The sequence below is a fragment of the Uliginosibacterium paludis genome (genome assembly GCF_039631355.1).
GTDB classification, from domain to species: domain Bacteria; phylum Pseudomonadota; class Gammaproteobacteria; order Burkholderiales; family Rhodocyclaceae; genus Uliginosibacterium; species Uliginosibacterium paludis.
The window spans coordinates 223,295-279,538 of record NZ_JBDIVF010000004.1 but is presented as its reverse complement, the minus strand read 5'-3'; the positions used below and the strand labels follow the sequence as shown (position 1 = coordinate 279,538).

Here is a 56,244-nt window from a genome sequence, read left to right as displayed (position 1 = left end):
GGCTCTGTTCGGCGGTGGGTGCAACGCTGCTCTATTTTGCCCGGCTTACTGCCGAGCAGATGGCGGCACAGTCGGCGTTTGTCAGCGGGCTGGTGCTCTTTGGCGTCATCGTAGCCTTCCTTGCTCTGGCGAGCTGGCGACGGATATCGGCCTTCGATGCCTTCATCGAAGGCGCCAGGGAGGGCTTCAATACCGCCGTGATGGTGATTCCCTATCTGGTGGCGATTCTGGTGGGCATTGCCGTTTTTCGTGCCAGCGGGGCCATGGATCTGCTCATGAGCGGGCTGACCGCATTGCTCGGATGCTTTGGCGTGCCCGCGGATGTCGGTCCGGCCCTGCCCACCGCATTGATGAAACCCCTGTCAGGCAGCGGGGCGCGCGGCATGATGATCGACGCCATGAAAACCTATGGTGCAGACAGCTTTGCCGGCCGGCTGGCCTGCATGTTCCAGGGGGCGGCCGACACGACTTTCTACATCGTCGCGGTTTATTTCGGCGCGGTCGGCGTCCGCAAGACGCGCTACACGGTACCGTGTTGCCTGATTGCGGATCTGGTCGGGGTGGTTGCGGCCATCGCGATCGCGCTGCTTTTTTTCGCGCCCTGAAGGCCTGTCTGACCCGTGCGTCAGGCGCGAAGGCTGCCTAGACTGTCAGCGTGTATCAATGCCTGATCTGTCGGAGACTTTCATGGATGTCACTTCCGTTACCGCAGCGAGTTCAGCCGCCCCAGCCCAGAGCCAGCAGGCAGACAGGACGGGCAGCCGGCGCACGCAGGAGGAGCAGCAGGCCCAACAGGCGCAGCAGGCTCGCGAGGAGGCCCAGATCGAGATTCAGCGCAAGGCGCGCGCCGAAGAGGCTCAGCGTGTTGCCGAGCCCGGCCGGCCTGGCAGCGTCATCAACACCTTCGCCTGACGACGGATCGCGGATCTATCTGGCGTATTCGAAGTAGTGCAGCAACCGTCTGGGCATCCAGTCCAGGCGGCCGGGGAAGGCTCCGGTCACGAAACCCACATGGCCGCCTTCGCGCGGAAAGTCCAGCCGCACCAGTGAGGAGACTTCGCTCTGCATCGGCAGCGCTTCGACCGGCATGAACGGATCGTTGAGCGCGTGCAGCATCAGCGTGGGCACCGCGATGTATTTCAGATGCTGTTTGGCCGACGCCTTGCTCCAGTAATCCGCATAGTCCCTGAAACCATGCAGCGGCGCGGTAAACGCGTCGTCGAACTCCGCCAGGCTTTTTGCCCGTATCGCTTTCGCGACGTCGAATCGGCCCGGATACTGCCGCGCCTTGAGCCGCGCACGCGGCCGCATGGTCTGCAGGAAATAGCGGGTGTAGAGCTTGTTGAAGCCCTGACCGAGATGCTGGCCGCTCGCGCCAAGATCCACCGGCGCGGACACCGCCGCAGCCTTGCTGATCAGTCGCGCAGCCTCCTGGCGCCGGGTGCCCAGCCAGCAGAGCAGGGCGTTGCCGCCCAGCGAAACGCCTGCTGCGTATCGGGGCACATCAGGAAAGCGCCTGGCAAACTTGCGCAGGATCCAGTCGATCTCGTTCGCATCACCCGAATGATAGGCGCGAGGCCGGTGATTGGGCTCGCCCGAGCAGCCGCGGAAGTGAACCACCGCCCCGTTCCAGCCACGTCGGGCGACTTCCCGCATCAGCGAGCGTGCGTAATGGCTGCGACTCGAACCTTCGAGCCCATGAAACAGCACCACCAGGGGCTGAGCTTCGCGGGCCGGCAGGAAGTCGACATCGATGAAGTCCTCGTCCGGCGTTTTCCAGCGTTTGCGGCGGAAAGCCGGCATTTCACCCTTGATCGCGAGGGGCCAGATCGTCTGGGCGTGGGCGCCGCGCAGCCAGGCCGGGGCGGCATAGTCGGTCGTGCTGTCCGTTTCCGGGCGCGCGGCGGATGGAGTGTCCGCGGCTTTCAATGCACCACCCTGGGTGACTCCTGCATCATCAGGCCGCTGGTGTCGGGCGAAGGGGAGGTGTGATGCAGCAGCAGCTGCCAGCCCTGCGGCCCGCGGGCGTAGACGTTGGTGGTGATCAGCGGTGGCGCGATGGTGTCGTCGCCCTCGACGCTCACATGCTGCAGCAGGCTGTGAACGGCAATCAGCGCAGAGTGGTTGCGCACGACGTTGCTGATCCGCACATTGAATTTCATGCCAGTCTCGAAGAGCTGCTTCCACGACTCCCGGATGGCGACAAGGCCCGAGAAACGGGAGCCGCCGGGATGCACGCAGACGGCTTCTTCGTCTTCCGACCAGACCTTCATCATCGCTTCGAGGTCACTGCGGTTGAAGGCATCGTAGAAGGCCTGCTCGGCGTCGTCCGGCGAGGCAATGATGGGTGTGCTCATGACGCTAGCTTACTCCGTCGGCTTCCGGTGACACAGCCAGGGCCACGAACTCCCCTTTCATCCGGGCGGCAAGGGTTTCGCCGGCCAGCACCTCGATGATCAGTTCCAGGCGCGCCTTGCCCCGCTTCGCGAGCGTATCGAGGAATGCCGCCCAGTCTGCGTCAGCGGGATAACGTGTGCGGGCCGAAAAGGCGTCCGGCACGGGCGCAAGAAACGCCATCTCGCTGTGCCGGATGACCAGATGCGGCAAGGGCGCCATGCCGTCGAGCCGGATGCGCAGCAAGCTCCAGCCTGCCAGTGTGGCCAGCGTTGCGATGCTGCCGCCAAACGCCGTGCCACGGTGATTCACATTCGGAGCGAGCGGCGCATGAAGCTCGACCAGGGTCGGCGTGGCTTCGCGCACGGCGACCTGCATCGCGGCAGACAGCGGGATGTGGCGGTAGAGATAATCCTGCAGGCTGGCCGGACTCATTCGAGCGTGGCCCGGACCTGCTCCGGACTGATGTGGTTGAGGCAGTTCAGATGGCCCAGCGGACATTCCCGCTTGAAGCAGGGGCTGCAGGACAGGTTCAGCGACAGGACCTTCGCCCGGTCGGACATCGGCGGCGTATAGCCGGGGCTGGATGAACCGAAAAGTGCCGTCAGCGGGGTGCCGAGTGCCGCGGCCACGTGCATCAGGCCGGAGTCGTTGGTCACGACATGCCGGGCGATGGCAATCAGCTGGATGGCCTGGGCGAGATTGGTGACGCCACAGAGGTTGCGCGCTACGCCCCCGGACAGGCGGACGATTGCTTCGCCGACCGTGGCGTCTTTCTTCGAGCCCAGGAGCCAGACCGGAATGCCTTGCGTCGCGAGTTCGCCGGCCAGCGCGGCGAAATGCTTCTCCGGCCAGCGCTTGGCCGGGCCGAATTCGGCACCGGGACAGAACACCACCGGGGCGGGGGCCGCGGAGAGACCGAGTGCGGCGAGCGTGCGATCGCACGCATCCCGATCAACGCTCAGCGCGGGCAGGGGGTAGGGGCGCGGCAGTGGCGTGCCGGGTTTTTCCGCCAGTACGGCATAGCGTTCAACCTGCAGCGGCGTGTCGCTTGTATTCAGTGCATGGCGGACATTGATCAGCCCGTAGCGGGACTCCCCGGTGAAGCCGATGCGCTGCGGAATGCCTGCCAGGAATGGAATCAGGGCGGACTTGAGCGAGTTGGGCAGCACATAGGCTGCGTCGTAGCCCCGCTGCCTGAGCGCGCGCGCCAGCTTCCAGCGGTCTTTCAGGCGCAGTTGGCCGTGAGCGAAGGGGTTGTCCAGCACTTCGCCGTTGATCTGGGGCATCGCATGCAGCACGGCAGCGACCCAGGGCGGTGCAAGGGCGTCGATTCTGGCGTCGGGATGGCGTTGGGCCAGACGCAGAAAGAGTGTCTGGGCAGCGACGGTGTCGCCGATCCAGGATGGGGCGATGATCAGGATGCGCATCGGGGCTCAAATGGAAACGGGCCTCAGCGGCCCGTTGTGAGGTGTCGCTCAGTGAGCTTTCGGCGCCTCGCCGTGCAGCACATAGTGCGCGCCACAGTAGGGGCACTTGGCTTCGCCGGTATGTGCCACGTCGAGGAACACGCGCGGATGGCGTGCCCACAGCGGCGCGTCCGGTTGCGGACAGTGCAGCGGCAGATCCTTCGCCTCAACGGCGATTGGCTGGTTCTTGTCAGTGTTCTCGGCCATGGCAAATCTCCTTGGGGGTGATGGCGTATCCAGGCTTCAGCAGCATCGGGGCGTCAACGAAGCTGCAGTGCCGGCCGGTGCATTCGGTGCCTCGGGGAAAGCTGCCGTACCGGCGTACGGCGGGCTTTCGGGGCCGGCACACCGGCAGGCTCACATGCTGCGGATCAGACGTAGTGCAGCCAGTTGTCGTGCTCGGGCAGCTTGCCGCCGACGAGCTCGAAGAAGCGCGCCTGGATGGCGGCCGTGATCGGGCCACGCTTGCCTGCGCCGATGGTGCGGTTGTCCAGCTCGCGCACCGGAGTGACTTCAGCGGCGGTGCCGGTGAAGAAGGCTTCATCGGCAATGTAGATGTCGTCGCGGGTCATGCGGCGGGTCTGCACGCTGTAGCCGAGTTCCCGGGCCAGCGTATGGATGGTGTTGCGGGTGATGCCCATCAGCGCGGAGGCGATTTCCGGTTCGTAGATCACGCCGTCCTTGATCACGAAGAGGTTTTCGCCGGCGCCTTCGGCCACGAAGCCTTCGGTGTCGAGCAGCAGCGCTTCGTCGTAGCCGTCCTGGGTGGCTTCAAGATTGGCGATGATCGAGTTGGCGTAGGTCGAGGCGGCCTTGGCGCGAGCCATGGTCACATTCACATGGTGACGGGCATACGAAGAGGTCTTGACGCGGATGCCGTTCTCCAGGCCTTCGGCGCCCAGATAAGCGCCCCAGGGCCAGGCGGCAATGGCCACATGAACCGTGGCGCCGCGGGTGGAAATACCCATCTTTTCGGAGCCGTAGAACGCGATCGGACGCAGATAGCAGCTCTCGAGCTTGTTGGCACGAACGACTTCCTTCTGGGCCTCGTTGATGGTTTCCTTGTCGTAAGGAATCTTCATCATGTAGATGTGGGCCGAGTTGAACAGGCGGTCGGTGTGTTCCTTGAGGCGGAAGATCGCGGTGCCGCGTTCGGTCTTGTAGGCGCGCACGCCTTCGAACACCGACAGGCCGTAGTGCAGGGAGTGGGTCAGGACGTGAGTCGTGGCGTCGCGCCAGGGCACAAGTTTGCCGTCCATCCAGATGAAACCGTCGCGGTCAGCCATCGACATGTCAGATGCTCCGAAAGATGCTGTTGTATGAGGTCGTCGATTTTAGCGCATGACCACCCCTCACGGGCAGTGAGGGCTCTCAGCAGCTACAATGGGCGGCTGATTTACAGCTCCGGATCATCATGTCACGCTGGTTTCCACACGTAACCGTTGCGGCGCTTGTCGAGCGCGACGGGCGTTTCCTGCTGGTTGAAGAACACACGGTGGATGGCGTCCGCCTGAACCAGCCGGCTGGTCATCTTGAACAGGGAGAGTCCCTTCCGGATGCCTGCGTCCGCGAAGCGCTGGAGGAGACCGCACATCGTGTCGCGGTTGATTCGCTTGTCGGCATCTACAACTGGACGCAGCCGGACGGCAGCATCACCTATCTGCGCTTTGCCTTTGCCTGCCGGAGCCTGTCGGAAGAAGCCGGCCGGGCGCTGGACGAAGGCATCATCCGCGCGGTCTGGCTGACGCGTGAGGAGTTGCTGGCGCAGCAGGAACGCCTGCGCAGCCCGCTGGTGCTGCAGGTTGTCGAAGATTATCTGGCCGGCCGGCGTTATCCGCTGGATGTGATCCGGCATTACGAATGAAGGAAAGAAAGTGCTGAGTACTGGGTACTGGGTGCTGAGTTGAAGTTTCCGCTGGCTGAGCCAGCGCTCCATTTGACTCATAACGCAGAACCCGGCACTTCGCGAAAGGATTGAGCGATATGGATGGACAGGGAATGAAGGTCGTGGTCGGCATGTCGGGCGGGGTGGACTCCGCCGTGGCGGCCCTGCTTCTGAAGCAGCAGGGTTATGACGTGACCGGGCTCTTCATGAAGAACTGGGAAGACGATGACGACGACGAATACTGCTCGACGCGGCAGGATCTGGTCGACGTCGTGTCGGTCTGCGATGTGCTGGGCATCGACCTGGAGGTCGTGAATTTCAGCAAGGAATACAAGGATCGCGTCTTTGCGGACTTCCTTCGCGAATACGAGGCCGGCCGTACGCCGAACCCGGACATCCTCTGCAACAGCGAGATCAAGTTCAAGGCCTTTCTCGACCATGCCATGGATCTTGGCGCAGACAAGATCGCGACCGGCCACTATGCCGGCGTGCGCGAGTTCGAGAATGACGGCCGCGTCGAGTATCAATTGCTGAAAGCGGATGACGGCACCAAGGATCAGAGCTACTTCCTGTATCGCCTGAACCAGGCGCAGCTCTCGAAGGCGCTCTTTCCGCTGGGCAACATCTACAAGCGCGAAGTCCGCGAAATTGCCGAGCGCGCCGGTCTGCATGTGGCGACCAAGAAGGATTCCACCGGCATCTGCTTCATCGGCGAGCGGCCCTTCCGCGAGTTCCTGATGCGTTATCTGCCCACCAAGCCGGGCGAGATCCGCTCGCTGGATGACAACCGCCTGCTGGGCGAGCACCAGGGCCTGATGTATCACACCATCGGCCAGCGCAAGGGGCTCAACATCGGTGGCATCAAGGGGAACGATCACGCCGGCGAACACGAGGCCTGGTACGTGGCCGGCAAGGACATGAAAACCAATGTGCTCTATGCGGTGCAGGGGCATGAGCATCCGGCGCTGCAGAAGGAGCACCTGATCGCGGCCGACCTGAACTGGATCGGTGGTCGCGCGCCGCGCACGCAGTGGGTCTACACCGCCAAGCCGCGCTATCGCACGCCGGATCAGCCCTGCAGTTTCGACCTGATTGACGCAGAGCAGGCCGGCATTGCCTTTGCTGCGCCACAGTGGGCCATTACGCCGGGGCAGTCCGTCGTGGTGTATGAAAGCCGTGTCTGCTTGGGCGGCGGCATCATCGTTTGATCATCCGTCGGCGCGCTTGAGCGCCCGCATGACGTGTGCCGGCAGGGCCGACCGCCCTGCCGGTTTCATTTTCAGCCGGTATTCCTCACTGACTCATGAGCTCACCCAGTCTCTTTACCCGTCGTCCGGTGGTTTTTGCGCTGGCGACACTCTGCTGCCTGCTTTGGGGCAGCGCCTATCCTTCCATCAAGAGCGGTTACGCGCTGCTCTCCATTGCCGCGGATGACATTCCCGGCAAGCTGCTGTTTGCGGGCTGGCGATTCCTTTTTGCGGGTCTGCTCCTGCTGCTCTTCGCGCTGATGACCGGGCGCAGCCTCAAGCTTCGCAGCGCACGGGATGCGGGCGAGGTCTGCGTGCTCGGCCTCTTCCAGACGTCGCTGCAGTATGTGTTCTTCTATCTCGGGCTGGCCTACACGACTGGCGTGAAGGGCTCGATCATGAATGCGACCGGCACCTTTTTCTCGGTGCTGCTGGCGCACTTCATCTACCACAATGACCGCGTGAACGGCCGCAAGGCGCTGGGCTGCCTGATCGGATTCGGCGGGGTGCTGGTGTGCAACTTCAGCGCCGAACTGCTGGACTTCCATTTCAGCCTGGCGGGCGAGGGCAGCGTGGTGTTCGCAGCCTTCATCCTCTCTGCGGCCTCGATCTACGGCAAGAAGCTCTCGCAGCGCATCGATTCGGTGGTACTGACAGGCTGGCAGCTCGCATTGGGGGGCGCCGTCCTGCTGCTGATTGGCGCCTTGATGGGCGGCACGCTGCAGGCGTTTTCCTTCAAGGCCCTGCTGCTGATGGCCTATATGGTGCTGCTGTCGTCCGTCGCTTTCGCGCTCTGGGCGCAACTGCTCAAGTACAACCGTGTCGGTCTGGTCGCCGTGTTCAACTTCCTGATTCCGGTCTCGGGTGCGGTGCTGTCTGCCGTTTTTCTCGGCGAGCAGATTCTTGAATTCAAGTATCTGGTTGCGCTGGTGCTTGTGTGTGGTGGCATCTGGCTGGTGACCAAGGAAGGCAAACCGGCCTAGACCGGCGTGCCCGTGGCCGGGCTCTGCGCGAAGCGCATGCCGCCGCCCGCAAGCTTGGCCGCGTACATCGCCGCGTCTGCGTGCATCAGCAGGGCTTCCATGGTTTCGCCATGCATCGGGAAGAGCGCGATGCCGATGCTGATGCCCAGGCGGATCTGCACATGACCGAGGTCCAGCGGTGTGGCGAACTGCGCTTCGACACGCTTGCCGATGAGCCCGGCCTGTTCCATGTCCTGCGCATCGAAGACGAGCAGGAATTCATCCCCGCCGAGGCGGGCGAGCACGTCGGATTGCCGGCAGACCTGCGCAATGCGGCGCGCCATGTTCTGCAGCACCTTGTCGCCGACGGCGTGCCCATGCCTGTCGTTGACGGCCTTGAAACCGTCGAAATCGAAGATCATCACGCCGCACAGCGTGTTCTCACGGCGCGCCTGGGCGAGGCGCCGCTCCAGGTAGGGCATGATGAATGCGCGGTTGGCCAGCCCGGTCAGCGCGTCGGTACTGGCGAGCGTGCGAAGCTCAAGCTCCAGGGCCTTGCGGCGCTCGATGTCCTGCTCCAGCTCCGTATTGACGCGTTGCAGCTCGTGGGTGCGGGTCTGGATCGTGTGTTCGAGATGTTCGTTATGAGCCAGCAGCGCCCCGCGGGCGTCGGTGAGGCGGTGCAGCAGCGCCGCAAAAGCCTGGTAGAGGCGACCGATGTCGTCGTTTCCGGTTCGCCGGGCAAACTCGGGCGGCGCTTCCAGCTGGTCCGGATGGATGTTGTCGACCGCATGCATCAGCAGTGACAGCGGCCGGCCGATCGTGCGCCAGAAGATGATCTGCTGGATCAGCACGCAGCCGGCAAAGAGTCCGGCAGCGCACAGCAGCAGCAGGGTGGCGCGCTGGATCGCCGCATCGATCATGAGGCGTCGGTCGAGCCTGATTTCGGCGTGGCCGGCCAGCGCTCCGGAGGCGCCATGCAGCTGTCGCGAGACGGTGTCGAAGGGGCGGGTGAAGCGGATGACCAGCCGGGACAGGGGCGAGAGTTTCAGCCCCGTCTGCCGGGTCGAGGTGTAGAGCACCTCGCCTTCTATGGTCTTGAGGCTGGCCGAGCTGAGCAAGGCGTTTCCCTGCAGTACGTCTGCCGTGACGGCTTCGAAGCCGGTGAAGTCATGCATGTCCATGTTCAGCGCGAGCAGGGTGTCGGCATCCCTGCGCAGCGATTCCACGGCCTGGCCAGCGATGAGCAGCGCGTTTTCCGATTGCTGGCGGTACAGGAAGCCGCTTCCCAGGAAGCTCAGCACGAGTGCGACCAGGGTGGTGAACAGCAGTGAGATGAGGTTGATTCGGAGTGGCAGAGCCATTGTCATTCGAGGCTGGGGTCGGGGCCGGGCTGCGTGATAACCTGCCCGTAAGTCTGCATCTTCCCGAGAAATCCCATGCCAAGGGGATTTGCTCCGAAACAATTTGCAACAATTCACAATCCGTTCGGACGCGTATGGACCGGTGCTGCATTGCTGCCGCCGGCCGGTCGCCGCGGGGGCGGGCCGGCGGCCCGTGCGGATCAGTCGGGCAGGTCTGCGAGGTAGAGCGCGGGCTTGCCGTCCCTGTCGCTCGAGAACAGCACCCGCTGCTCATCCGGGGTGAAGGATGGGTGAGGGTGGGTCGCCTGCGTGTTGCCCTTGTATTCGGCCCAGCTCGTGTCGTGCCGGCAGATCTTGCGGTGGCTGCGTGCCTTGACGTCGAAGAGGTGGATCCAGGGATCCGCTTCAAAGGCATGGCCGTCCTTGTCCGATACATCACCGAGCTGACCCGCGCCGTCTCCGACGATGAGACTGCCGTCGAAATTGCTCATCAGGTGCGCGCAGGGAGGCATGGCCATGATGCATTCGTTCTCGAGGGTGACCGGGTCGGCCGCCCAGATGAAGCGCTCCTGCTCACCTTTCACATAGCTCACATAGACGAGCTTCGAGCCGTCCGGCACCCAGAACTCATGCATGCAGGCTTCTCCCGGGGCGTGATCCTTGACCTTGCGAAGCCGGGTGCCGTCTGCATTGATCAGCCACATCCGGGCGTCGACCAGATCGTGCGGGCCTTCATGGCAGAAGCCCATCGTGCGGTCGTCGAAAGGGCGATACATGGGGTGCCCCATGTAGCGTTTCTGCTCGAACACGACGCGGGCTTCGCCGCTCGCGATGTCGATCGAGATCAGCCGCTCGCGGGGCTGGATTTCGAACTGGCGCCGGAAGCGCTCCCAGCCGCTGCCCCCGGTGGCCTGATCCTCGCTCAGCATCTCCATGCCGGCAATGAGCGTGCAGTCTGTGTTGGGCACCCAGGTGCCCGCTCCGCGCCAGCCTTCCGGCACCGTGTAGATCACGTCTTCCTCGAGTGTGGCGAGATCGACCCGGCGGTGTTCGAGCCCTGCCTTGGTGTAGAAGAGGAAGCGGTCGTCCGGCGAGAGGTAGGCGCCGTGATAGTTGTCGCCACGCCCTTCGGTGAGCTGGCGCGCAAGTCCGCTCGCGAGGTCCAGCATCCAGATGTTGAAGACGCCGTCGAACTCCCCGCCGAAAATCAGCTGGCGGCCGTCCGCGGTGAAGCACTTCTGGTAGAAGTAATTGCGCGGGCAGGCGACTTCCGGAGGCGTCAGGCGGGTGACACGTACACCGGTGTCCGGATCGGTGAGCTCGTGGGGGCGGAATTCAAGCGTGCTGCCTTTGGGCATGGCGGCGGACCGACAGGAAAAAAGGGAGCAGGCATTTTACGCCCGCTCCCTTCTTCGAGTCGCGCCAATCGGAGCGGCGGCCCTGAGCGGCCGCTCCGGCGGGCGGTTACATCATGCCCAGCGCTTTCGGCAGCCAGAGCGTGAGCGGCGGCCAGTAGGTCACCAGCGCCAGGAAGCCCAGCATGGTGAGCAGCCAGGGCCAGACCGCGACCGTCAGCTCGGTGATGCCCATCTTGGTGATGCCGGAAGCCACATACATGTTGAGGCCCACCGGCGGATGACACATGCCGACCTCCATATTCACCGTGATCAGGATGCCGAAGTGGATCGGATCGATCCCCAGCTTCATCGCCACCGGAAACAGGATGGGCGCCATGATCAGCACGATGGAGGAAGGCTCCATCACGTTGCCGGCCAGCAGCAGCAGGACGTTGACCGCAAGCAGAAAGGCGATCGGCCCCAGCCCCTGGGCCAGCAGCCAGTCAGCCAGCTGCTGCGGGATGTTTTGGTCGGTCATGATGAAGCTGAACATCACCGCGTTGGTAATGATGTAGAGCAGCATCGCGCTCATGTTGGCCGAGGACAGCAACACCCGCGGCACATCTTTCAGGCCCAGATCCTTGTAGACGAACACGGCGACAAAGAACGCATACACCGCGCTCATCGCCGCGGCTTCCGTGGGGGTGAAGATGCCGCTGTAGATGCCGCCCATCACCACCACGATCAGCAGCAGTCCCCAGATGCTGTTCCAGTAGGCGCGCCAGACTTCGAGGGACTCCCACATCAGCTCGAAAGTGAAGGTCGGTGCGATCTTCGTGTAGCTGCCGCAGGCCTGGATCAGGCTCAGCCAGCCCAGCATGATCACGACCGGCACGCCCGCGATATACACGGGTGAGACGTCACCCATCGCGCGGATCGCCAGCACGCTCGCCAGAATCGGCACACCCAGCACGATGAGGCCGATATAGACGAAGCGCGTGACCCACTTGTTCTTGGTGCTCCAGGGAGCCAGGGCCAGCCAGACGACGCAGGCCAGGAAATACACGAAACCCGAGCCCGACGAGAACTGGCCGATCAGGGTGCCGGCCAGCACTGGCGGCGCGATCGTGAAGACCAGCGCATAGAAGGCGCCGAAGAGCCCGCCGATCGTGGCCTGCAGACTGTTGCGCTCCGGAAACAGCATGACACGCGGATAGTTGTACTTGCGTGCGCGGTACCAGGTCGTCAGGCCCAGCAGGAAGGCGAGCAGCAGCCCGGGAATGACACCGGCCATGAACAGCGTGCCGACCGAGGAGTTGGTGGCAACCGAATACATCACCATCACGATGCTGGGCGGGATCAGGATGCCCAGCGCACCGGAGGTGGTGATCACGCCCGCACCGAAGCGCTTCGGGAAGCCCGCCTTCACCATGGCCGGCATCAGGATTGCGCCGATGGCCACTACGGTGGCCGGGCTGGAGCCCGAGAGGGCTGCGAACAGCGCGCAGGCGATCACCCCCGCCAGGCCCAGACCACCATGCCAGTGGCCCACCAGCGCGGTGGCGAAGTTGATCATGCGCCGCGCCACACCGCCATGGGTGAGGAAGTTGCCGGCCAGAATGAAGAAGGGGATCGCCATGATCTCGAACTTCTCGATGCCGGTGAAAAGCTTCATGGCGACCGATTCGATCGGCACCTGGGTCATGGTGTAGAGGAAGGTGAGCACCGTGAGGCCCAGCGAGATCGAGATCGGCATCCCGGTGAGCATCAGGGCAATGAGCAGCCCGAAGATGATTGCGGTGTTCATGAGCGGGCTCCTTCGGCGTGAGTCTCGGTCGGTTCGTCGTCTTCGATGCCGTCTACCGCACCGTGATCGTGGTGGGGCAACTCACCGGTGTGCCAGAAATTCCAGGCCACCTGCAGGAAGCGGAAACACATCAGTGAAGAGCCCAGCGGCACGGCCAGATACACCATCCAGGTCGGCCATTCCAGATCGGGGGTGACCGGGCCCTCGGGTACGAACTCGGTGCTGCCGATCAGCTGATTGAAGGCGTAGTGCATGCCGTTGCCCCAGACGAGGCGAAAGCCCAGGGTGCACACGATGCCGGTGAAGAGCGCGCCGGCGAGCAGGCCGAACAGCACGAAGCGGCTACGCAGGCGGTCGGGCATCTGGTTGATGGCCACATCGACGCCGACGTGGATGCCGGTTCGCACACCATAGGCGGCGCCGAACTTGGCCATCCAGACGAACAGGATGATGGTCAGTTCCTGCGCCCAGCCGAAGTTGAGGCCCAGCAGCCAGTCCTGAAGATAGGGAATTTCGACACCGGCCAGATAGCGGTGTACGACGGAGGCAAAGATGATCAGCGTCGCGACTGCGATCAGGCTCGCGATGAGGATCTCCTCCAGACGGTCGAGTATTTTCATGTTGTTCTCGATGTAATGCGGAACACCCGGGTGGATGAAGCGTGCTGCAGATGAAGAAAACCGGACGATCAGATCGCCCGGTTTCCCTTGCAAGGCATGGCCGGGTTCAGAGCTTCGACGGATCGAAACCGGTTTCCTTGTAGACGCTCTTGATCACGTCTGCACCGATCCGGCTTTCGGCTTCCTTGTGGACCTTGATCAGGGACTTCTTCAGCGCGGTACGTTCCGCCGGCGTCATGTCGAGGATCTGGGTCTTGCCCGAAGCACGGACGGCTTCGGTCGCATCCGCGTTCTCTTTCTGGGCGATGGCGTTTGCATAGCGGGTGGATTCTTCCATCGCCGTGCTGACGATCTTCTTGAGGTCTGCGGGCAGGTCATCCCAGAACTTCTTGTTGATGATGACTGCATAGCCGAGGTAGCCGTGGTGCGACTGCACCATGTACTTCTGCACTTCATGCATCTTCTGCGTGTAGAAGTTCGACGGCGGGTTCTCGGTGCCATCGACCACGCCGGTCTGCAGTGCCTGATAGACCTCGGAGAAAGCCATCACCTGCGGGATCACCCCCAGCGCGCGCATCTGGGCTTCGAGCACCTTGGACGACTGGATCCGCATCTTCATGCCCTTGAAGTCTTCGGGTTTCTTCAGCGCCTTGTTGGCCGAAAAATCCTTGAAGCCGTTGTCCCAGTAGGCGAGACCGACGATGCCCTTGGGTTCGAGCTTCTTGAATAGCGACGCGCCCAGCGGACCCGAGGTGACGCGGTGCAGTGCGTTGTAGTCGTCGAAGATGAAGGGAAGGTCGAAGAGTTCGAACTCCTTCACGCCCAGCGGGCCGAACTTGGCCAGCGACGGGGCCAGCATCTGCACGGCGCCGATCTGGATGGCATTCATCTCCTCGCCGTCCTTGTAGAGCTGGCTGTTCGGATAGACCTCGACCTTGAGCTTGCCGCCAGCGCGCTCGTTGACGAGCTTGGCGAACTGGTCGGCGGCCTTGCCTTTCGGAGTGTCCTTGGCGACGACGTGGCTGAACTTGATGACGATGGGTTGCTGCTGGGCCATGGCGAAGCCGCTGGCGGTAAGGGCCATGAGGCCGATCAGGACACTGCGACGGACATTCATGATTGTTCTCCTCTCGGGTGGTGGGGCACGTGAGTTGCTCACGGGCGGACCTGCAAGCGTCAGGGGGTGACTCTGGAACGGACTGGCGGTGGCCTTCGTGGGGCGCGTGCTTCTGGAAGCCTTTTCCTGCGTGCGGGCCGGGAAACCGGCGTAGCCGCACCTTGCAGGCCAGACTCTGCAACCGTTACGCGCATGAAGGGAATCCGGGTTTTCCATGTTCGCGAGGTGGCAGCGCCTGCGGGGCTTTGCGCCATGCCAGCGGATTCCCGCTCAGGCGCGGAAGGCAGTCTCGGCGGGCGCTGTTGCCGCACGGTTGCGGATTCACGACGCTTCGACGAACGGCAAGTGCTGCGGCCTGCGGGGCGCAGCGCGCGCGCTCGGGCTACAATCCGCAGCCTGATTCACCCGAACCACCGAGCGATGACTTCCCCTGTCGATCAAGAGCCCGACCTGTTTGGCGCTGAGCCGGCGCCGGCCGCCGTGCTGCCTGTTGCTGCCGAGCCGCCCGCTCCGCCGGCCTCTCCGGTTTCTCCTGGCCTGGCCGAACTGCCGGACGACCACCTGCCGATTGCCGCCTTTGCCGAGCGTGCCTATCTCGCCTACGCGATGAGCGTGGTGCGTGGCCGGGCTCTGCCGCAGGTGGAGGATGGCTTGAAGCCGGTGCAGCGCCGCATCCTCTACACCATGCATCGCATGCGCCTGGCGCCCGGCTCCAAGCCGGTGAAGTCCGCCCGCGTGGTGGGGGATGTGATGGGTAAATTGCATCCGCACGGGGACTCGTCGATCTACGACGCCTCGGTGCGCCTGGCGCAGGATTTCTCGCTGCGCTATCCGCTGATCGATGGCCAGGGCAACTTCGGCTCGCGGGACGGCGATGGCGCGGCGGCGATGCGCTACACCGAAATGCGCCTGACGCCGATTGCAGATCTGTTGCTCTCCGAAATCGAGATGGGCACGGCTGACTTCGTGCCGAACTACGACGGCGGCGATCAGGAGCCGAAACTGCTGCCGGCGCGGCTGCCGATGCTCTTGCTCAATGGCTCTTCCGGCATCGCCGTGGGCATGGCAACCGAATGCCCGCCGCACAATCTGCGTGAAGTGGCGGCGGCAGCACAGCTGCTGATCAAGAAGCCGGAATCCACGCTGGACGACATCCGTGCCGTGCTGCCGGCGCCGGATTTCCCCGGCGGTGGCCAGATCATCTCGCCCGATTCGGCGATCCGTGACGCCTACACGACGGGCCGCGGCTCGATCCGCATGCGTGCGCGCTGGCGTGTCGAAACGCTTGCACGCGGAGCCTGGCGGATCATCGTGGAAGAGCTGCCGCATGGAGTTTCCGCCGCGAAGATCCTCTCCGAGATCGAGGCGGTCACCAACCCTCAGCCCAAGACCGGCAAGAAGGAAGTCAGTCAGGAGGAGAAGAACAACAAGGCGCTGGTGCTGGGCGTGCTCGATGCCGCGCGTGACGAGTCCTCCGATCTCGCACCGGTGCGCCTGGTGCTTGAACCGAAGACCCGCACCCAGGAGCCGGATGATCTGATGCGCGTGCTGCTGGCGCACACCAGCCTCGAAGCTTCGGTGTCGATGAACCTCACCGTGATCGGCCTGGATGGCCGGCCGGCGCAGAAGGGCCTCAAGGCGCTCATCCGCGAGTGGATCGATTTCCGCTTTGAAACCGTGGAGCGCCGCACCCGGCACCGGCTGGGGCAGGTCGAACGCCGCATCCACATTCTCGAAGGTCGCCAGATCGCCTGGCTGCACATCGACGAGATCATCAAGGTGATCCGCGAGGCGGACGAGCCCAAGACGGAGCTGATCGCGCGCTTCGGGCTGACCGAGATGCAGGCCGAAGACATTCTCGAGATCCGCCTGCGCCAGCTCGCCAGGCTCGAATACATCGCCATAGAGAAGGAGCTCGCCGGCCTGCGTGACGAACGTGCCGGGTTGATCGAGCTGCTTGAGAACCGCGGTGCGATGACAAAGCTGATCCTCAAGGAAATCAGCGAGGACGCGAAGAAGCATGGCGACGATCGCCGCAGCCTGATCGAGGCCGCAGCGCCGGTCGTGGCGACCGAAGCGCCGGTGCTCGACGAGCCGGTCACCGTTCTGCTCTCGAAGAATGGCTGGGTCCGCACCCGCCAGGGGCATGGCATTGATCCCCAGACGCTCAGCTGGAAGAGCGGCGACAGCGCCTTCCTGGTGGCGGAAGCACGCACCACCTGGCCGCTGATCATCGTGGATACCACCGGCCGCGCCTATTCCATCCGCATTGCCGACCTGCCCGGCGGCCGCGGCGACGGCGTACCGCTTACCACCCTGATCGAGCTCCAGCCGGGCGCCCGCGTGGCGCAGGCACTGGCGGACGATCCGGTCAGCGAATACTTCTTTGCCAACTCCGGCAGCTACGGCTTCATCACGAAGCTCGAAGACCTCGTCACCCGTCAGCGCGCCGGCAAGGCCTTCATGACGCTCGAGGCGGACGAAACCGTGCTCTCGCCTGCCAAGGTGCTGGGCGAATGGCTGGCGGCGGCCTCGGGCAATGGCCGTCTGCTGTACTTCCCGCGGGCCGAGATGAAGGTGATGCCGCGAGGCCGCGGCATGATCGTGATGGGGTTGGACGAGAAGGAAGCGCTTTGCGCCGTGTGCTGCCCGCCGACCGATGCGGTGGTCGTGACCGGCACCGGTCGTGGCGGCAAGGAGGTCGAACTGCTGGTCAAGGGCGTGGCGCTTGAAGCCTGTCGGGGCAAGCGTGCCAGAAAGGGCGGCACGCTCACACCCAAGGTGAAGCCTGACGCACTCAAGCCCCAGAGCTGATCTTGCGTCCGGAGCCGGCGTGCTGACACGGCGGGCTCCGGACTCTGATCGCCGCTCGTTCCGATCACCGAGTTTTGCCGGCACGCCGCCATGATCCAGAACCCGGAAACCGCTCACTTCGTTCACGCCGTCTTCGAAGCGGCCGCGATGTTCATCGGGGCGCGCTATTACTTTGCCGTGCGCCGGCGCAGCGCCGAGACCGCTGTTTCCGGGCGGAGCTACGGAGTCCTGCTCGGCTGCCTGCTGGGCGCGGGCATCGGCAACAAGCTGGTGTACGCGCTCGAGTGGCCACAGCTTTTCACCGCCGGAAATTTTCTCTCGCAGATCTGGGCCGGGCAGTCGGTGGTTGGTGGCCTGCTGGGCGGTTTGCTGGGCACCGAGCTTGCCAAGTGGCTCACCGCACAGTCCCGCTCCACCGGGGATCTCTTTGTCGGCCCCTTCCTGCTTGCACTCGCCATCGGCCGGGTCGGCTGTTTTCTGGCAGGCCTCAATGACGGCACCTGTGGCGTGGCCACCAGTCTGCCCTGGGGCCTTGATTTCGGCGACGGCATGCCCCGTCACCCCGCGCAGCTGTATGAAATCGCCTTCGTGCTGCTGCTCTGGTGGGGACTCGCCCGCAGTCGCGCCAGCCTTGCCTGCGTGCCCGGCCTGCAATTCAAGCTGATGACCAGCGCATATCTGCTCTGGCGCTTGCTGATAGACTTCCTCAAACCCGTGCCCTTTGCCTGGTGGCTGGACCTCTCCGGCATCCAGTGGGTATGTCTCGCCGCACTGGCGATCTATCTTCCCCATGTGTCAGCCGCCCTCCAGGAGAAACAGGAACATGCCCGGATTCGCTCGACCCTCTGATGCCACGGTCATGGAGTGGCGTGAAAAGCTGGGGCTCTGGCTCGCCATGCTTTTCGTACTGGGCACCATGGCCTGTGCCATCCCGGTCACGGTCTGGACGGTGGAGCCTTCCGACAACGAGGCCCGCAAGCAGATCCAGCCGCTGGCCGAGAGGGGCGATGTGGTGGCGCAGTACCGGCTCGCGATGGCCTATCGCCATGGCATCGGCGGGGTGAAAAAGGATGCCGCGCAATCCTGGACCTGGCTCGCCCGCTCGGCTGATGCGCATTACGAACCCGCCATGATCGAGCTGGCCGATGCGGCGCTCTTCGGAGAGTTTGGTCAGGTGCAGGACACGGCGCGTGGCCTGGCCTTGTGGCGGGATCTGGCGCGTCAGGGCAGTGTGGATGCGCCGGTGCGTTTCGCAATGCGTCTGGATGACGCGAAGAACACCTGGGCGGATCCGGCAGAGGCCGCCAGCTGGTATCGGGCCGCAGCCCTCCGCGGGCACCGCTTTGCGGCCTACAAATACGCGCAGCATATCGAGAAGCCGGGCCCGGCCGAGAGCCAGATCGAAGCCTGTGCCTGGTACGGGCTGGGCCGCTCCTCGGTGGACGTGGAGCGTCTGCAGGCCGGAATGACTGCTGCTCAGCGCGAGCGGGTGGCGCGCCGGCGTGCCGAACTCGAGCGGGGAGGTGTGTGATGAAACGACTCGCATGGTGTCTGCCGGTACTCCTGGCTGCCTGCATCCCCTATCCGCATGTGGAGGTGAAGCCGGAGCCGAAATACGCGCTCTTCACCCAGAACGCCCATGACCCGAGCAGTGATTTCTCCGCCCGTTTCCCTTTGCATGAATCCCCCCAGGGCGCGGAGTGGGCGCGACTGCAGCAGGACCGCTTCATCATGCGCATGGAAGCGCTCAAGCCCTCCTGGCTCGACCGTAACCGGAGCGGGCCGGACGACCTCTACTGGATGCAGCGCAGCCTGCAGCAAGGTGTGCTGCGCATGGATGCTTCCTCTTTCCGCGACAGTGACAAGCCCGGCAAATGCTTCTGGAGCATTGTCTCCGACACGTCGGCCTACCTCCGGCGGCCGGAGGCCGGCTGGTGTCGCGAGATTGACGCTACGACACGCCAGAGCCTGCTGGAGCGGGCCGAGGCCTGGAATGCGACCTGGCGTCAGCCGCTGACGCCGGTGGATCAGTGTGTCACCCAGTTGCGCGGACTGCTTCGCAGCGAAATCGCGGCGACACCGTTCCCGGCGGAGCGTGCGTCCGCCTGCATGCGGCTGGATCCGGGCGCCAGGGAAGAGGCCATGCGCCGCGCCGACATCCTGCTGCCGCAACGGGATCGGGCGCAGTATCCGCTGGCGGGCCGACCATGAGCCGCAAGAATCGTCCCTATGATTTCTACGACACCACGAGCTCGGTGTGCTCGACCTGCCTGAGGCAGATCGAAGCGAAGATCCTGTTCAAGGACGGGCGGGTCTTCATGGAGAAGTGGTGCCCGGCGCACGGCACCGAGCGGGTGCTGATGTCGGAAGACGTCGACTACTACCGGCTCGGCCGCGAGGTCTACGTCAAGCGACCGGAAATGCCCGAGAACTTCTCGACGAAGATGGCGTTCGGCTGCCCCTACGATTGCGGGCTCTGCCCGGATCACATGCAGCACAGCTGCCTGACGGTGCTGGAAATTACCGATCACTGCAATCTGCGCTGCCCGGTCTGCTATGCCGGCAGCGGGCCCGAGCGGCAGACGCACAAGCCGCTGGCGGTTGTCGAGCGCATGCTCGATGCGGTGGTGCGCAATGAGGGCGAGCCGGATGTGCTGCAGATATCCGGTGGCGAGCCCACGCTGCATCCGGAGTTCTTCGAGATTCTGGATGCTGCGCGTGCGCGCCCGATCCGGCATCTGATGATCAATACCAATGGCATCCGTCTGGCGCAGGAACCGGACTTTGCCGCGCGCCTTGCAGCCTATGGCAAAGGCATCGAAATCTATCTGCAGTTCGATTCGCTGCGCAGCGAGGTGCATCAGGCCCTGCGCGGCGCGGATCTGACGCGCATCCGGCGCGAAGCGCTGGAAGCCTGCAACCGGCACGGCATTTCCGTCACCCTGGTGATGACGCTCAAGCGCGGGCTCAATGATGATGAGATTGGCGATGTGATCCGCTTCGGGCTGACCCAGCTCTGCGTGCGTGGCGTGACCCTGCAGCCTATTCAGGACGCCGGCCGCAACGAGGATTTCGATGCGGCGGCCAACAGCCTCACGGTGAGCGGCATCCGGCGCAGGATTGCCGAGCAGTCCGGCCTCTTCACGCTTGAAGACGTGGTGCCGGTGCCCTGCAATCCCGACACGCTGGCCATGGCTTACGCCCTGCGACTGGGCGATTCAGTGACGCCGCTGACGCGCCACCTTGGCCCGGAAGTGTTGCTGGCGGGGCCGTCGAACACCATCGTTTTCGAGCGCGATCCGGCGCTCAAGGCCCAGCTCTTCAAGCTCTTCTCGACGAATCACTCGCCGGAATCCCAGGCGAACTGCCTGTCGGATCTGCTCTGCTGCCTGCCGAAAATCGATGCGCCCGCATTGAGCTACGAGAACGTTTTCCGCGTGCTGATCGTGCAGTTCATGGATGCGCGGAATCTCGACATCCGGGCGCTGAAGAAATCCTGCATCCATATGGTTCAGCCGGATGGACGGATGATTCCTTTCGAGGCCTGGAACCTCTTCTATCGGGATGAGCGCAGCCGCCTGCTGGAAAGCATCCGCGACGAGATCCGCGCGGAGACGCAGGCCCGCCTGCGTTTCCATCCCCGGCTCCCGGAACGCGCGGCCGCTCAGACCAGCAATGACACCATCGTGCCCACGGTCGCGGCGGCGGCCAGCCATTTGCCGGCCGAGTAATAACCGTTTTCCGCCTTGGCCTGCTCCTCCGGGCGTTCGAGCCCGAGCGCGCCGTAGACGAAGGACTGCACCGGCGCGTCACCCTCTGCCTCGCCCGCTTGCGGGCTCTCGGCGGCTTCGAGCTGGGCAAACAGGCGGGCCGAGCCCGAAACGCTGACCTCTGCGGCCGGACCATCGTCGGGCAGGGACGTGGCCGTGCTGCGGTCGGCCTGGCTAGCCGTGCTGCCGGGCAGGGCGAGCATGGCGGATGCTGCTGGAATACTGTTTGCCGGAATGGTGCTGCTCATGGGGCGCCTCCCTGGATGCCGTGATGCCGTTGTCACAAGGCTTATCGGAGGCAGGGCAGGGCGCTTGAGCAGGGTACGGTGTTTTTAAACCGATTTACACCTTGCCGGTACCAGCCTCAGAGCGGGCCGCGCAGCGGCTGCGCAGGCGGGCGATCGAGGTGGGCGCGTTCCTCGATGCAGGCCAGCCCGCCCATTTCATATTCGCGGCACACATCCGGCCGACGCTCGTAGATCGTGCACAGCATCGTGTCGCGATCCAGCGCCACGCACCAGCCGTCATCGAGCCGGCGCATCACTTCGCCGCCCCATTCGTCTTCATGCGTGAGATGGCGCGGCACGCTGTCGTCACCCATCAGGATCACTTCGAGCTGACAGCAGCAGGCGCGGCATGTGGCGCAGGTGACAAGGGGCGACGCGGAAGAGGGGCTCATGCCTGCATTCTCCCATGCGGGGGCCTGTCTGGCGCAATCTGCGGTGGTCTGCGCAGCGGGGCTGGCATTCTCTGGCAAGCGGAATATACTGTATGAAATTACAGTATCTGGCAGGTGTTGTCGTGACTTCCGCTTCCTCGCTTCCTTCCTTGCAGAATGTCCTGCTGCGGCCTGACGTCTGGCGCGGAGACCGTTTTGCCACGGCACCGATGGCTGCGGTGGCCAGCGGTTTCGAGACGCTGGATGCCGAATTGCCGGGCGGCGGCTGGCCGCGCGGGGCGCTGACGGAGCTGCTCTCCGACGCTCATGGGCTGGGCGAGCTGAGCCTGCTCCAGGCCGCCTTGCGTCAGTGCGCAGGGCAGGCGCCGGTGGCGCTGGTCGCTCCCCCGTATCTGGCCCATGCGCCGGCCTGGGCTGGCTGCCTGCCGCTTGAGCGATTGCTGCTGGTGCAGGCCCGGGGGGCAGACATTGCCTGGTCTGCCGAAGCGTTGCTCGGCAGTGGCGCGCTGGGGGCGATGCTGGTGTGGCTGCCGGTGCAGACCGATACGCGCTGCCTGCGGCGCCTGCAGCTGGCGGCGGAGGGACATCCCGCGCCAGTCTTCGTGTTTCGTCCGCTGGCAGCGGCACGCAGCGCTTCGCCGGCCGGCTTGCGGCTGGTGCTGGCGGGCAAGCCGGAAGGCCTGCAGCTGCGCATCCTCAAGCGACGCGGCCCGCCCTGCAATGTTCCGCTGCTGCTGGAGGTGCCGCGTCCGGTCTCGCGAGCGCGGCTCCTGGACCGCATGGCGCCCGGTGTGCTGGCCGTTCCGTATCCGGTCGAGGCCTGAATGCTCTGGCTGTGTCTGCGTCTGGCGCATCTGGCGCTGGATGTTTTTCCACCCGAAGCGCTGCCGGCCGTGGCGGTGGAGCGTCAGCGCGTGGTTTGCGCCAACGCCGCGGCCGAGGCCGCCGGCGTGCGCGCCGGGCTGGGGCTTGCGGCCGCCATGGCGCTGGCACCGGGCCTGGTGGTGCATGAGCGCCAGCCCGAGCGGGAGCTGCAGTGGCTGCAGGCGCTGGCGTGCTGGGCCGAGGGTTTCACGCCGCAGGTGAGCCTGGCGCCGCCTGACGAGCTCCTGCTCGAAATCGGGGGCTGCCTGCGTTATTTCGGTGGGCTGGAAAGCCTGCGCGAGCGGGTGCGGGCCGGGCTGGCGGAGCAGGGGCTGGCCGCGGTCCAGGGGCTGGCGCCCACGCCGCTGGCCGCGCAATGGCTGGCGCGTGCCGGCATCGAGAACGCCTGCGAGCGACAGGCGGATCTGCGGAGCGTTCTGTCGCCGGTGCCGGTGGAAGTCATCGACGATCTGGATGCCGCGGCCTTGCGCACGCTGGCCTCTCTCGGCGTGCGACGGCTGGGCGATCTGTTTGCCCTGCCGGCTGCCGGGCTGCAGCGCCGGTTTGGTGCCAGCCTGTGTCTGCAGCTCGCGCGTGCCGGGGGTGAATTGCCCGATCCACGGGCGGCGTTCGTCTTTCCCGAGCAGTTTGCGCGGCAGCTCGAGCTGCCGGCCAAGGTTGCGGATGCGGCGATGCTGCAGTTTGCGGCACGTCGTCTGCTGGCAGCCTTGGCGGGCTGGCTGGCGGCGAGGGCTTCGGGTGTGGCGCGCTGCGTCTTCATGCTCGAGCATGAGGATGGCGAGCTACCGAGCCAGCTGGAGCTCGGCTTTGCAGAGGCCACGGCAGATCTGTCCCGTTTTGCCCGGGTGCTGCAGGAGCGTCTGGGGCAGTACCGGCTGCAGGCGCCGGTGTGGCGCATCGTGCTGCGGGCGGATGACGCCGCGCCGCTGGCGGGGCGGGATCAGGGGCTTTTCGGTCAGGAAGCGGCACAGGCGCTGGCGCCGGTCATCGAGCGCCTGCGCGCCAGGCTCGGCGCGGCCGCGGTGCATGGTCTGAGCGTGGTGGCCGATCACCGGCCGGAATGCGCCAGCCGCGTCGTGCTGCAGGCGCGGCCCGGCGCGCAGGCCGATCCGCTGCCTCGCCCGCTCTGGCTTTTGCCGCGCCCGCGCGCGCTGCCCGAGCGGGACGGCGTGCCTTTGCAGGGCGGGGCCTTGCTGCGTCTCGCCGGGCCGGAGCGGATCGAGTCCGGCTGGTGGGCGGAAGGCGAAGCGCGTGTGGGCGATGTGCAGCGGGATTACTTCATCGCCTGCAACCCGGCGGGGGAATGGCTGTGGGTGTTTCGCGATGCGGCCGGCTGGTGGCTGCAGGGGCTTTTTGCGTGAGTGAAGATGAGGCTGCCCGAATACGCCGAGTTGCATTGCCTGTCCAATTTCAGCTTTTTGCGCGGGGCTTCGCATCCGGCAGAGCTGGTTGCCGAGGCACGTCGGCGTGGCTATGCCGCACTGGCCATTACTGACGAGTGCTCGGTCGCCGGTGTGGTGCAGGCCTGGCAAGCCTTGCGCGATCTGGAGGCGGAAGACCAGCGGGCCGCGCACGAGGCGGAGGCTGCCGGGCTGCCGGCGCCGACCGTGTTGCCGCTGCCGCGCCTCATCATCGGTTCCGAGTTTCAGCTCGCAGATGGCTTGCGCTTCGTGCTGCTGGCACAGAACCGTGAGGGCTACGGCAACCTGTGCGCGCTGATTTCGCTGGCCCGGCGCCGGGCGGAGAAGGGGGAATACCGGCTTCAGCGCGGTGACCTTGCGAGCATCCTGCCGGGGGGCGCGGTGCCGGGCTGCCTCGCGCTGTGGCTGCCCGCCGCACAGGCGGCTGAAGGCGAGGCGGAGGATCTGGCCTGGCTGGCGGCCCGGTTTCCGCAGCGCCTGTGGATCGCGGTGGAGCTGCTCTGCGGGCCGGATGATGCGGGTCAGCTCGCCCGGCTCGAAGCACTTGGCATGTGGGCCGGTGTGCCACGGGTGGCGGCGGGCGACGTGCACATGCATCAGCGCAAACGGCGTGCGCTGCAGGACACCCTGACCGCCATCCGCTTGCGCACGCCGCTTTTCGCCGCGGGCAAGGCGCTGTTTCCGAATGCCGAGCGTCATCTGCGCACGCGCTTGCGCCTGGCCCGGCTCTACCCCGCGGCCCTGCTGGCCGAAACGCTGAAGCTCGCGGCCTGCTGCAGCTTTGATCTGGCTTCGCTGCGTTACGAGTATCCGGCCGAGATCGTGCCGTCGGGGCACACGCTGGCGAGCCATTTGCGGCAGGAAACCGAGGCCGGCTTGCGCCGCCGCTATCCCGCCGGCATTCCGGAGAAGGTGCGTGCCGACGTGGAGCGGGAATTCGCCCTGATCGGAGAGAAACAGTACGAAGCCTTCTTCCTGACCGTGTATGACATCGTCTGTTTTGCGCGATCGAAGGGCATTCTCTGCCAGGGACGCGGATCGGCCGCGAACTCGGTGGTCTGTTATGCGCTGGGCATTACCGAGGTCGACCCCATGCGGGCGCATCTGCTCTTCGAGCGCTTCATTTCGCGCGAGCGGGATGAGCCCCCCGACATCGATGTCGATTTCGAGCATGAGCGGCGCGAAGAAGTCATCCAGTACATCTATCGCAAGTATGGTCGCGGCCGGGCTGCACTGGCGGCGACCGTGATCCGCTACCGCCGCCGGAGCGCGCTGCGCGACGTGGGCCGGGCGCTGGGCTTCGGGGAGGCCGAGATCACCGCGCTTTCCGCTTCACTCGCCTGGTGGGACAAGCCCGAAGCCCTGCCGGTACGGCTCGCGGCGCTCGGCCTCTCGCCGGAGAGTCCGCGGGTTCGGAAATGGATCGCCCTGAGTCAGGCGATCCGCCTGTTTCCACGCCATCTCTCCCAGCATGTGGGCGGCTTCGTGATTTCGCAGGGGCCCCTGTCGCGCCTGGTGCCGGTCGAGAACGCTGCCATGCCGGATCGTACGGTGATCCAGTGGGACAAGGATGACCTCGAATCCCTCGGCCTGCTCAAGGTGGATGTGCTGGCACTGGGCATGCTCACGGTGATCCGCAAGGCGCTGGCCATGGTCTCGCAACGGAGGGGGCGGGTGATGACCATGGCCGATATCCCGCCGCGCGATGCGCCGACCTTCGACATGATCTGCGAGGCGGATACGGTCGGCGTGTTCCAGATCGAGTCGCGTGCGCAGATGAGCATGCTGCCGCGACTGCGGCCGCGCCACTTCTATGACCTTGTCGTACAGGTGGCGATCGTGCGGCCGGGGCCGATTCAGGGCGGCATGGTGCACCCCTTTCTCAAGGGGCATGCCGAGCAGAAGCCGGTACAGACCATCAGCCCCGAGGTCGACGCGGTGCTTGCTCGCACCTGGGGGGTGCCGATCTTTCAGGAGCAGGTGATGCAGCTTGCCGTGAAGGCCGCCGGTTTTTCCGAGGGCGAGGCCGACCAGCTGCGCCGGGCGATGGCTTCCTGGAAGCAGAAGGGGCATCTGGAGCGCTTCAAGGAAAAGTTGCGGGCCGGCATGGCGGATAACGGCTTGAGCAAATTTGCCGAAGCCTTGTGCCGCCAGATCGAGGGCTTTGGTGAATACGGCTTTCCCGAGTCGCATGCGGCGAGCTTCGCGCTGCTGGCTTATGTATCGGCCTGGCTCAAGCGCCATGAGCCGGAAGCCTTCCTGTGTGCCTTGCTCGACAGCCAGCCGATGGGCTTCTATGCGCCGGCCCAGCTGATCCAGGATGCGCGGCGGCACGGCGTGGAAGTGCTGCCGCCGGATGTGACGGCGAGCGCGGTGTGCTGCCGGCTGGTGCCTAGAGGACGTGGCCGGCCGGCCGTGCGTCTGGGCTTGCTGCAGGTGGAAGGCATCAGTCTGGCGACTGCCGAAGCGATCGTGGCCGCTCGCCGCCGGAGCGCCTGGCGGGATGTGCAGGATCTGGCCTTGCGTGCGGGTCTCGACAGCAGCCAGATGCGCCGTCTGGCCGAGGCCGATGCGCTGACGGCGCTTGCCGGCCACAGAAGGCAGGCGAGCTGGGAAGTCAGCGGCTTGCAGCGGGTGGGCAGCCTGCAGCAAGCGGATCTCTTTGCGGCCGAACCCTCGCCGGAAGCGCATCTGAGCTTTGCTGCGCCGGCATTGGGAGAAAGTGTGGTGGCCGATTACGCGAGCCTCGGACACAGCCTGCGGGTGCATCCGGTCGCGCTGCTGCGCCAGCGTCTGGCGGATCGGCGCTTCGTGCCGGCACGCAGTGCCCTGGGCGCCGGAGATCGCGCCCTGATCCGGGTGGCGGGCATCGTGACCTGCCGCCAGAAACCGGGCACGGCGAAGAGCGTGTTCGTCACCCTGGAAGACGAAACCGGCGTGCTCAACGTGATGGTCTGGCCCAGGGTGGCTGACCGGCAGCGGCGTGAATTGCTCGAAGCACGGCTGTTGGGCGTCTATGGCCAGATCCAGAGCGAGAGCGGGGTGGTTCAGATCATCGCCAGACGCCTGGTGGATCTCACGCCCTGGCTGGGCAGGCTCGATACGACGAGCCGGGATTTCCACTGAAAAGCGGCTTTGGGGCCGCTTTCAGCAAAACGGCCGTGCAGGCCGTTTCGGGTTCAGAGATGGATGCCGTGGATGACGAAGTAGATGCCTGCTGCGAGCAGGGCGGAGACCGGTACCGTGATGATCCAGGCGGCCACGATGCGCATGATCTGGGAGCGTTTCACCAGCTCATTCTTGTAGAGCTTGCGCAGGCCCTTGCGTTCGAGCTTCGAGAAGTGGGCCGGATCCATGCGCGCCTTGGAACGGCGCTTGAGTTCCTTGAGCATCAGTCCCTTGTCGGCGATCGACGCTTTCTCGAAGGCGCGCAGGAACGAGTCGATGGCTTCCTGATCGTCTTCGGGGTGATGCGCCTTGATGTCCGCCACCATGTTGGCATAACGGTTCTTGAGATATTCGCGCAGGAAGCCTACGCCGAACACGCCGCCCACCGCGATGTGCGTGGAGCTGACCGGCAGGCCCAGCTGGCTGGCGACGATTACCGTCAGCGTGGCCGACATCGCGATGCAGTAGGCGCGCATCTGGTCCAGCTCGGTGATCTCGGAGCCCACGGTGCGGATGACCTTCGGGCCGAACAGCGCCAGCCCGAAAGAAATGCCGACCGCGCCGATCATCATGACCCACAGCGGGATGCTTGCAGACTGGGCGATGCCGTCATGCCGGCCGAGCGCGTCGACAATGGCGGCCAGCGGGCCGATGGCATTGGCAACGTCGTTCGATCCATGGGCAAAGCTCAGCAGCGCCGCCGCAAAGATCAGCGGCACGGTAAAGAAGGCGTTTACCCCCCGCTTGGTGTTGGCACTCAGGCGTGCCTTGCGCAGGATGAAGGGGCGGGTGCCGGCATAAGCAACGGCTGCGAGCACGGCGCCGATGACCGTTGCTGTCAGGAAGCTCACGCTGAGAATCCGGTTCAGCCCCTTGAGCAGGAGGTAGGTCGAGAAGGTCCAGGTCATCAGGGCGATGAGCAGCGGCACCACTTTGCCGGCCGCCCCCGCCATGTCCTGACGATAGGTAATGCTGCGCTTGATGACATAGAGCAGGGCCGCTGCGACCACTCCGCCGAGCACCGGCGAAATGACCCAGCTTGCAGCGATGGTGCCGAGCGTGCTCCAGTTGGCGATGTCCATGCCGGCTGCGGCCACGCCCGCGCCAAGCACCGAGCCAACGATGGAGTGAGTGGTGGATACCGGTGCGCCGACCGCTGTCGCTACATTGAGCCACACCGCGCCGGCAAGCAATGCCGAAAGCATGATCCAGATGAAGGTGTCCGGATTGGTGATGCCGGCAGGGTCAATGATGCCGCTGCGGATCGTGCCGACGACTTCACCGCCGGCGATCAGCGCTCCTGCTGCCTCGAACACGGCAGCAATGGCCAGCGCTCCGAACATGGTCAGGGCGCGCGAGCCGACTGCCGGGCCGACGTTGTTGGCCACGTCATTCGCGCCGATGTTCATCGCCATGTAAGCACCGATCACTGCTGAGATCACCAGCATCAGGCTGCTTTCTCCGCGTCCCAGCGTATAGAACACGATTCCCACCAGGAAGAGCAGGGCGATGCCGATCCGCTGCACGGTCTGGTTGTGGTGGCGGGACGCTTTTTGGATGGCGTTCAGGTTTTTCAGATCCACGATTCGGTTCCAGATCACGGTACGGCGCGGATTGTTACAGAAACATGACGTGACGGGCGAACGGGCTGGGCGCCTGCTAGGCTGCCTTTGCACTGAGTCAACAGCGCGGCAGATTCGCTGTGACAAGATCCCGCTGTTACAGCTTCCCGTCCCCCCCGGCGCGGATGTGAGTGAACTTTCGCTGCTGTTCTTGATAGTTCGGTGCTATTGCGGGAGAATTCCGGGTTCGCTGAACGAGACGCCGCTGGCCTCTGTGGCGTTTCCATACATTTCTCAGGAGATTTGCAATGGCTGCAAAAGACCGTATGGCCGTACTGGCCGCAATGATGGATCAGTCGATCATCCCCGTTTTCTACGATCCGGATGTCGAAGTCTGCAAGAACGTGATCCAGGCCTGTGCCAACGGCGGTGCCAAGTGCATCGAGTTCACCAACCGTGGTGATTTCGCCTCCCACGTCTTCTTCGAAGTGACCAAGCACTTCGCCAAGGCAGACCCGTCCGTGATCATGGGCGTGGGCTCCATTGTCGAAGCGCCGACCGCTGGCATCTACATCGCCAACGGCGCCAAGTTCATCGTCGGCCCGCTGCTCAACGCAGAAGTCGCCAAGGTCTGTAACCGTCGTGGCATCCCCTACAGCCCCGGCTGTGGCTCGGCCACCGAAATCGGCGACGCTCAGGAACTGGGCTGCGAAATCGTCAAGGTCTTCCCGGGCGCTTCCGTGGGTGGTCCCGACTTCGTCAAGGGCGTGATGGGTCCGATGCCCTGGACCCGCATCATGCCCACCGGCGGTGTCGAGCCGGACGAGGCTTCCCTGCGCAAGTGGTTCGGCGCTGGCATCGTGGCCTGTGGCATCGGTTCCAACCTGATCACCAAGGAACTGCTGAAGGCCAAGGACTACGCCGGCATCGAGAAGAAGGTCGGCGAAACCATCGCCCTGGTCAAGAAGATCAAGGCCGAACTGGCTGCCAAGTAATACGAGTTGAATCAACGGGCCGACCGGCGAAAGCCGGCCGGCCCGCTGCTGTACACACCCACCCTTTTGAGGAAGAAAAGAGAAATGGCTGAACTCAAGATCAAGTCCGCCGCAGAAACCAAGTGGGACTGCGTATCCTTCGGTGAAGTGATGCTGCGTTTCGACCCGGGCTTCGGCCGCGTCCGCAACACCCGTACCTTCCAGGTGTGGGAAGGCGGCGGCGAGTACAACGTGGCCCGTGCCATGCGCAAGTGCTGGGGCAAGCGTGCTGCCGTCGTGACCGCTCTGCCGAAGAACGATCTGGGCTGGCTGGTTGAAGACTTCATCATGCAGGGTGGCGTGGACATGTCCCACGTCATCTGGCGCGATTTCGACGGTCTGGGTCGCAACACCCGCGTCGGCCTGAACTTCACCGAAAAGGGCTTTGGTCCTCGTCCGGCACTGGGTTGCTCTGACCGCGGTCACTCCGCTGCTTCGCAAATCCGTCCCGGCGAAGTGAACTGGGAAAAGCTGTTCGGTGAAGAAGGCGTGCGCTGGTTCCAGACCGGTGGCATCTTCGCCGCGCTGGCCTCCAACACCGCTGAAGCCGTGCTGGAAGCCGTGGAAGTTGCTCAGAAGTACGGCACCGTCGTGGCCTATGACCTGAACTACCGCGCTTCGCTGTGGAAGAGCCAGGGCGGCAAGGAAGGTGCTCAGAAGATCAACCGCGAAATCGCCAAGTACTGCGACGTGATGATCGGCAACGAAGAAGACTTCACCGCCTGCCTGGGCTTCGAAGTGGAAGGCGCTGACGAGCACCTGACCAACATCGAAACCGAAGGCTTCAAGAAGATGATCGAGACCGCCGTCAAGGCCTTCCCGAACTTCAAGGTGGCGGCTACCACGCTGCGCAACGCCAAGACCGCTTCGGTCAACGACTGGTCTGCCCTGGTCTGGTACGACGGCAAGATCTACGAATCGATGAAGCGCGACAACCTGGAAATCTACGACCGCGTCGGCGGTGGTGACGGTTTCGCTTCCGGTCTCGCCTATGGCTTCCTGGAAGGCAAGGGCCCGCAACTGGCTGTGGAGTACGGCGCTGCTCACGGTGCGCTGGCCATGTCCACCCCGGGCGACACCTCCATGGTGCGCGTGGAAGAAGTTGAAGCCGCAATGAAGGGCAAGGGCGCTCGCGTCATTCGCTGAGCACTCTCCAGCAGTACCCGAAAAGCCCGCAGGCATATGCCTGCGGGCTTTTTGTCGTCTGTCCGGAAGGGCAAAAATCTTGTTGCTTTGTTAAAGTCGGTGCCGGTTGTCAGAAAGGCGATTACATATTTGCAAGCAGGTGTTAACTTATCGCACTGAGGGTAAATACCAACGGGATAAAGGGGGACTCCGTGCGGCACAAGCTGTCATGTGCGAGAGCGGGCGCAGGTTTCACGCTCATTGAGTTGATGGTCACGATTGCCGTGCTGGCCGTGATCATGGCTATTGCCGTTCCCAGTTTTACCCGCCAGATCCAGTCTGGACGGGCCGAAATGGCCGCGGACGGTCTGAAGCGAGCTGTGGCATCGGCCAGAGCCTTGGCTTCCCAGACAGGGCGCCGCACGACACTGACCATCAACGGCGTCGTCACTGATTGTGGTGACAAGGCTGCTTGGGCCATTACGCAAGGCGGTGCTCTTGTCTCCTGCGTGTCTACTACGGACTTTTCAAAGCGGTATGAGGGCGCCACGCTCGACAGCACCGCGAGCGTGACACTGGTCTTCGGCCCCTCAGGCTTGTCTGCCGGTTTGTCCGGAGCTGCTGGCAATCTCGATTCGGTGACTTACCGCTTTGTGTCCGGAAGCGTCCGCAAGGCTGTCACGATTGATGCCGGCGGGGTCGTGGGAGTCAGCGATGCGTAAGCAAGGGAATCGTCAGGCGGGTTCAACCCTCATCGAAGTCCTGATCGCCGTCCTGGTGCTGTCATTCGGCCTGCTGGGTGCCCTCAAGCTCCAAACCGCAGGCGTGAAGCAGAACGCCGACTCCCGTTACACCGTCATGGCGGCCGCGTTTGCCCAGGATGCGCTGGACGCAGTCGGTTTCAATACGCGTAATGACCGGTCGAGCTGGGTTTCTATCACTGCCGCGTCGGTCCCTGCTGCAATGACCGGCAGGCCCGCAGAATGGCTGGCTGCCTTGCAGCGGGATCTGCCAGGTGGCAAGGCGGTGGTGGGCTGCAGCGCTACGGACCGCAAATGCACGGTCAATATTTCCTGGACGCCTCCCGGAGGCTCAGAGGTGACTGCCAATTATGAAATGTATGACTGATCATCGTCGGCAAGCCGCCGGCTTTACGCTGGTTGAACTGATGATTGCCTTGGTATTGGGGCTGATTGTCATTGGTGGTTCGCTTGCGCTGTTTCTCAGTCAGCGCGTGACCAGCAGGATGTCGGGTCAGATGGTTGACATCCAGGCAGAGGGCAGGATTGCACTTGACGCCATGGCGCGGGATCTTCGTTCGGCGGGAGATTTCGGGTGCTGGCCTGTGTCGAACCCCATCGATGGCCGTCTTAACGAGATGGTTTTCGATGTTTACAAGGGTGGGATCCGAGGCTTTGACAGCGGTTCAGCCGTTCAGGCGGCCACCGCCTCACGGAATCTCTACGGCTTGGCAGACGTCAAGGCGGCTTCTCCAGACGATTCCAGTGTGGTGATGCTGACGGGGATCGCCGGCAGCCTGACCAGCACCGCAACCGACATGACCTCCGAGCATGATGATCTCGTTGTGAAAGCGCCGGTTCAGGATTTCAAGGCCAATGATGTCGCGGTGGTCACCGATTGCGTCAACTGGGTCAAATTCCAGGTCACTGATGTCACGGCGGGTTCTGCCGCGGACACGGTCAACCTTGCTCATGACGGGCATACGTCTACGGCATGGGGAGGCGGCAATCAGTTCTCGGCCTTGGGCGCGTCCTTCCGGAAAGACTCGACGGTCGGCAGGCTGGACTCGGTCTGGTGGTTCATCGGTACGGTCGGTCAGAAGAAAGGGCTTTATCGATTCAGCCCGCGGGATGGCACGCCCATTCTCGTCAGCGACAAGATTCTCGGCATGCAGGTGGTCTACGACGTGGATTCGAACGCCGATGGCGTCGCTGACCTGCTGGGCAAGAAGGCCTCTCAGGTTACCGACTGGACGCAGGTGCGCTCGGCCTCGGTGCAGATGCTGCTGAGGTCGTCCGCAACGGTGTCCGGCGGCGGTGCCACGACGGTGACTTCGTTTGCGGGTGTGACGGTGCCTTCCGACAACCACGTCTATATGCCGCTGCAGATGGCAGTGGCTTTGCGTAACCAGTGAGGAACATGTCGTGATTCGTCGCAAGCGTAACCAGCAGGGGGCGGCCCTCATCATTGCCCTGATCATGCTGATTATGGTGTCGCTGCTTGGGGCGGCGGGGTATCTGATGAGCACATCCGAGTCTCGTGCCTCGGCCGGCTGGAGCGACAGGCAACGTGCGCTGTTTGCTGCCGAGGGCGCTCTCAAGGAGGCCGAGAACGCGGTCAAGGACGGTGTTGCTAAACAGGGTGACGTGCGCCAGGCCGTCATTGACAAGGGAACCGGGTACTTTGTCCGTCACGAATCCACCTTGCCGGAAATGAAGACGGCGACGGACTGGACTGATGGCAATGCCGTGACCGCTACAGATCCTCACGGAGGCGGTGTTTTTTACCGCGTGGTGTTTGAAGGCAAGGCTGCTTCGGCAGACGGTACGGAAGAGTTCAAGGCGACGGGCGGGGTGAATCAGGCGGCGAAGAAATCCCGCTTCACGCTCTACGCCAAGGCTGGTGGTATCAAGGAAGGGACCTTCGTGGTCCTGTCTACATCCAAGGAATTCGATTGAGGGGCATGGCATGACTTCCACGACCAAGCGCGTTGGATCCATTGGACTGATTCTGGTTCAGCTGTGGGCGACGGCCGTTTTTGCGCAGGCCAGTTGCCCGGCAACCAGCTCCCTGGGTTCCGTGTTCTCGACGCTGCCAGGAGGATCCATCACCTTTACGGGGGATGCCGGTGGGGCTTGCAACATCACCTTCTACGGCAATTCCGAGGTGAATACCACCACGCTGACTCAGCCGGGCTCCAATTCGGGGAATACCTGCAAAACCTTCATGACGCAGCAGCAGGCGACCTCCAATACGACGACGACCAAGCTTACTTCCAGTGGCAACACGAGAACGGGACCGGAGCTGACAACGTTCTCCGAAAGCCAGGAGACTCTGGTACTTGAGGCCTGGACGAATTCGCTGACGTACAAGACGACCTCAACCGGACCATCGACGACCGTATCGTTCGTCAATGGTGTCGGCACGATTACCACTGCGTCTGGTAGCAAGATCACGGTCGCCATGACCGGAACAGAAAACGGTTTTCACTACTACACCTTGCCCGGCGGAGATTATGGTGAGATTGCCTGGCAGAACATCAGTACCTCTCAATTCGGAGGCTATGTCTTCAGTGGTCCGATCCGCGCCAAATACATTCACGGCAGCAACTGTAATGACTCTGGCTCGGGACACGGCGTGCCATCAGGTTTTGGCGTTGGTTTGAGCTTTGCACAAGACGTTACGACAGCTGATCCATATTACCGCCAGCAGAACTACATCAACCGGATGACACTGGGAGACGGCTGCGCCATCAATGTGGCGGGCCCGGGGCGCACGACGCTGAACATTCTCGGCAAGGAAAGCGTGGCGAGTACCAGCGTGACCGGTTTCAAGCTGGGGCAGTCGAACTCCTGCGTGAATTTCACCTATGCGGAGTGTCAACACCAGAACAAGACCTGGGCGGACATGGAGTCCCAGCATCCAGAGCGCCTGCAGTTCAATCTCTATAACGGAGACTTCGAAAATTCGGACCGCTTGAGTTTTGCTGCGGGTGTGTATGTGCCGAACGGCGACTTCAAAATGACCGCGGCATCAGGAACGTCGATCGTCGGTGAAGTACTGGCAAAAAGCGTCTACAACACGCAGAACAATTCCGGCTCACAGTTCTTTTCGAAGTCGACCGCTACGACCACCCTCCAGACTGCAGCCTATTCTCTGACGCCTCCTGTGACGGCGGGAAGCGTCGTCAATACCGGCGATTTCGTCTATCGTGCCATGCAGAATGACTATCGCGCGGACGGTGTGACACCGGGCACTTCGGGCCACCTCAAGGCCTTCACGCTCAACGCGGATTCCACCCACAGCACGACCCCTTCCTGGGATGCTGCGGCACTGATGACGACAACGCAGCGGGCGTCCCTGATCAAAACCGAAACCGACAGTTGGGCTTCGTCAACGGTTGATTTCCAGACGCTTGGCAGTTCGGGGGCGTGTGTCATCGATCCGACGGCGACCGCCTGCCGCCAATCCAACGATCCGCGTGACCCAACGTCTCTGGTCGGTGTGCCCTGGCGGGTTGTGCCGATCGTGGTCGGGGACTCGGTGCTGTTTGCGACTGACGATGGTGTGCTGTACTCGATCAACAAGCAGACTGGGGCGCTCAATTGGGGCTGGATTCCCCGTGCCGTGCTGAGCATGGCCAATGAAACCGGTTCTGCGGTCACCATGGCGACCCGTCATCCCTGGGGCCAGATCAATGGCATGACCGTCATCAAGTCGGAGTCGGGCACCCAGGTGACGCGTACTTACATCACCGGTACGGCCTTGGGCGGGCAACTGCATTTTGCGATCGAAGTCAGTACCGACGCCGCTTCGCTGGTTCGCGTGGCATGGATTGACATGGTCAGCGGCGAGTACTCGCCGGGCTCGCTGATCCCCTATATGGATAACCGTTCCGGCAACGAAAACAGTTGGCCGGGTGTGGTAGGGCGTCCGTATGGGGGCGCTGCGCCAACCGGCAATCTTGCAGAAGACGGCAAGGTTGCCTATGTGCGCGGCAACAAGCTCTTCATCCGTGAGGTTGACGGGAGTGGCACGGCCCCCGCAGGCGTGACCTTCACATCGGGTTCCGAAGCGCCCGTGGCGGGGGCTTCCGTTCCCGTGCCGACGGTTACCTCTAATCTTGCCTATCGTGACGACTCGAACATCTATTTCGGTGCGGGCGACGGGAAGGTTTACAGCAGCACATCCAGCGGATCGCTGGGGTCGCTTTCGGCGGGCGTGGCCGGTGTGAGTCTGGGGACAGATCCGGTCTGGTACGTAAATACCTCCCGGCTGGTGTCTTCCAGTGGAAGTGCGCTGATGCTGATGGCGCAGACCAAGCGCCGGGTCAATATGCTGAAGTTCACCAATGACGCATGGAGTCTGGTCTGGTGGACCGGCTTGGCAACCGATGGAACGGGCGAGTCGTCTGCCGCGGCGGTGGAGAAGATCACTGCTGCGAGCAGTGAGAATGCCTATCTTTCTGCACCGGCGTCGATTACTTCGGGCGGGGTGGTGCTTTATTACACGACCAAGCCTTCGTCCTGTGTGAGCAACGCCTATGCCTTCGGCCCACTCAAACTTGAAGATGGCAGTTCGGCGATTTCCAATTCGCAGTTCAAGCTCGATACGATGAACTCGCTGACCAACCGTATCGGTGACGGCGAGGCCACGGGGGGAACCCAGGTCAAGATCAACGGGAAACAGGGGGTGCTGACCGGTTCAAGCGGTACTTCCACCTCGAGTGGGCAGACTGCCGCGATTACCCGTAATACCACCAGCAATCATCAGCGCCTGAACTGGCGCGAGCTGACCAACTTCTTCTGACCGGGAAGCCATGAAAACAGAGCAACGCAAGAGCGCGGGTTTTACCCTGATTGAATTGATGGTGGTTGTGGCAATCATCGGCATTCTGGCCTCGATAGCCTATCCCAGCTATGTAGACTCGGTCAGGAAGACCCGCTTTGCGCAAGCCAAGGAAGCCGCCATGCGGATTTCGACTGCGCTCGAACGGCAAGCCTCACAGTCCAATGCCTATCCGACCTCTCTGACAGGACTTGTTCCGGCCGAATATGCGTCAGATCTCGATTGGTCGCGTTTTACGCTTGCGAACAGCAATCGCAGTTATAAACTGGTTCTGACAGAGAAAACCGCTCGCTTCGGCATCTGGGTGGCGATCAATTCGGCGGGCACCAAATGTGGTTGCGCGGGGGCCGGATGCGCTGAACCGACCTTTGCTGCTGATCTGAAAGTCTGCCCGGCGGGAGTCTCCGCTTTCTGATTTGAAGCGATGCATGAATGGCGGCACCTCTTCTGGAGGGGCCGCTCAGTCGTCGTCAGTAGGCTTGGCGGTGCTGTGTCAGTCCGAGCACATCCGGAGCAACTGAGGGCTGCTCTGCCATTCTGAGCGCGACGCGTCTCGGCACGAGGTCTTCGTCGAGCAGGTGTTCGATGCGGGCAAACACCTCTTGGCGGGAGAACGGTTTTTTCATGAAGTCGTCAGCGCCGATACGGGTGCCGAAGAACTGTTCGGTAGCCTGTTCGTTGCCACTGATCATGACAACCGGAATATCCTGAAGCTCCGGGTCGCGACGCAGATGTCGCAGGGCTGCAAAGCCGTTCATGCCCGGAAGCACGATGTCGAGAAAAATCAGCGCGGGTTTTTCGGTGCGGGCGAGTGCCAGGCCCTGTTCCGCGTCCGGCGCCTCAATGACGACGTAGCCCGCCGTGCGCAGGATCTTGCGGAAAACGGCGAGAATGGTCAGAGAGTCGTCAATCACCAGAATCCGGGTTCCTTCCTGCGCATTCTTGCGGGGGCGCGTTCTGCGCTCCAGAGGAATGGGATGGACGTCGGCGACTGCGGCAGGTGCTGCGGGGACCGCCGGTTTGCTCGCAAGGATGTTCTTGAGTGTGTCAAGGATGCTCATGGTGCTGCCTTTCCTGCTCTCAGCCCGGATTCAGGACGGCTGACAGCGATGTCGCCAGGCGCAGACAGGTCATGGGTTGCGCCCGGATTTCGAGCCGGCTTCACGAATCTGAAACACGGTTTATCCAAGAATATTGCCAGCTTCGTTTCGGCACGTCGCGGGCCTGAAGGGCAAGCGGTCGTCCGGGTGATGAGTGGGCGAAGCGCTTGGGCGGACGGCGGCTGCATGCGAGAATCCGGGCTTACAGACGGCTTGCAGGGGTTTGAATGCGGAACGTGTTGCTTGGAATGATCCTGCTCGGACTGGGGCCCGGCATGGTGTGGGCGGATGACGGACGAAGTCCGCAGGAGCTTTCGGATGCGGAGAAATGCCTCCTGCAGCAGTTCGAGAAAGCCTCAGGTGATACCTCGCTGGCTCAGATCAGGGGGGCTTGTGCCGTGCCTGCTCCCCAGGCAAATCCCGTGGAGGAGCGCATCGGAGCGGAACCCAGACCTGCAGTGGTGACGAGGCGGATGCAGGAGGAGGCGCTCGATTTCGACCGGAAGTACGCGATTACCTCACATCGGCCCAGCTACCTCCTGCCGCTGACCTATTCCCAGCACCGGCCGACGAGCTCGGTCTACACAACGGATGATGGTGAAGTGGTGCCGCCGCAGAAGTCTGAGGTCAAATACCAGTTCAGCTTCAAGGTGCCTCTTTATCTGGATGTTTTCGGGAGCGGAGGCAGCCTGTTTGGCGCCTATACCCAGCGCTCGTTCTGGCAGATGTACAACAACAAGATTTCGAAGCCGTTCCGGGAAACAAACTACGAGCCCGAGATCTGGTATCAGTATCCGGTTGCCAGGCCCTTTCTGGGCTGGAATTTCGTGACGGCCTCCATCGGTATCAACCATCAATCAAATGGTCGCTCGCAGCAGGATCTGTCACGCAGCTGGAACCGGATCATGGGTAACCTGATCTTCGAGCGTGACGACTATGCCCTGATGCTGCGCCCCTGGTGGCGGCTGCCGGAAAACCGCTCGGATGACGACAATCCCGACATCGGTCATTACATGGGCTCTTTCGATCTCACGATCGGGCGCAAGTTCGGCCAGCACAGTTTTGACCTGATGCTCCGCAACAACCTCAAGCGGAGGGATAACCGCGGCGCGATCCAGCTGGGCTGGAGCTTTCCGTTGCCGGTTAACAAGTACCTGCGCGGCTATCTGCAGGTTTTCAGTGGCTATGGCGAAAGCCTGATGGACTACAACGTCAAGCAGAACTCCATCGGCGCAGGCGTGATGCTCGCCGACTGGTAAGACCTGTTTCAGTGCAGGGTCGTGTCGTGCGGCGGCATGCCGGCACGATCGAGCTGAACGGTCAGGAAATTGCACGCATCCTTCAGCATCGCCGGGCTGATCGTGTGGCCGGCCTGATATTCACGGATGCCCTGGGCAACGCCGAGTTCGGCAAACAGCTGGCATGCCGCAACCGATTCGGATGGCAGTACGAGGTCATCGGCACTTCCATGCTGGATCAGCAGTGTCAGGTGCTGCATGGCACTGGCTGTTGCCGCATGCGGGGCGGTTGCGGCAAGCAGTCGACCGGCCATGCTGACTGCAGAGCGAATACGTCCCGGCGAGGTGAGCGCGATGGCCAATGCCATGGCAGCGCCTTGGCTGAAGCCCAGCAGATGCACCTGGCGCGCGTCGGCGCCGAGTCCCATGACGAGATCATTGATCGCCTGGATCAGCCAGATCCGGCTGGTCTCGATTTCCATTTCATCGAAGACCGAGTTTTCCGGCGTGCCGGTGCGTTCATACCAGCGGTAGTAGCCTGGTGCCATCTCGTGAGGTGCGCGCAGGCTCACGACGATGAAGCGCGGATCGAAATGGGGGGCGAGCGCAAACAGGTCGTCCTCATTGGCTCCCTTGCCATGAAGCAGGATCAGCAGAGGCGGGCGGTGCGAGGGCGTGAGGAGCGGGTGACGGATCCGGTATTCGAAATTCATGACTGACAGTACGTAGCGTGCTGGAGGCTGGCGGCGGAAGTGAGTATGACACGGGCGCCGGATTTGTCCGGGTTCCGCCGCTCGAGCCGGATGGCGGCTTCTGTCATGGCTTGCTGTGAATGAAGGTCTGCTTGCGGCTCCGGGAGACTCGACCGGGAGGGCGGGCGCTGGCTGACGCTGCCCGACAGGCTTCCGACGGGAGGATGCTGCCTGCCGGCGGATCATCGGCGGGCTACCGGTGGCTGTACGACAGAAGAGCGTATGCTTCCTGCATTTTCGTGGTCAGTGAGTGATGAGAGAGCATGAATCGATGGGTGCAGCGTCTGTGGCGTCAGCGGACCGTTGTCGCACTGCTGGCGGCGGGGATGGCCCTGCGTCTGCTCTGGCTGGGCGACGTGCCGGGAGGGCTGAACCAGGATGAGGCCTCGATCGGCTATGACGCATGGGCCATCCTTCATCATGGCATCGACCGCAATGGACATTCCTGGCCCGTCCATCTGGTGGCTTGGGGAAGCGGCCAGAACGCCCTATATGCCTATCTGGCCATGCCGTTTCTGGCGTTCTTCGGGCTGACGGTATCCAGCCTCCGGATGCTGGCCGGAGCCTTGGGAGTCATGGCGCTGCTGCTGTTCTACGATCTGGGGCGCAGGGCAGATCGGGAGATGGGCTGGTGTGCGCTGCTGCTGCTCGTTACCAGTCCCTGGCACATTCTCGCTTCACGCTGGGCTTTGGAATCGAACATCCTTCCCGTGGTGGTGCTCGCCGCAGTCTGCCTGCTTGCCAGAAGCACTCCCTCACGGACGGCTTGCTTGCCCGCAGGATGTGTCGTGCTGACGCTGGCCGTCTACGCTTACGGGCCGGCCTATCTTTTCGCGCCCCTGTTCCTGGCAGGATCCCTCTGGGTGCTCTGGCGCGAGCGGGCCTTCACCGCAGGGCAGTTCGGAGTCAGCCTGTTGTGCGCGGGGCTGGTGGCCTTGCCGATGCTCGGATTCCTGCTCAACAACGCGCTGGGCTCGGGCGACCTTCAGGTCGGCCCCTTCTCGCTGCCGAAATACCCAGGGCCTGCACGTTACGGCAGCATTTTCCTGCCTTTCGCGGAGGGCGGTCTGGCGCGCACGCTGGACAATGCCCGTACGGTGCTTGCGCTCATGTTTGCCGGTGCGGACGACGGAATGCCCGCCAACGCGATTCCGGGCTGGGGCGCACATTACGTCTGGTTGCTGCCTTTTGGCTGTTGGGGCCTGATCCATGCGGCGAGCCGGCAAGCAGGGCGAATCGACCGCCTCTTCCTCGTCTGGTTGCTGTGTGCAGGCCTGACGGCTGTGGTGACCGAGGCCAACATCAACCGGATCAATCTTGTCTGGCTGCCCTTGCTGTGGATGTCTGCACGCGGCTTCTGGTGCCTCACGGAGCATCCGCGCCTGGTGCGCGCGGCAGCGGGCCTGTTGCTGTTGTCCTGTCTGCTGTTTTCGGTGCGCCTCTTCGGTGACTGGAACCGGGTCATGTCATCCGCATTCTTCGCGGGATTCCGCGAGTCAATCGAAGAGGCACTTGCCAGGGCGCCGGCCGGTGCGGCCATTGCGGTTACCGACGAGCCCAACATGCCCTACATCACGGCCTTGTTCGTGTCGCGCCCCGATCCGGCAAGCTACATCCGGAGTGCAGACATCCCGGCGCGGGATGCCCCGTTCCAGCAGGTCAGGGGCTTTGGCCGGTTTGTTTTCGGTCTGGGCGATACACCCGAAAAACCTGACTGGCGTTACTGGGTAGCACACCGGTCGGAGCTGGCTCGATTCAATCCGGCGGATTTCGCCCTGTCTGCTCATGGTGAGTATGCCTTTGTCGAGCGCAGGAATTCGCAGACTGCTTGCGAGTTGGGCGTTGCGGCGCAGCGCCTGAGCGGCCAGCAGGACTGGGGCGTGCTGAGCGAGGATGGACCGGTCGGCGAACCCGGCGCCGGTTTTTCAGTGGGGGGCAGGCGTTTTCTGCGTGGTCTGGGCGTACATGGCGATAGCCGCTGGCTGATTCGCTCGCCCAGGCCGATGTACGCGATCCGCGCGCAGGCCGGAATCTCGGATGACTCCGCTTGCTCGGACGGCATGCACTTCGTGCTGGAGGCGGATGGCCGGGCCGTGTTCGATTCCGGTCAGATCCGCTCGGGTTCGCTCATCGATGTCAGTGTTGCGCTGGCAGGCGCGACGGAGCTGGCGTTCGTGACCCTCGCCGGACCTGGCAATGCCTGCGATCACGGCAACTGGCTGGCGCCGGTGATCAGTCTTTGCGCCAGGGATGCGCAAATGCGCTCAGCGGGCAATCCTGAAACGCGGTGAAAGCCAGTCAGCGTGATCGTTGGCATTGCTGCCGAGCGGATCGACAACCAGCTGAAGCGAATGTCCGCCGCGTACGTCGATGTCCGCAGACACTGCGCCAGCCCCGGCTGCAAGCCGGCCGCTGCTCCAGAGGGTGCGGCCATCAAGGCGGATGAAGAACGAGACCTCGCCTCCGCTGGTCTCGTCATCCAGGCCAGCCTGTGTCGAGAAGCGCTCGGCTCCGGGTGGCACCGGAATCGTGATCACCGATTCTGCATGGGTTCCGAACCCCCGGGCATGGCGCTGGCCTGCCACCACCAGCATCCTGCTGTCCACGCTGCTGCCGGTCTGCAAGTCACCCCAGGCCTGGCTGTAGGTTCGCCCGGGGATGCGGGTGGCGTCGAGCCAGCCCTCATGATCGGGCAGACGCAGTCGGACCTGCCAGCTGATCGTGAGCGCCCAGATGGCAATGGCCAGGATCCACCATGGCGTCAGCGGAAGGCGTGCCAGCAGCGCGCTGGCTGCATTGAACGCGGCGGGTTTGCCGACCATGAGGCGCACGGCGAGCCCCAGGGTCAGTGCGGCAAACAGGTAGGGCAGTGCACCGCCTGACGGATGCAGCACGAAGCACATGTTGGCGAAGCAGAGTACCGAGAGCCAGAGGGCCGCCGTGCGGAAGGCTGAAAATCGGCTGGCAGCGATCAGCGCAATGCTCACTGCCGGGAAAAGGTAGCGTTCGTGCATGCCCGGCAGCAGCAGGAAGAATCCGAGGGCACTCAGGATGGCGTTACGCCAGTGCAGCGAGGCATCACGGCGTCGCAGCCCGCTGATGAACAGCCAGAGGCTCCACAGGCCGAACAGCGCGATGCCCAGATGCTTGGGGGTCAGGAGTACTCGCCAGCCGGTTGGCGAGACCGCCAGATCCAGCAGATAGAGATTGTCGGGCCGAGTATCGAGTCCCGCGAGCTGCCAGAGATTGTTTGCGTGGTAGGTGGCGTAGGGGTAAAGGCTGGAGGCCTGGATGTAGGTCTGGCGGAACATCGAGCCCAGGCTGTTTGCAAGCAGGTAGGGCAGAAGCAGCAGGCCTGCCGCCAGCGCGGCGGGCAGCAGTCCCAGCCAGAGACGGCGGCTTTTCCGGTGATGCCAGAGCAGCGGAGCGACCGCTGGCGCAACGCAGATGGCCTGGAACTTGGTCAGCAGGGCGATGCACAGCACCGGCATCACCAGTACCAGATAACGCGCTTCAATCAGCGCGTAGAGGCTCAGCACCAGGAACAGGCTGAAAATCATGTCGACCTGCCCCCACACCGGCCCGTTCATCAGGATCGCCGGATTCAGTGCAAGCAGTGCCATGACCTGCTGCCAGGTCCTGTCGTCGGCGCGTGTCTTGTTCAGGCAGTGATGGGCCAGCAGCAGCGCGAGCACGTGCGCGAGCGCGACGGGCGCGGTGACAAGGCTGCGCAGCAGCAGGCCATTTTCCGGCACGAGTTGCAGGCTCTCGTGAAAGCGCGCCACCAGCCACAGCCAGAACATATAGACCGGCGGGTAGTTGGCATCCAGTCCGGCAAAGCCGCGTTTCTGAAGCTGCCCGATCCAGTCGATCCAGTAGTTGATGTCACCGTCATAGGCGTTTGCCGAGCACAGCAGCAGGTTGAGCACTGCCACGCACAGCAGCCATGGACCCGGAGCTCGGGCGCACGCACTGCCTGCGGCCAACGGTGTCCTGCCTGACGCTGCCGTCATCCGCTCTGATGCCTCAGCCCTGGCTGCGTTCGACGAAACTGCCGCCGATGCAGGTGTCGACATGGAAACGGGGGCGCTGCTTGGTCTCCATGTAGATCTTGGCGATGTACTCACCGATGATGCCCAGGCTCAGCAGCTGGACGCCGCCCAGGAAGTACATGGGGACCACGGTCGAGGCCCAGCCGATCTCGGCGTTGTGGATCAGCAGCTTGACCGCGAGCGCCCAGATGGCAAGTGCCAGGCTGCCCAGCGATACGAGAAAGCCGACTGTGGTGATCAGGCGCAGCGGTGCAGTGGAGAAGGAGGTGATGCCTTGCCAGGCGAATGAAAGCATCTTGCTCAGCGGGTACTTCGATTCTCCGGCAAAGCGCTCTGCGCGGTCGTATTCGACGATGGCACTCTTGTAGCCCAGCAGACGGACAAGCCCGCGCAGGAAGAGATTGACCTCGCGATATTCCGCCAGGGATTCGAGCGCGCGGCGGCTCAGCAGGCGATAGTCCGCATGGTTGAAGACCACATCCACCTTCATGGCTGCCATCAGCTTGTAGTAACCCTCGGCAGTGAAACGCTTGAAGAAGGTGTCGGTGTCACGGCGCTTCCTGACGCCATAGACGATTTCGCAGCCGTCACGGTAGTGGCGAACCATCTGCGGGATCACGTCGAGATCATCTTGCAGGTCGGCGTCGACGCTGATGAGCAGGTCGCCCGGAGCGGTCATGAGGCCGCAGAGCAGCGCATTCTGGTGGCCGCGGTTGCGGCTGAGGCGGATGCCGCAGACTTCTACGTGTTGCGCCGACAGCGATTCGATCAGGGACCAGGTCCGGTCGCGACTGCCGTCGTCCACATAGAAGATCGCGCTGCGTTCGCTGATCAGGCCTTCTTCACGCATGCCTGCCAGGAGCGGAATCAGCCGCGAGGTGGTTTCCTGCAGCACTTCTTCCTCGTTGTAGCAGGGGATGACGAGGCCAAGAGTCGGAAGGGTCATGATGGATGTCTCGTTCTGAACGCCCAGAGCGCGTTGATGAAATAGTTCCAGACCAGCACGCAGGCGGTCGCCAGAATCTGGGCGAGGGCAATCGGCAAGCCAAGGTGGATCAGCCCCAGCAGCACGAGCTGGTTGATGCCCAGCCCGGCCAGCGCGGTGGCCAGGAAACGGGGCAGGCTGTGTGCGTGGCGGTGCCGACCGGCGAAAGTGAATCGCGCATTGGCCCAGTAGTTGTAGAGCGTGCTCAGGCTGTAGCCGGCGGCCGAGCCGGTACCGGGCGCGAACCCGAGCAGGCCGACAAGCAGCGCCATGATCAGGTAATGCAGGGCGGTTGCCGAGCCGCCGACAAGGAGGAAACGCAGGAAGCTGCGACTGCTGATCTGATTCATGCCGAATTGCGTGCGATCCGCAAAGCGCAGGGCTTGCGAGCCGTTGTCCAGAGCCTGTGGGTTTGCCCTTCCGGGTGGTAGGGCATCATAACTTTGCAGGCGCCTTGCGCCTTCGTCCTGCCGTCGCGATCCGGCTGCCGGTCATGCCCCGAGTTGCATATTTGCGAAAAAAGGCCTGGCGTTTGCAGATCGCCAGGCCAAGGGCTGCATTGCTGCAGGAGGAGTCAGTTGCCGCTACCGGTGCCGCTGTTGTTGTATTCCCAGAAGCGGGCGGTGGAGGTGCTGTAGGCAGCGCCATTGGTGCCCGCCGCCCACGGATCGGCGATGCGGACGTGTGCGCCGATGGCAGTGTCGCGAATCACCAGTTGCCCCTTGGCTCCGGACTCGGCCCAGTTGCGGCCCAGATAGGTTTTGCCGGTGCCGGCGCTGCCGGTGTAATTCAGCGTGCTGCTGATCACGAGGAAGCCGTAGGTATTGGTCGATTGGGTGCTGGGCGCGAAGATGTAACTGGTGGCAGAGGAGCCGAGCCGGGATCCGTAATACTGGATCGTGCAGCCATAGAACGCTGCTGTGCCGTGACCGAAGATGAAGTCCACATCGCCTTTCACGAAACTCGACTTGAAGAAGGCGCGGATGACGCTGGTATAGCTGTTGGCGCCGATATAGAGCGTGTCCTGATTGCCGATGACCTGCACGTTCTCGAAGATCGCCTTGTCCCCGCGTACCGAGAGCGCGATCGCCGCCTGATTGCTGCCGCTGTAGGTGCCTTCGACATAGCTGTTGGTGAAGGTCAGGTTGCGGGCACGGAAATCCTTGGCATTCACATGGAATGTGGCGCTGCTGGCTGTGCCGATCGTGGTGGCCGAGGCGTTGCTGGTGCAGGGGTGGGTGGCGGTGCCGGACGACTTCGGTGTGAGATTCGAGTTGCCGTAGGTGACCACCGTGTTGGCCGCGGTCGCATCCAGTCCGTAGAGCGTGATGGGAGGAGCGGAAGAGGGCACGCAGACTACCTCGTTGTAGGTGCCTGCCTTGACGCTGATGTACTTGCGTGTGCTGCCGCCGGCGGCGACGGCCGCGTTGATGGCAGCCTGGATCGTCTTGTAGCCGGCACTGCCGTCCGCTGCCACGGTGTAATTGGCGGTGAAGCCGCTGATGGCGCCGACGCCACCGGTGGGGTCCCAGTTATCGGTGGCAAGTGCTCCGATCGTGCCGGCCTGGGCCATGTATTTCGAGATGGTGTAGCTGGCTGCCGCGCTGCTGGTAAGTTGCGGGCGGGCGGTAGTGCTGCTGACGGCGAAGGCGAACGGGCTGGCCAGCAGACTGGCAGCCGCGAGCGCCAGCACGCCGGACAGGCGGTGGCTTGATTGCATGTTTGTCTCCAAAGTCCGTGAATCAGATCGTCGGCCCTTGTGGCGGGCTCTGCGTGCCGGATGTTTCCGGTCACATGATTCTAGTCAGCTTGTTTGCCGGATGCCAATCCGCAGTGCAGCACAATCCGGTCTGTGAGGCTGTGGCGCTTGATGCAGCGCTCAACGGCCTCCTGCTTTGCGCGGCCGACTGACCGGCTTGGCGGATGAGCGGGGCGTGCTGGACTGCGCGGCCGATCTGCGCGGAGCCCGGCGTGAGGCCGGCGCTTGCACCGGCGGAAGCGTGCGCGCGGCGGAGGTCCAGGGCACCAGATGCTGGGGGCCGTTGCCGATCAGATCGCGGCGTCCGGTTTCGGTCAGGAACTCGCGGATGAGCTCGAAATTTTCCGGATCGTGGTAGCGCAGCAGGGCCTTGTGCAACTTGCGCTGCCGGGCGAGGCGGGGCGTTTCCACGTCTTCCGATTCCTGGCTGACCCGGCGCAGCGGATTCTTGCGCGAGTAATACATGGCGGTGGCCATGGCCAGCGGGGTGGGCGTGAAGGTCTGGACCTGGTCCGGGCGGAAGTTGTTGGCCTTCAGCCAGAGCGCCAGATTGAGCATGTCCTGGTCTGCGGTGCCCGGGTGTGCCGCGATGAAATAGGGCACCAGATGCTGCTTCTTGCCGGCCTCGTTCGAATACTTCTCGAACATCTGGCGGAATCGCTCGAAGCTGCCGATGCCCGGTTTCATCATCTTGGAGAGCGGCCCTTCCTCGGTGTGTTCCGGGGCGATCTTGAGCAGGCCGGAGACATGATGCGTCACCAGCTCCTTCACATATTCGGGCGAGCGCACGGCCAGGTCGTAGCGCAGGCCGGAACCGATGGTGATCTTCTTCACGCCCGGAATCGCCCGGGCCTTGCGGTAGAGCGAGACCAGCGAGGAGTGATCGGTATCGAGGTTTTCGCAGATGCCCGGATACACGCATGACAGGCGCCGGCAGGAGGATTCGATTTTCGGATCCTTGCAGGCCATGCGATACATGTTGGCCGTCGGCCCACCCAGATCCGAGATATGCCCCTTGAATTCGGGCACCTTGTCGCGGATGTCCTCGATTTCCTTGAGGATCGACTCGTGCGAACGGCTCTGGATGATGCGGCCCTCATGCTCGGTGATCGAGCAGAAGGTGCAACCGCCAAAGCAGCCACGCATGATGTTGACCGAGAAACGGATCATTTCCCAGGCCGGGATGCGTGCTCCGCCATAAGCGGGGTGGGGCGCCCGCGCATAGGCTGCATCGAAGACGTAATCCATCTCTTCGGTGCCCAGCGGCAGGGGCGGCGGGTTGAGCCAGACGTCCCGTTCACCATGGGCCTGGCGCAGGGCGCGTGCGTTGCCCGGGTTCGATTCCAGATGGAAGACGCGCGAATTGTGCGCATAGAGCACGCGGTCTTCGCTGACGGCTTCGAAGGACTGCAATCGGATCACCGTCTTGGCGCGTGCGGCTTTGCGCGCAGCCACGCGGGCGGCGGCCGGCACGATCTGGACCGGAGCCGAGCCATCGGCATTCGGCGCGGTCGAGGTCTGCTGCGGCTCCATCGCGTAGGGATCCGGATGCGGGTCGATGCGTCCGGGCCGGTCGAGCGAGAGCGAGTCGATCTCCTGCCAGTCGGCGTCCGGCAGCCAGTCGCGGCGGACCATGAAGGCCGTGCCGCGCAGGTCGCGAATCGTCGCGATGCTTTCACCGGCAGCCATGCGATGGGTCAGTTCGATCAGGGCGCGTTCGGCATTGCCGAAGATGAGCATGTCGGCCTTGGAGTCGGGCAGCACCGAGCGGCGCACCTTGTCACTCCAGTAGTCGTAATGCGCGATGCGGCGCAGGCTGGCCTCGATGCTGCCAATGATCACCGGCACACCGGCAAAGGCTTCGCGGGCGCGCTGTGCGTAGACGGTGACGGCACGGTCCGGACGCTTTCCGGAGAGCCCACCCGCGGTATAGGCATCATCGGAGCGCGGTTTGCGGTCAGCCGTGTAGCGGTTGATCATCGAATCCATGTTGCCGGCGGTGACGCCGAAATACAGGTTCGGCCGGCCCAGAGCGCGGAAGGCGTCTGCCGAATGCCAGTCGGGCTGTGAAATGATGCCCACGCGAAAGCCCTGGGATTCCAGCAGGCGGCCGATGATGGCCATGCCGAAACTCGGGTGGTCGATGTAGGCATCGCCGGTCACGAGGATCACGTCGCAAGTGTCCCAGCCGAGCGCGTCCATCTCGGCGCGGCTCATCGGGAGAAACGGAGCCGGGGTGAGATCAGGGCGGTGACGGGGCCAGGCGGGGAGGGGGCGGACTTCGGTTTGCATCGGAACGGATTCTACCGGTGAATGCGCCGCCCTAAGCCCCGTCTCCAGCGTGGTCATCTGCCGGGCGGGGCTGCCGGTGGCCGGAGCTCAGGCCGTGTTCCGCACATGGAAGCGCGCAACGGACTGCAGCAGCGACTCGGCCGAGTCGCTGAGCTGTCGGGCCGTGCGGGCCGACTGGCTGATTTCGCTGAAGACGTCTTCCGACATTCGCGCAATCGTTTCCACGTTTCTCGCCACGTTCTCGTTGGTGCTGTTGTGTTCGCGCAGCGCGCTGCTGATATCGGCTACCGAGGCAAGTACGCGGTCCGCACTCTCGCAGACGCCCTGCATGCGCTCGCCCGAGGCGCGGCTGAGCGCCATGCCGCGATCCACGCGGGATACGCCCTGTTCCATCTTGCCGGCTGCGATCTGGGTGTCCTGCCTGATTGCGTCCACTGTGCGCACGATTTCGGTGGAGGCCTGTGCGGTACGCTCGGCGAGCTTGCGCACTTCGTCAGCGACGACCGCGAAACCGCGCCCCTGTTCGCCGGCGCGCGCCGCTTCGATCGCCGCGTTCAGCGCCAGCAGATTGGTCTGGTCGGCGATCTCGCGGATCACCGCGATCATGTGGGAGATTTCGTCCGAGCGCTCGCCGAGCTTGCGGATGGACATGGCCGACTCATTGACCACGGTCGCGATCTCGGTGATTTCGCTCACCACATCGGCCACCATGCTGCTGCTCTCGGTGGCTTGCTGGCGGGAGTGTCGGGAGGACTGCTCGGTGTCGCCCGCATGATGACTTATTTCGTCCAGGCTGACCGCCATTTGCTCGACCGCCGAGGCCATCGCCGTGGCGGCGGTGCTCTGCTGCTCGGCGTCCTGCGTGACTTTTCCTGCGCTGTCCATCAGACCGGTGGCCGCGTGCTGCACTTGCTCGGCGTTGTGCTTGACCGTTACCAGCACGCCTTCGATCCGTTCGCACATGGTGTTGAAGTGCGACGCGACCTGGCCGAGCTCGTCCCGGCTTGCGACACTGATCCGGTGCGTGAAGTCGCCTTCGGACAGGGCACGCGTTCCGCTGTCGAGCGCATCCAGGGCCTCGCGCAGATTGCGATACAGCGCCAGCAGGCCAGCGATGAGCAGCAGCGTTGCGAGCAGGCTGGCGACGGCAACGAAGACCAGTTGCGTGCGGGCCCGGCCAGCGCGCTCGGCGAGCCCGGCTCGGAGCTCGGGCAGGAAGTGGCCACGTCCTTCGCTGACCACGAGGCCGATGGTGTCGGTCACGAGTTTCCACCAGTCGGCGGGCGCGATACCGAATTTCTCACTCAGGATTTCCTTGCTGAGTGTCTGTCGTGCGCTGGCGATCTCGCCGTCAAGTCTTGCAGCAAGACTCTTGAAATAGGCGCTGGCGGCCGGAGTGCCCCGGGAGGCGGTTTCAAGCGAGTTGCGCATGTCGGACCAGAGCAGTCCGGTCTCTCCTGAAAGGGATGCGAGCGACTCCTTCTGCGCCTGGCTGATCTGTTTCGAGGCGAGGATTCCGTTGGCGGATCCGCGCAGCTTGCCCAGACGCTCGGTGAGCTCGGGCATCTGCATGGTAAGCGCACTGATCAGGTAGTAATCGTGCAGGTCCGGGTCGAGGGCGAGGCCCGATACATTGTTGAGCTCGCTGATCAGCGCCAGCAGCTTGCCGATGGCTTCGGTATGGGCGGCAAAGTTCTGCGGTCCGGGCATCGAGAGTCCGTCGGCACTCAGTGTTTTCCATTGATCGAGAACGGCTTTGCCCGGCGCGGCCAGTTTCCATTCGGCAGGTGCCGCGGCGAGGGCGGCTTCGAAAGCCTGGGCGGCCTTCTTCGCTTCTTCGGCCTTGCCGGTCAGGGCCTCCCGCATCGAGGCGTTTCCGCCAAGGACACCGGCACTGAGCCCGCGGTGCTGCTGCAGGGCCAGAACAAAGTCCAGCGTCGGTTCGAACACCACGAGCCCTTGTTGTTCATGCTGGATGACGCGCCACTCCTCGAACTTGTCCGAGCAGGTCAGCAAGACGAGCGTCAGGGTGACGGCCGCGGCCAGGGCGCCGATCAGTCCGAATTTGCGGGACCAGTTCAATTGCCTGAATAGGCGGTTCAGCGGTGCCAGCATGTCGTGATCTTCCTCGGTTTGAAGGGTGTTGTCGCCTTTCTTACGGCAGGGGATTCATGAACTTGACCGCTTCCGGCCTGTCGTCCGGTGCAGTGCGGCAGCAGCCGGGCCTGGGCAATTTCCATCAAGACGGCGGGGGCTGGCGCGGTGCATGATGGCGATCTTTTGGCGGGTTCCGCACTGATTGTTCCCCGGAGGATTCCATGGCTTTTGCAAAACACGAATTGCTGGCGGCGCTCGTCCTGCCAGTCAGCCTGATGCTGATCGGTGCGGGCTGTAGCTTGAAGGCTTCCCGTCCTGCTGGCACCCTGCTGGAGGGCGTGGTGTCGCAGGGCGGGCCGATGGCCAATGCGCGGGTCAGTGTTTTCGATGCCAGGGGGCAGAAGCGGGAGGCCCGCGCAGACGGCCAGGGGCGTTATGCGCTGGACGTTGAGGGTATGCAGGCGCCATTGATGCTGCTGGCGGTAGAACCTGGCAATGACAACTGCTCCGACAGCGCGCGGCCCTGGGCCAAATGCTTCGGCGCCCTGCTGCCTGATCTCAAGCCCGGCCAGAGCAATGTTGGCAACCTCAATGCCTTGTCCGATCGCGCGCTCAGCAGTGTTGCCAGCGCGCTGAAATACAAAGGGCCACAAGCGCTGCTCGACAAGGGAACGACCGCAGGGATCGATGCCGGCCTGATCCGGGAAAAGAACGCCGGCGGGCTGCCTGCCGTGCTGCAGGCGCTGAAGGATGCCGGCGTGGCGGATGCCGAACGCTTCGATCCGGTCACGACCCCGATGAAGGCTGACGGCAAGGGGGCTGATGCCGTTCTGAGCGTTCTGGTGCATAACCGCGGCTACGACAACGATACCGGCGTGCCGGGCGGCACTTCCATCCTGGATACGGAGTACCGTTATGTGGGCAACGAGGAGCCGCTCGATCTGCACAGTGCGCAGGCCGCACTCGCCCGGATCAAGGATCCGGCCTGGACCCGCGTGCTGATCGTGGGGGACTCGACCGCCAGCACCTATGAGAAATTCCGTCTGCCCCGCATGGGCTGGGGCCAGGTGTTCGAGGAACTCTTCAAGTCGGACGCCCGGGTCAAGGTACTCAACAACGCGAAGTCCGGACGCAGTTCGCGCAATTTCTACAACCAGGGCTACTGGCAGGAAATGGCGCAATACCTGCGCCCGGGCGACTACGTGATCATCCATCACGGCCACAACGATCAGAACTGCGATGGCTCCAAGGGCAGCCGCGGGGCGGCCGACGTCGCGAACCTGTGTACCTATCCGAACGATGCGCAGGGGCGCAGACAATTTCCGGTCGGCAAGCCTGAAATGAGCTTCCAGGCTTCGCTCGAGACCTATGTGAAGGAGGCGCGTGCCCGTGGTGCCATCCCCGTCATCATGACGCCGACGACGCGGGTCTGGAACAGCAACCGGAAGGAGGGCTTCCCGGTCGTGCCGAATCACTTCACCTCGGCCGGGCAGGGGAGCGGCGGCTTTGCCTTCACCGGGGACTACAGCCAGACCATCCGGGATACGGCGCGGGCAAACCGTTTGCCGTTGATCGATATCGAAGCCAGAACCATCGCTTTCGCCAACGCACACCAGTCGGACTGGAAAAACTACTGGCTGGCGGTCGACCCGGCAAAGTACCCCTGGTATGGCACCCAGTCGAGCGGAACGCAGGCCAAGCCGGATACCACGCACTTCCAGGAGGCCGGCGCGCGCGCGGTAGCCGCCATGGTGGCCGAGGGCATCAAGGAAACCGCCGGGCTCGAAGCGCTGGCCGCGAAATTGCGCTGAGCGGTTTCACGCCTGCTCCCCAAAACGCGCCGTGCATCACGCTGGCGCGTTTTTTTACAATTGAATCCGGGCTCGCCGATTGCCTGGCAGCGGAACTCGGTGTCAAATCGGGTCAGGCACTTCCCTGATGAGGTGCCGGTAACGATGGTGGCCTGGCTCTTGCATGAACTCCCCTCATGATCGCCAGGCAGCAGAAAGCAGGATGTCATGCAATTTGATTTTGAATTCGATTTCGAACACTGGCGCACGCTCGCCGAAGAAGAGCCGGCCCGCTACTTCGCCGAGCGCAAGGCGCTGATTGACCGCTTCATTGCTTCGGCTCCGGCGTCGATGGCGCCGGATCTGATGCAACTGCAAGGGCTCATCGACCACTCGAGGGCCGAAGCCGGAACGCCGCAGATCGCGGTTCAGCAGATGATGGGCATGCTCGGAGACTATCTGGCCGCGCTGGCCGGGCAGATGAGGGAACTGCAGCAGCATTCCCTGGCGCTTGCCGCCATCCAGTCCCGCGCCGACTGAATCGCTCGGCCCGCTTCCGGGCTGACGCTCTCCGGTATCATGTGGGCTTGTCGCACTTCTGCTCTCGCCCCCACATGAACTACCCCACCCTGGAAGATTACGTAGGCCGCACGCCGCTGGTGCAACTCAAGCGTTTGCCGGGCAGTCTGGCAGCGGAGCGCGGCAACGTCGTACTGGCCAAGCTCGAAGGCAACAATCCCGCCGGCTCGGTCAAGGACAGGCCTGCACTGTCCATGATCATGCGTGCCGAAGCGCGGGGTGATATTCATCGGGGGGACACCCTGATCGAGGCCACGAGTGGCAACACCGGCATTGCGCTGGCCATGGCAGCCGCCATGCGCGGCTATCGCATGATTCTCGTGATGCCCGAGAACCAGAGCATCGAGCGACGTCAGACCATGAAGGCCTTTGGTGCCGAACTGGTTCTTACGCCCCGCGAAGGCGGCATGGAGCTCGCCCGTGATGTGGCGACCCGGATGCGCGACGAGGGCCGCGGCCGGGTGCTCGACCAGTTCGCGAACTCCGACAATCCGCTGGCTCACTACGAGGGGACGGGGCCCGAAATCTGGGAGCAGACCGGTGGTCGCATTACCCACTTCGTGAGCAGCATGGGAACGACCGGCACCATCATGGGTGTTGCGCGCTTCCTCAAGGAAAAGAATCCGGCCATCCGCATCGTGGGCTGCCAGCCTGCGGAAGGGGCCCAGATCCCGGGTATCCGGAAGTGGCCCGAGGCGTACATGCCGGCCATCTTCGAATCGGGCCGGGTGGATCTCACCGAAAACGTCGCCCAGGCTGCGGCAGAGGACATGACTCGTCGCATGGCTCGGGAGGAAGGCATTTTTGCCGGGATTTCCTCCGGCGGTGCCATGAGCGTGGCCGTGCGGCTCGCGCAGGAACTGCGCGATGCGGTGATCGTCTCCATCGTCTGCGACCGGGGAGATCGTTACCTCTCGACCGGCGTCTTTCCGGCCTGAAAATGAATCCTGGTTTCCGCGTCCTTGCGCTGAGCACCGTGCCGGACGTGACCGGCCTGCGCCGGCTGCATTGCCTGCCCGATTCGCTGTCGGATACCGAAGTGGCCGAGTACGCTTTCCAGCGGCGTCGCGCCACCCGTATCGATGACCTGCTCCCACCGCATTTTCAGCAGCTGGCAGCGTTTGCCTCGGCGGGCTTCGAAAACGGCCGGATTGTGCTGGCTTCGTGCTGTGCTACGGACGAGGCCCGCGTGCTGGATGCGATCTTCCAGTCGCTGGCAGGGCTGGAACAGGTTGATCGGTGGAGCGGGCAGGAAGCTTCGCTGGCCTGCATCAGGACGCGCGCCATGTTGCGTCCGGTGTTTCCGGCGGACGATGCCGCCTGGCTGCAGTGCGCAGCCCCCGCTTTTGGCGAGTGGTTTGGTGATGCCGAGGGTGCGGCCGAGTTGTCCGTCATTGCGCGCCTTGCCTGCTTGCCGCTTGCCCGCGGTTTTCACCATGAAGCGGTCTGGAAGCAGGTGCAACAAGGTGAATACGCGCTCGTGCAGGCCGAGGTCGAGCTCAGGGCGCTGTGCGCACTTTTCCTGCGGTTGCGGCAGGCGGTGCTGCTCGGACAGCAGGCCCCGGCAGCCTTGGCTGCCGCACGAAGCGGCTTGCGCCAGCTTGTGCAGGCGCGTCCCGACTCGCCGCATCTGGCCGCCTTCGAGCAGGCCTGGCCTGCCTGAACGGATCAGTCCGCCGGACGGCGATACAGCGCAAAACGTTCGCCGAGCCTGCCACTGCCGCGTTCCATCTGCCAGACCGTTTCCCATCCTTCCGGTGCGACAGGCAGCGGGTTCCGGCCTGTGGCGTAGGCGAGCTTCAGTTCGCAGGCAGCGGTTCGCGGCGCGATCCTCAGATTGTTGAAGTACAGGAAGGCCGCACGCTGCGAGTCGCCCACATCGATGCCCGCGACGCAGCCTTCCAGCTTCTGGCGCGCGACGGCGCCCGCAATGGCGGTAGAAACCGGCTGGTAATTCTTGTTGTAGTCGAACCAGGAAAAACAGAGTGTGGTGGCCAGGCCCCAGGTCAGCGTGACCCCGATGGCCCAGCGCACGGCACCCCGGAGCTGGAAGAAGGGCAGTCTGAACAGTGCAATCAGCCAGCCAGCCGAGAGCGAGACAGCGATCAGCAACTGGTACCAGGCCCAGCTGGGCTGGAAGCCGGGCAGCAGGCGGAGAATGTTTCGCGACAGCGGCTCGGGCCAGCCGAAATGCATGGCCAGCCAGGCCAGCCAGAGCGCAATGCCGACCATGCTGAAGGTGATCAGGCCGAACCAGTCGAATGCGTTGGCGGCCCCTCGACGCAGGCGGCACTGTTCACCCGATGCCATCACGATCAGAGGCGGCAGGAGTGGCACGAGATTGGCCGGACGCATGCCGCCGGTGCCTGTTGCGAGTATCAGACTGAACAGCGCCGCGGCCAGCGGGATGAGGTGACCGAACTCGCGCAGGCTGCGGCGACGCAGCCAGAGGGACCATATCACCAGTGGCCAGAGCGGCCAGGTAAACCACCCGACCAGATTCGCAAAGTCCTTGCCGTGCGCCAGATGGCTGGTGTGGGGCAGGATCAGGTCGAGCTGATTCTGCCACCAGGCGTCGAGAAAGCCGGGGTCGAAAACGGCGAGGAGGAAAGGCCAGGGGAGAGACAGCGCCAGTGCAGTCAGAAAGGCAAGGGCAAACTGCCGGAGCAGCCGGGCGTCACGCAGGGAGGGTTCGCTCAGTGGCAGGACCAGCCATACCGGCAGGCTGGCCAGCAAGCCTGGCAGGCCGCCGGAGAGAAAGCAGGCCGCGGTGGCGATGCCGGTGATGAAGGGGGCTTGCCTGGTACGCTTGCGCATCTGGACCAGACCATAGATCACGCCTGCTACCGCGCTGGCAAGCGTGATGAGCGGCTGCATCTCATGGGCGTGCACCAGCAGACCGACTGAGCCGATCGACAGCATCGCGGCTGCGGAGGCAGACTCGCGTCCGTAGAGATCACGCGCGGCGTGCCGCAGGCAAAGGATCATGACGCCCAGCGTGCCCACCATGGAGAGACGGATGGCGTCATGCAGCGGCAGCAGCCAGCCCAGCAGCTTGCCGCTGAGTGCGCCGAGCCAGTATGCGAGAGGAGGGGAATCGAGGAAGGCCTGGCCGGCAATCTGGGGGGTGAGCCAGGTGCCGTCCAGCATCATGCTGAAGGCTACGCCGATGTGCTCGGCGTCGTCGCCCCGCCAAGGCGCGTGGCCAATATTCGCCGGCAGGGCGTAGGCCAGAAACAGCAGGATGAGTGCCCAGTTCGGCACGTGGATGGCAGGTTTGCTGCTCGGGAATTCAGTGAACTGTTCTGTGTGCATGCGTAGACCGGACACCGGTTGGGTCGCAGGATTGTA

The 56,244-nt window shown here is 63.6% G+C and carries 50 protein-coding genes (1 of these 50 running past the window's edge); 27 read left to right on the top strand and 23 right to left on the bottom strand.

All coding sequences use genetic code 11. The annotated features are described in order from the left end of the window. Together ABDB87_RS13320 and ABDB87_RS13315 are read left to right on the top strand one after the other, a co-directional pair. A protein-coding gene (locus ABDB87_RS13320; protein WP_345927803.1) for a nucleoside recognition domain-containing protein crosses the window boundary here: on the top strand, positions 1-605 show its 3' end. Its footprint begins 631 nt before the window's first position; the window shows 605 of its 1,236 coding nt (coding positions 632-1,236); its start codon lies off the left edge, out of view; the stop codon is at positions 603-605. A gap of 82 nt (positions 606-687) precedes the next feature. Further along, positions 688-912 carry a hypothetical protein gene (locus ABDB87_RS13315; protein WP_345927801.1) on the top strand — a complete coding sequence of 75 codons (225 nt, stop codon included), beginning with the start codon at positions 688-690 and terminating at the stop codon, positions 910-912. 15 nt (positions 913-927) lie between these two features. On the opposite strand, the gene ABDB87_RS13310 is transcribed toward ABDB87_RS13315, so the two are convergent. The 6 genes from ABDB87_RS13310 to ABDB87_RS13285 form a co-directional block, all read right to left on the bottom strand. Then, entirely contained in the window at positions 928-1,929 is a 1,002-nt protein-coding gene (locus tag ABDB87_RS13310) for a hydrolase (RefSeq protein WP_345927799.1), read from the bottom strand. Beyond that, on the bottom strand, positions 1,926-2,357 hold the full coding sequence (locus tag ABDB87_RS13305; protein WP_345927797.1) for a YybH family protein: 432 nt from the start codon (positions 2,355-2,357) through the stop codon (positions 1,926-1,928). Before ABDB87_RS13305 ends, ABDB87_RS13310 begins: the two co-directional genes overlap by 4 nt. A gap of 4 nt (positions 2,358-2,361) precedes the next feature. Beyond that, positions 2,362-2,829 (bottom strand): YiiD C-terminal domain-containing protein, encoded by a 468-nt coding sequence (locus tag ABDB87_RS13300; RefSeq protein WP_345927795.1) that lies wholly within the window; start codon positions 2,827-2,829, stop codon positions 2,362-2,364. Then, positions 2,826-3,824, bottom strand: coding sequence for a lipopolysaccharide heptosyltransferase II (gene waaF / locus ABDB87_RS13295; protein ID WP_345927794.1), 999 nt, complete (start codon positions 3,822-3,824; stop codon positions 2,826-2,828). The genes ABDB87_RS13300 and waaF overlap by 4 nt, the downstream gene beginning before the upstream one ends. 48 nt (positions 3,825-3,872) lie before the next feature. Continuing rightward, positions 3,873-4,070 carry a zinc-finger domain-containing protein gene (locus tag ABDB87_RS13290; RefSeq protein WP_345927792.1) on the bottom strand — a complete coding sequence of 66 codons (198 nt, stop codon included), beginning with the start codon at positions 4,068-4,070 and terminating at the stop codon, positions 3,873-3,875. Between the two features lie 164 nt (positions 4,071-4,234). Then, entirely contained in the window at positions 4,235-5,155 is a 921-nt protein-coding gene (locus ABDB87_RS13285; protein WP_345927790.1) for a branched-chain amino acid transaminase, read from the bottom strand. A gap of 122 nt (positions 5,156-5,277) precedes the next feature. Between ABDB87_RS13285 and ABDB87_RS13280 the strand changes: the two genes are divergently transcribed. From ABDB87_RS13280 to ABDB87_RS13270, 3 genes are all read left to right on the top strand, one after another. Beyond that, positions 5,278-5,727, top strand: coding sequence for an NUDIX hydrolase (locus ABDB87_RS13280; RefSeq protein ID WP_345927788.1), 450 nt, complete (start codon positions 5,278-5,280; stop codon positions 5,725-5,727). A 134-nt stretch (positions 5,728-5,861) separates the two neighbouring features. Next, entirely contained in the window at positions 5,862-6,956 is a 1,095-nt protein-coding gene (mnmA, locus tag ABDB87_RS13275) for a tRNA 2-thiouridine(34) synthase MnmA (RefSeq protein ID WP_345927891.1), read from the top strand. A gap of 95 nt (positions 6,957-7,051) precedes the next feature. Continuing rightward, the gene (locus ABDB87_RS13270; RefSeq protein WP_345927786.1) at positions 7,052-7,978 is read left to right on the top strand and encodes a DMT family transporter; all 927 of its coding nucleotides are present in this window, start codon (positions 7,052-7,054) and stop codon (positions 7,976-7,978) included. On the opposite strand, the gene ABDB87_RS13265 is transcribed toward ABDB87_RS13270, so the two are convergent. From ABDB87_RS13265 to ABDB87_RS13245, 5 genes are all read right to left on the bottom strand, one after another. Beyond that, positions 7,975-9,321 carry a diguanylate cyclase domain-containing protein gene (locus ABDB87_RS13265; RefSeq protein WP_345927784.1) on the bottom strand — a complete coding sequence of 449 codons (1,347 nt, stop codon included), beginning with the start codon at positions 9,319-9,321 and terminating at the stop codon, positions 7,975-7,977. The genes ABDB87_RS13270 and ABDB87_RS13265 overlap by 4 nt on opposite strands. A 200-nt stretch (positions 9,322-9,521) precedes the next feature. Continuing rightward, on the bottom strand, positions 9,522-10,679 hold the full coding sequence (locus tag ABDB87_RS13260; protein ID WP_345927783.1) for an oligogalacturonate lyase family protein: 1,158 nt from the start codon (positions 10,677-10,679) through the stop codon (positions 9,522-9,524). Positions 10,680-10,785: 106 nt separating this feature from the next. After that, positions 10,786-12,465: a TRAP transporter large permease gene (locus tag ABDB87_RS13255; protein WP_345927781.1), complete on the bottom strand. Its 1,680-nt coding sequence runs from the start codon at positions 12,463-12,465 to the stop codon at positions 10,786-10,788. Beyond that, positions 12,462-13,085 (bottom strand): TRAP transporter small permease, encoded by a 624-nt coding sequence (locus ABDB87_RS13250; protein WP_345927779.1) that lies wholly within the window; start codon positions 13,083-13,085, stop codon positions 12,462-12,464. Before ABDB87_RS13250 ends, ABDB87_RS13255 begins: the two co-directional genes overlap by 4 nt. Before the next feature lie 106 nt (positions 13,086-13,191). After that, positions 13,192-14,202, bottom strand: coding sequence for a TRAP transporter substrate-binding protein (locus tag ABDB87_RS13245; RefSeq protein ID WP_345927777.1), 1,011 nt, complete (start codon positions 14,200-14,202; stop codon positions 13,192-13,194). 420 nt (positions 14,203-14,622) lie between these two features. On the opposite strand from ABDB87_RS13245, the gene parC reads away from it, so the two are divergent. From parC to ABDB87_RS13220, 5 genes are all read left to right on the top strand, one after another. Then, positions 14,623-17,016, top strand: a complete 2,394-nt coding sequence (gene parC, locus ABDB87_RS13240; protein ID WP_345927775.1) for a DNA topoisomerase IV subunit A — start codon at positions 14,623-14,625, stop codon at positions 17,014-17,016. 90 nt (positions 17,017-17,106) lie between these two features. After that, positions 17,107-17,865, top strand: a complete 759-nt coding sequence (locus ABDB87_RS13235) for a prolipoprotein diacylglyceryl transferase (protein ID WP_345927773.1) — start codon at positions 17,107-17,109, stop codon at positions 17,863-17,865. Then, positions 17,840-18,547 (top strand): tetratricopeptide repeat protein, encoded by a 708-nt coding sequence (locus ABDB87_RS13230; RefSeq protein WP_345927772.1) that lies wholly within the window; start codon positions 17,840-17,842, stop codon positions 18,545-18,547. The genes ABDB87_RS13235 and ABDB87_RS13230 overlap by 26 nt, the downstream gene beginning before the upstream one ends. Continuing rightward, entirely contained in the window at positions 18,547-19,227 is a 681-nt protein-coding gene (locus tag ABDB87_RS13225; RefSeq protein ID WP_345927770.1) for a hypothetical protein, read from the top strand. Before ABDB87_RS13230 ends, ABDB87_RS13225 begins: the two co-directional genes overlap by 1 nt. Continuing rightward, positions 19,224-20,747, top strand: coding sequence for a radical SAM protein (locus ABDB87_RS13220; protein WP_345927768.1), 1,524 nt, complete (start codon positions 19,224-19,226; stop codon positions 20,745-20,747). Before ABDB87_RS13225 ends, ABDB87_RS13220 begins: the two co-directional genes overlap by 4 nt. Here the strand turns inward: ABDB87_RS13220 and ABDB87_RS13215 are convergent. Together ABDB87_RS13215 and ABDB87_RS13210 are read right to left on the bottom strand one after the other, a co-directional pair. After that, positions 20,681-21,034 carry a hypothetical protein gene (locus ABDB87_RS13215; RefSeq protein WP_345927766.1) on the bottom strand — a complete coding sequence of 118 codons (354 nt, stop codon included), beginning with the start codon at positions 21,032-21,034 and terminating at the stop codon, positions 20,681-20,683. The genes ABDB87_RS13220 and ABDB87_RS13215 overlap by 67 nt on opposite strands. Before the next feature lie 116 nt (positions 21,035-21,150). After that, a complete protein-coding gene (locus ABDB87_RS13210) occupies positions 21,151-21,465 on the bottom strand; it encodes a YkgJ family cysteine cluster protein (protein ID WP_345927765.1) in 315 nt (104 codons plus the stop codon). Between the two features lie 92 nt (positions 21,466-21,557). Between ABDB87_RS13210 and imuA the strand changes: the two genes are divergently transcribed. Genes imuA through ABDB87_RS13195 form a run of 3 tightly spaced genes read left to right on the top strand, consistent with a single transcriptional unit; the run spans position 21,558 to position 26,897 of the window. Then, the gene (gene imuA, locus ABDB87_RS13205; RefSeq protein ID WP_345927763.1) at positions 21,558-22,289 is read left to right on the top strand and encodes a translesion DNA synthesis-associated protein ImuA; all 732 of its coding nucleotides are present in this window, start codon (positions 21,558-21,560) and stop codon (positions 22,287-22,289) included. Continuing rightward, positions 22,290-23,711, top strand: coding sequence for a Y-family DNA polymerase (locus ABDB87_RS13200; protein ID WP_345927761.1), 1,422 nt, complete (start codon positions 22,290-22,292; stop codon positions 23,709-23,711). Between the two features lie 6 nt (positions 23,712-23,717). Further along, entirely contained in the window at positions 23,718-26,897 is a 3,180-nt protein-coding gene (locus ABDB87_RS13195) for an error-prone DNA polymerase (protein ID WP_345927759.1), read from the top strand. 53 nt (positions 26,898-26,950) lie between these two features. Here ABDB87_RS13195 and ABDB87_RS13190 read toward each other — a convergent pair whose 3' ends face one another. Next, entirely contained in the window at positions 26,951-28,522 is a 1,572-nt protein-coding gene (locus ABDB87_RS13190) for an inorganic phosphate transporter (protein WP_345927757.1), read from the bottom strand. A 287-nt stretch (positions 28,523-28,809) separates the two neighbouring features. Here ABDB87_RS13190 and ABDB87_RS13185 point away from each other — a divergent pair, with 287 nt between their 5' ends. The 8 genes from ABDB87_RS13185 (at position 28,810) to ABDB87_RS13150 (ending at position 36,664) form a co-directional block, all read left to right on the top strand. Beyond that, positions 28,810-29,496 (top strand): bifunctional 4-hydroxy-2-oxoglutarate aldolase/2-dehydro-3-deoxy-phosphogluconate aldolase, encoded by a 687-nt coding sequence (locus ABDB87_RS13185; protein WP_345927755.1) that lies wholly within the window; start codon positions 28,810-28,812, stop codon positions 29,494-29,496. An 84-nt stretch (positions 29,497-29,580) separates the two neighbouring features. Continuing rightward, complete coding sequence (locus tag ABDB87_RS13180; protein ID WP_345927753.1) at positions 29,581-30,681, top strand: sugar kinase; 1,101 nt, start codon at positions 29,581-29,583, stop codon at positions 30,679-30,681. 191 nt (positions 30,682-30,872) lie between these two features. Continuing rightward, positions 30,873-31,382: a prepilin-type N-terminal cleavage/methylation domain-containing protein gene (locus tag ABDB87_RS13175; protein ID WP_353978387.1), complete on the top strand. Its 510-nt coding sequence runs from the start codon at positions 30,873-30,875 to the stop codon at positions 31,380-31,382. Beyond that, positions 31,375-31,788, top strand: a complete 414-nt coding sequence (pilV, locus tag ABDB87_RS13170; RefSeq protein WP_345927749.1) for a type IV pilus modification protein PilV — start codon at positions 31,375-31,377, stop codon at positions 31,786-31,788. The genes ABDB87_RS13175 and pilV overlap by 8 nt, the downstream gene beginning before the upstream one ends. After that, positions 31,781-32,815: a prepilin-type N-terminal cleavage/methylation domain-containing protein gene (locus ABDB87_RS13165; protein WP_345927747.1), complete on the top strand. Its 1,035-nt coding sequence runs from the start codon at positions 31,781-31,783 to the stop codon at positions 32,813-32,815. Before pilV ends, ABDB87_RS13165 begins: the two co-directional genes overlap by 8 nt. Before the next feature lie 10 nt (positions 32,816-32,825). Continuing rightward, entirely contained in the window at positions 32,826-33,359 is a 534-nt protein-coding gene (locus tag ABDB87_RS13160; RefSeq protein WP_345927745.1) for a pilus assembly PilX family protein, read from the top strand. A gap of 10 nt (positions 33,360-33,369) precedes the next feature. Beyond that, positions 33,370-36,210 (top strand): hypothetical protein, encoded by a 2,841-nt coding sequence (locus ABDB87_RS13155; protein WP_345927743.1) that lies wholly within the window; start codon positions 33,370-33,372, stop codon positions 36,208-36,210. Positions 36,211-36,220: 10 nt separating this feature from the next. Next, positions 36,221-36,664 (top strand): type IV pilin protein, encoded by a 444-nt coding sequence (locus ABDB87_RS13150; protein WP_345927741.1) that lies wholly within the window; start codon positions 36,221-36,223, stop codon positions 36,662-36,664. A gap of 55 nt (positions 36,665-36,719) precedes the next feature. On the opposite strand, the gene ABDB87_RS13145 is transcribed toward ABDB87_RS13150, so the two are convergent. After that, complete coding sequence (locus ABDB87_RS13145) at positions 36,720-37,310, bottom strand: response regulator (protein WP_345927739.1); 591 nt, start codon at positions 37,308-37,310, stop codon at positions 36,720-36,722. A 266-nt stretch (positions 37,311-37,576) separates the two neighbouring features. Here ABDB87_RS13145 and ABDB87_RS13140 point away from each other — a divergent pair, with 266 nt between their 5' ends. Continuing rightward, complete coding sequence (locus ABDB87_RS13140; RefSeq protein WP_345927737.1) at positions 37,577-38,608, top strand: phospholipase A; 1,032 nt, start codon at positions 37,577-37,579, stop codon at positions 38,606-38,608. Between the two features lie 8 nt (positions 38,609-38,616). Here the strand turns inward: ABDB87_RS13140 and ABDB87_RS13135 are convergent, their stop codons facing one another. Continuing rightward, positions 38,617-39,300 carry an alpha/beta hydrolase gene (locus tag ABDB87_RS13135; RefSeq protein ID WP_345927734.1) on the bottom strand — a complete coding sequence of 228 codons (684 nt, stop codon included), beginning with the start codon at positions 39,298-39,300 and terminating at the stop codon, positions 38,617-38,619. Between the two features lie 302 nt (positions 39,301-39,602). On the opposite strand from ABDB87_RS13135, the gene ABDB87_RS13130 reads away from it, so the two are divergent. Continuing rightward, positions 39,603-41,630 carry an NPCBM/NEW2 domain-containing protein gene (locus tag ABDB87_RS13130; RefSeq protein ID WP_345927732.1) on the top strand — a complete coding sequence of 676 codons (2,028 nt, stop codon included), beginning with the start codon at positions 39,603-39,605 and terminating at the stop codon, positions 41,628-41,630. Here the strand turns inward: ABDB87_RS13130 and ABDB87_RS13125 are convergent. The 6 genes from ABDB87_RS13125 to ABDB87_RS13100 all read right to left on the bottom strand — a co-directional run bounded on the left by ABDB87_RS13125 (position 41,604) and on the right by ABDB87_RS13100 (position 50,542). After that, positions 41,604-43,274 carry an NPCBM/NEW2 domain-containing protein gene (locus ABDB87_RS13125; protein ID WP_345927730.1) on the bottom strand — a complete coding sequence of 557 codons (1,671 nt, stop codon included), beginning with the start codon at positions 43,272-43,274 and terminating at the stop codon, positions 41,604-41,606. The two genes, ABDB87_RS13130 and ABDB87_RS13125, sit on opposite strands and share 27 nt — an antisense overlap. Positions 43,275-43,365: 91 nt before the next feature. Continuing rightward, on the bottom strand, positions 43,366-44,337 hold the full coding sequence (locus tag ABDB87_RS13120) for a glycosyltransferase family 2 protein (protein ID WP_345927728.1): 972 nt from the start codon (positions 44,335-44,337) through the stop codon (positions 43,366-43,368). Further along, on the bottom strand, positions 44,334-44,726 hold the full coding sequence (locus ABDB87_RS13115; RefSeq protein ID WP_345927726.1) for a GtrA family protein: 393 nt from the start codon (positions 44,724-44,726) through the stop codon (positions 44,334-44,336). Before ABDB87_RS13115 ends, ABDB87_RS13120 begins: the two co-directional genes overlap by 4 nt. A 224-nt stretch (positions 44,727-44,950) precedes the next feature. Next, positions 44,951-46,096 (bottom strand): pectinesterase family protein, encoded by a 1,146-nt coding sequence (locus ABDB87_RS13110; protein ID WP_345927724.1) that lies wholly within the window; start codon positions 46,094-46,096, stop codon positions 44,951-44,953. A 159-nt stretch (positions 46,097-46,255) separates the two neighbouring features. Beyond that, positions 46,256-48,352 carry a YgiQ family radical SAM protein gene (locus ABDB87_RS13105; protein ID WP_345927722.1) on the bottom strand — a complete coding sequence of 699 codons (2,097 nt, stop codon included), beginning with the start codon at positions 48,350-48,352 and terminating at the stop codon, positions 46,256-46,258. A 162-nt stretch (positions 48,353-48,514) separates the two neighbouring features. Next, positions 48,515-50,542, bottom strand: coding sequence for a methyl-accepting chemotaxis protein (locus tag ABDB87_RS13100; protein ID WP_345927720.1), 2,028 nt, complete (start codon positions 50,540-50,542; stop codon positions 48,515-48,517). Between the two features lie 203 nt (positions 50,543-50,745). Here ABDB87_RS13100 and ABDB87_RS13095 point away from each other — a divergent pair, with 203 nt between their 5' ends. The 4 genes from ABDB87_RS13095 to ABDB87_RS13080 all read left to right on the top strand — a co-directional run bounded on the left by ABDB87_RS13095 (position 50,746) and on the right by ABDB87_RS13080 (position 54,556). Beyond that, on the top strand, positions 50,746-52,335 hold the full coding sequence (locus ABDB87_RS13095; protein ID WP_345927718.1) for a rhamnogalacturonan acetylesterase: 1,590 nt from the start codon (positions 50,746-50,748) through the stop codon (positions 52,333-52,335). A 207-nt stretch (positions 52,336-52,542) separates the two neighbouring features. Continuing rightward, positions 52,543-52,854: a DUF3135 domain-containing protein gene (locus ABDB87_RS13090; protein WP_345927716.1), complete on the top strand. Its 312-nt coding sequence runs from the start codon at positions 52,543-52,545 to the stop codon at positions 52,852-52,854. 74 nt (positions 52,855-52,928) lie between these two features. Then, positions 52,929-53,831, top strand: a complete 903-nt coding sequence (gene cysM / locus ABDB87_RS13085; protein WP_345927714.1) for a cysteine synthase CysM — start codon at positions 52,929-52,931, stop codon at positions 53,829-53,831. A 2-nt stretch (positions 53,832-53,833) separates the two neighbouring features. Beyond that, entirely contained in the window at positions 53,834-54,556 is a 723-nt protein-coding gene (locus ABDB87_RS13080) for a hypothetical protein (RefSeq protein WP_345927712.1), read from the top strand. A gap of 5 nt (positions 54,557-54,561) precedes the next feature. Here the strand turns inward: ABDB87_RS13080 and ABDB87_RS13075 are convergent, their stop codons facing one another. After that, on the bottom strand, positions 54,562-56,208 hold the full coding sequence (locus ABDB87_RS13075) for an ArnT family glycosyltransferase (protein WP_345927710.1): 1,647 nt from the start codon (positions 56,206-56,208) through the stop codon (positions 54,562-54,564). Between the last annotated feature and the right edge of the window lie 36 nt (positions 56,209-56,244).

What these genes read in the sequence shown, in the direction of transcription:
- ABDB87_RS13225 (WP_345927770.1), top strand. Translation starts at nt 18,547, where the DNA reads ATGAAACGACTCGCATGGTGTCTGCCGGTACTCCTGGCTGCCTGCATC.
- ABDB87_RS13270 (WP_345927786.1), top strand. Translation starts at nt 7,052, where the DNA reads ATGAGCTCACCCAGTCTCTTTACCCGTCGTCCGGTGGTTTTTGCGCTG.
- ABDB87_RS13115 (WP_345927726.1), bottom strand. Translation starts at nt 44,726, where the DNA reads ATGAATCAGATCAGCAGTCGCAGCTTCCTGCGTTTCCTCCTTGTCGGC.
- ABDB87_RS13290 (WP_345927792.1), bottom strand. Translation starts at nt 4,070, where the DNA reads ATGGCCGAGAACACTGACAAGAACCAGCCAATCGCCGTTGAGGCGAAG.
- ABDB87_RS13145 (WP_345927739.1), bottom strand. Translation starts at nt 37,310, where the DNA reads ATGAGCATCCTTGACACACTCAAGAACATCCTTGCGAGCAAACCGGCG.
- ABDB87_RS13255 (WP_345927781.1), bottom strand. Translation starts at nt 12,465, where the DNA reads ATGAACACCGCAATCATCTTCGGGCTGCTCATTGCCCTGATGCTCACC.
- ABDB87_RS13285 (WP_345927790.1), bottom strand. Translation starts at nt 5,155, where the DNA reads ATGTCGATGGCTGACCGCGACGGTTTCATCTGGATGGACGGCAAACTT.
- ABDB87_RS13200 (WP_345927761.1), top strand. Translation starts at nt 22,290, where the DNA reads ATGCTCTGGCTGTGTCTGCGTCTGGCGCATCTGGCGCTGGATGTTTTT.
- imuA (WP_345927763.1), top strand. Translation starts at nt 21,558, where the DNA reads ATGAAATTACAGTATCTGGCAGGTGTTGTCGTGACTTCCGCTTCCTCG.
- ABDB87_RS13110 (WP_345927724.1), bottom strand. Translation starts at nt 46,096, where the DNA reads ATGCAATCAAGCCACCGCCTGTCCGGCGTGCTGGCGCTCGCGGCTGCC.
- parC (WP_345927775.1), top strand. Translation starts at nt 14,623, where the DNA reads ATGACTTCCCCTGTCGATCAAGAGCCCGACCTGTTTGGCGCTGAGCCG.
- ABDB87_RS13235 (WP_345927773.1), top strand. Translation starts at nt 17,107, where the DNA reads ATGATCCAGAACCCGGAAACCGCTCACTTCGTTCACGCCGTCTTCGAA.
- ABDB87_RS13090 (WP_345927716.1), top strand. Translation starts at nt 52,543, where the DNA reads ATGCAATTTGATTTTGAATTCGATTTCGAACACTGGCGCACGCTCGCC.
- ABDB87_RS13300 (WP_345927795.1), bottom strand. Translation starts at nt 2,829, where the DNA reads ATGAGTCCGGCCAGCCTGCAGGATTATCTCTACCGCCACATCCCGCTG.
- ABDB87_RS13095 (WP_345927718.1), top strand. Translation starts at nt 50,746, where the DNA reads ATGGCTTTTGCAAAACACGAATTGCTGGCGGCGCTCGTCCTGCCAGTC.
- mnmA (WP_345927891.1), top strand. Translation starts at nt 5,862, where the DNA reads ATGAAGGTCGTGGTCGGCATGTCGGGCGGGGTGGACTCCGCCGTGGCG.
- ABDB87_RS13130 (WP_345927732.1), top strand. Translation starts at nt 39,603, where the DNA reads ATGAATCGATGGGTGCAGCGTCTGTGGCGTCAGCGGACCGTTGTCGCA.
- ABDB87_RS13105 (WP_345927722.1), bottom strand. Translation starts at nt 48,352, where the DNA reads ATGAGCCGCGCCGAGATGGACGCGCTCGGCTGGGACACTTGCGACGTG.
- ABDB87_RS13155 (WP_345927743.1), top strand. Translation starts at nt 33,370, where the DNA reads ATGACTTCCACGACCAAGCGCGTTGGATCCATTGGACTGATTCTGGTT.
- ABDB87_RS13150 (WP_345927741.1), top strand. Translation starts at nt 36,221, where the DNA reads ATGAAAACAGAGCAACGCAAGAGCGCGGGTTTTACCCTGATTGAATTG.
- ABDB87_RS13140 (WP_345927737.1), top strand. Translation starts at nt 37,577, where the DNA reads ATGCGGAACGTGTTGCTTGGAATGATCCTGCTCGGACTGGGGCCCGGC.
- ABDB87_RS13135 (WP_345927734.1), bottom strand. Translation starts at nt 39,300, where the DNA reads ATGAATTTCGAATACCGGATCCGTCACCCGCTCCTCACGCCCTCGCAC.
- ABDB87_RS13265 (WP_345927784.1), bottom strand. Translation starts at nt 9,321, where the DNA reads ATGGCTCTGCCACTCCGAATCAACCTCATCTCACTGCTGTTCACCACC.
- ABDB87_RS13280 (WP_345927788.1), top strand. Translation starts at nt 5,278, where the DNA reads ATGTCACGCTGGTTTCCACACGTAACCGTTGCGGCGCTTGTCGAGCGC.
- ABDB87_RS13185 (WP_345927755.1), top strand. Translation starts at nt 28,810, where the DNA reads ATGGCTGCAAAAGACCGTATGGCCGTACTGGCCGCAATGATGGATCAG.
- pilV (WP_345927749.1), top strand. Translation starts at nt 31,375, where the DNA reads ATGCGTAAGCAAGGGAATCGTCAGGCGGGTTCAACCCTCATCGAAGTC.
- ABDB87_RS13315 (WP_345927801.1), top strand. Translation starts at nt 688, where the DNA reads ATGGATGTCACTTCCGTTACCGCAGCGAGTTCAGCCGCCCCAGCCCAG.
- ABDB87_RS13210 (WP_345927765.1), bottom strand. Translation starts at nt 21,465, where the DNA reads ATGAGCCCCTCTTCCGCGTCGCCCCTTGTCACCTGCGCCACATGCCGC.
- ABDB87_RS13195 (WP_345927759.1), top strand. Translation starts at nt 23,718, where the DNA reads ATGAGGCTGCCCGAATACGCCGAGTTGCATTGCCTGTCCAATTTCAGC.
- ABDB87_RS13305 (WP_345927797.1), bottom strand. Translation starts at nt 2,357, where the DNA reads ATGAGCACACCCATCATTGCCTCGCCGGACGACGCCGAGCAGGCCTTC.
- cysM (WP_345927714.1), top strand. Translation starts at nt 52,929, where the DNA reads ATGAACTACCCCACCCTGGAAGATTACGTAGGCCGCACGCCGCTGGTG.
- ABDB87_RS13075 (WP_345927710.1), bottom strand. Translation starts at nt 56,208, where the DNA reads ATGCACACAGAACAGTTCACTGAATTCCCGAGCAGCAAACCTGCCATC.
- ABDB87_RS13230 (WP_345927772.1), top strand. Translation starts at nt 17,840, where the DNA reads ATGCCCGGATTCGCTCGACCCTCTGATGCCACGGTCATGGAGTGGCGT.
- ABDB87_RS13120 (WP_345927728.1), bottom strand. Translation starts at nt 44,337, where the DNA reads ATGACCCTTCCGACTCTTGGCCTCGTCATCCCCTGCTACAACGAGGAA.
- ABDB87_RS13250 (WP_345927779.1), bottom strand. Translation starts at nt 13,085, where the DNA reads ATGAAAATACTCGACCGTCTGGAGGAGATCCTCATCGCGAGCCTGATC.
- ABDB87_RS13180 (WP_345927753.1), top strand. Translation starts at nt 29,581, where the DNA reads ATGGCTGAACTCAAGATCAAGTCCGCCGCAGAAACCAAGTGGGACTGC.
- ABDB87_RS13260 (WP_345927783.1), bottom strand. Translation starts at nt 10,679, where the DNA reads ATGCCCAAAGGCAGCACGCTTGAATTCCGCCCCCACGAGCTCACCGAT.
- ABDB87_RS13080 (WP_345927712.1), top strand. Translation starts at nt 53,834, where the DNA reads ATGAATCCTGGTTTCCGCGTCCTTGCGCTGAGCACCGTGCCGGACGTG.
- ABDB87_RS13165 (WP_345927747.1), top strand. Translation starts at nt 31,781, where the DNA reads ATGACTGATCATCGTCGGCAAGCCGCCGGCTTTACGCTGGTTGAACTG.
- waaF (WP_345927794.1), bottom strand. Translation starts at nt 3,824, where the DNA reads ATGCGCATCCTGATCATCGCCCCATCCTGGATCGGCGACACCGTCGCT.
- ABDB87_RS13245 (WP_345927777.1), bottom strand. Translation starts at nt 14,202, where the DNA reads ATGAATGTCCGTCGCAGTGTCCTGATCGGCCTCATGGCCCTTACCGCC.
- ABDB87_RS13100 (WP_345927720.1), bottom strand. Translation starts at nt 50,542, where the DNA reads ATGCTGGCACCGCTGAACCGCCTATTCAGGCAATTGAACTGGTCCCGC.
- ABDB87_RS13220 (WP_345927768.1), top strand. Translation starts at nt 19,224, where the DNA reads ATGAGCCGCAAGAATCGTCCCTATGATTTCTACGACACCACGAGCTCG.
- ABDB87_RS13215 (WP_345927766.1), bottom strand. Translation starts at nt 21,034, where the DNA reads ATGAGCAGCACCATTCCGGCAAACAGTATTCCAGCAGCATCCGCCATG.